This is a genomic window from Luteimicrobium subarcticum, assembly GCF_002798015.1.
Taxonomy (GTDB): domain Bacteria; phylum Actinomycetota; class Actinomycetes; order Actinomycetales; family Cellulomonadaceae; genus Luteimicrobium; species Luteimicrobium subarcticum.
In genome coordinates this window covers 115,344-172,690 of record NZ_PGTZ01000011.1, presented here as the reverse complement: position 1 = coordinate 172,690, position 57,347 = coordinate 115,344, and the positions used below count along the sequence as shown (strand labels likewise).

The 57,347-nt window shown below is 73.1% G+C and carries 52 protein-coding genes, 4 tRNA genes and 1 pseudogene (2 of these 57 cut by a window edge); 37 read left to right on the top strand and 20 right to left on the bottom strand.

The features are described from left to right. From CLV34_RS14270 to CLV34_RS14250, 5 genes are all read right to left on the bottom strand, one after another. A protein-coding gene (locus CLV34_RS14270) for a 3-hydroxyacyl-CoA dehydrogenase NAD-binding domain-containing protein (RefSeq protein WP_100350965.1) crosses the window boundary here: on the bottom strand, positions 1-368 show its 5' portion. The gene continues 1,777 nt to the left of window position 1, outside the view; the window shows 368 of its 2,145 coding nt (coding positions 1-368); its start codon is at positions 366-368; its stop codon lies beyond the left edge, outside the window. Positions 369-438: 70 nt separating this feature from the next. Further along, entirely contained in the window at positions 439-1,665 is a 1,227-nt protein-coding gene (locus CLV34_RS14265) for a thiolase family protein (RefSeq protein WP_100350964.1), read from the bottom strand. 233 nt (positions 1,666-1,898) lie between these two features. Next, complete coding sequence (locus CLV34_RS14260; RefSeq protein WP_100350963.1) at positions 1,899-2,933, bottom strand: lipid II:glycine glycyltransferase FemX; 1,035 nt, start codon at positions 2,931-2,933, stop codon at positions 1,899-1,901. A 30-nt stretch (positions 2,934-2,963) separates the two neighbouring features. Beyond that, a complete protein-coding gene (locus CLV34_RS14255) occupies positions 2,964-4,247 on the bottom strand; it encodes an HRDC domain-containing protein (RefSeq protein WP_100350962.1) in 1,284 nt (427 codons plus the stop codon). Then, entirely contained in the window at positions 4,244-4,843 is a 600-nt protein-coding gene (locus tag CLV34_RS14250) for a DUF3000 domain-containing protein (protein WP_100350961.1), read from the bottom strand. Before CLV34_RS14250 ends, CLV34_RS14255 begins: the two co-directional genes overlap by 4 nt. Before the next feature lie 129 nt (positions 4,844-4,972). Here CLV34_RS14250 and gndA point away from each other — a divergent pair, with 129 nt between their 5' ends. Continuing rightward, positions 4,973-6,409, top strand: coding sequence for an NADP-dependent phosphogluconate dehydrogenase (gene gndA / locus CLV34_RS14245; protein WP_100350960.1), 1,437 nt, complete (start codon positions 4,973-4,975; stop codon positions 6,407-6,409). Further along, entirely contained in the window at positions 6,406-7,644 is a 1,239-nt protein-coding gene (locus tag CLV34_RS14240) for a DegT/DnrJ/EryC1/StrS family aminotransferase (RefSeq protein ID WP_211289464.1), read from the top strand. The genes gndA and CLV34_RS14240 overlap by 4 nt, the downstream gene beginning before the upstream one ends. On the opposite strand, the gene CLV34_RS14235 is transcribed toward CLV34_RS14240, so the two are convergent. Continuing rightward, on the bottom strand, positions 7,616-8,857 hold the full coding sequence (locus tag CLV34_RS14235; protein ID WP_157803865.1) for a carboxylate--amine ligase: 1,242 nt from the start codon (positions 8,855-8,857) through the stop codon (positions 7,616-7,618). The two genes, CLV34_RS14240 and CLV34_RS14235, sit on opposite strands and share 29 nt — an antisense overlap. Before the next feature lie 103 nt (positions 8,858-8,960). Then, entirely contained in the window at positions 8,961-9,455 is a 495-nt protein-coding gene (locus CLV34_RS14230) for a hypothetical protein (protein ID WP_100350958.1), read from the bottom strand. A gap of 37 nt (positions 9,456-9,492) precedes the next feature. On the opposite strand from CLV34_RS14230, the gene CLV34_RS14225 reads away from it, so the two are divergent. The 3 genes from CLV34_RS14225 to CLV34_RS14215 all read left to right on the top strand — a co-directional run bounded on the left by CLV34_RS14225 (position 9,493) and on the right by CLV34_RS14215 (position 12,165). After that, entirely contained in the window at positions 9,493-10,206 is a 714-nt protein-coding gene (locus CLV34_RS14225) for an SDR family oxidoreductase (protein ID WP_100350957.1), read from the top strand. Between the two features lie 80 nt (positions 10,207-10,286). Then, the gene (gene zapE, locus CLV34_RS14220) at positions 10,287-11,318 is read left to right on the top strand and encodes a cell division protein ZapE (RefSeq protein WP_100350956.1); all 1,032 of its coding nucleotides are present in this window, start codon (positions 10,287-10,289) and stop codon (positions 11,316-11,318) included. A 106-nt stretch (positions 11,319-11,424) separates the two neighbouring features. Next, positions 11,425-12,165, top strand: coding sequence for a class I SAM-dependent methyltransferase (locus tag CLV34_RS14215; RefSeq protein ID WP_100350955.1), 741 nt, complete (start codon positions 11,425-11,427; stop codon positions 12,163-12,165). Positions 12,166-12,170: 5 nt separating this feature from the next. Here CLV34_RS14215 and treZ read toward each other — a convergent pair whose 3' ends face one another. Genes treZ through glgX form a run of 3 tightly spaced genes read right to left on the bottom strand, consistent with a single transcriptional unit; the run spans position 12,171 to position 18,717 of the window. Continuing rightward, positions 12,171-14,096, bottom strand: a complete 1,926-nt coding sequence (treZ, locus tag CLV34_RS14210) for a malto-oligosyltrehalose trehalohydrolase (protein WP_100350954.1) — start codon at positions 14,094-14,096, stop codon at positions 12,171-12,173. After that, positions 14,093-16,600, bottom strand: a complete 2,508-nt coding sequence (treY, locus tag CLV34_RS14205; protein WP_100350953.1) for a malto-oligosyltrehalose synthase — start codon at positions 16,598-16,600, stop codon at positions 14,093-14,095. Before treY ends, treZ begins: the two co-directional genes overlap by 4 nt. Continuing rightward, positions 16,597-18,717, bottom strand: a complete 2,121-nt coding sequence (gene glgX / locus CLV34_RS14200) for a glycogen debranching protein GlgX (RefSeq protein WP_100350952.1) — start codon at positions 18,715-18,717, stop codon at positions 16,597-16,599. Before glgX ends, treY begins: the two co-directional genes overlap by 4 nt. A 110-nt stretch (positions 18,718-18,827) precedes the next feature. On the opposite strand from glgX, the gene CLV34_RS14195 reads away from it, so the two are divergent. Both CLV34_RS14195 and CLV34_RS14190 read left to right on the top strand, forming a co-directional pair. Next, positions 18,828-19,016 (top strand): hypothetical protein, encoded by a 189-nt coding sequence (locus CLV34_RS14195; RefSeq protein ID WP_100350951.1) that lies wholly within the window; start codon positions 18,828-18,830, stop codon positions 19,014-19,016. A gap of 155 nt (positions 19,017-19,171) precedes the next feature. Continuing rightward, positions 19,172-20,023, top strand: coding sequence for a hypothetical protein (locus tag CLV34_RS14190; protein WP_100350950.1), 852 nt, complete (start codon positions 19,172-19,174; stop codon positions 20,021-20,023). Positions 20,024-20,120: 97 nt separating this feature from the next. Here CLV34_RS14190 and CLV34_RS14185 read toward each other — a convergent pair whose 3' ends face one another. The 4 genes from CLV34_RS14185 to CLV34_RS14170 all read right to left on the bottom strand — a co-directional run bounded on the left by CLV34_RS14185 (position 20,121) and on the right by CLV34_RS14170 (position 21,311). Next, complete coding sequence (locus CLV34_RS14185) at positions 20,121-20,429, bottom strand: hypothetical protein (protein WP_342747236.1); 309 nt, start codon at positions 20,427-20,429, stop codon at positions 20,121-20,123. 577 nt (positions 20,430-21,006) lie between these two features. Continuing rightward, positions 21,007-21,081, bottom strand: a tRNA-Val gene (locus CLV34_RS14180). 33 nt (positions 21,082-21,114) lie between these two features. After that, positions 21,115-21,185 (bottom strand) — tRNA-Cys (locus CLV34_RS14175). 53 nt (positions 21,186-21,238) lie between these two features. Beyond that, a tRNA-Gly gene (locus CLV34_RS14170) sits at positions 21,239-21,311 on the bottom strand. A 188-nt stretch (positions 21,312-21,499) separates the two neighbouring features. On the opposite strand from CLV34_RS14170, the gene CLV34_RS14165 reads away from it, so the two are divergent. The 16 genes from CLV34_RS14165 (at position 21,500) to CLV34_RS14090 (ending at position 34,947) form a co-directional block, all read left to right on the top strand. Beyond that, positions 21,500-22,630 carry a chorismate-binding protein gene (locus CLV34_RS14165; RefSeq protein WP_100350949.1) on the top strand — a complete coding sequence of 377 codons (1,131 nt, stop codon included), beginning with the start codon at positions 21,500-21,502 and terminating at the stop codon, positions 22,628-22,630. Continuing rightward, on the top strand, positions 22,627-23,481 hold the full coding sequence (locus CLV34_RS14160) for an aminotransferase class IV (protein ID WP_100350948.1): 855 nt from the start codon (positions 22,627-22,629) through the stop codon (positions 23,479-23,481). The genes CLV34_RS14165 and CLV34_RS14160 overlap by 4 nt, the downstream gene beginning before the upstream one ends. 85 nt (positions 23,482-23,566) lie before the next feature. Beyond that, positions 23,567-23,638, top strand: a tRNA-Val gene (locus tag CLV34_RS14155). 163 nt (positions 23,639-23,801) lie between these two features. Next, positions 23,802-24,197 carry a hypothetical protein gene (locus CLV34_RS14150; protein WP_100350947.1) on the top strand — a complete coding sequence of 132 codons (396 nt, stop codon included), beginning with the start codon at positions 23,802-23,804 and terminating at the stop codon, positions 24,195-24,197. An 88-nt stretch (positions 24,198-24,285) separates the two neighbouring features. After that, the gene (locus CLV34_RS14145) at positions 24,286-24,789 is read left to right on the top strand and encodes a peptidoglycan-binding domain-containing protein (protein WP_100350946.1); all 504 of its coding nucleotides are present in this window, start codon (positions 24,286-24,288) and stop codon (positions 24,787-24,789) included. Positions 24,790-24,796: 7 nt separating this feature from the next. Next, positions 24,797-24,979, top strand: a complete 183-nt coding sequence (locus CLV34_RS14140; RefSeq protein ID WP_100350945.1) for a hypothetical protein — start codon at positions 24,797-24,799, stop codon at positions 24,977-24,979. Positions 24,980-25,046: 67 nt separating this feature from the next. Further along, complete coding sequence (locus CLV34_RS14135) at positions 25,047-25,583, top strand: HNH endonuclease (RefSeq protein ID WP_100350944.1); 537 nt, start codon at positions 25,047-25,049, stop codon at positions 25,581-25,583. Between the two features lie 61 nt (positions 25,584-25,644). Further along, on the top strand, positions 25,645-27,144 hold the full coding sequence (locus CLV34_RS14130; RefSeq protein WP_100350943.1) for an MFS transporter: 1,500 nt from the start codon (positions 25,645-25,647) through the stop codon (positions 27,142-27,144). 88 nt (positions 27,145-27,232) lie between these two features. Beyond that, positions 27,233-29,254, top strand: coding sequence for a threonine--tRNA ligase (thrS, locus tag CLV34_RS14125; protein WP_100351032.1), 2,022 nt, complete (start codon positions 27,233-27,235; stop codon positions 29,252-29,254). A 22-nt stretch (positions 29,255-29,276) separates the two neighbouring features. Continuing rightward, positions 29,277-29,900, top strand: coding sequence for an HIT family protein (locus tag CLV34_RS14120; RefSeq protein WP_425436248.1), 624 nt, complete (start codon positions 29,277-29,279; stop codon positions 29,898-29,900). Further along, entirely contained in the window at positions 29,897-30,532 is a 636-nt protein-coding gene (gene pgsA, locus CLV34_RS14115; RefSeq protein ID WP_100350942.1) for a phosphatidylinositol phosphate synthase, read from the top strand. The genes CLV34_RS14120 and pgsA overlap by 4 nt, the downstream gene beginning before the upstream one ends. Then, on the top strand, positions 30,529-31,479 hold the full coding sequence (locus tag CLV34_RS14110; RefSeq protein WP_100350941.1) for a phosphatidylinositol mannoside acyltransferase: 951 nt from the start codon (positions 30,529-30,531) through the stop codon (positions 31,477-31,479). The genes pgsA and CLV34_RS14110 overlap by 4 nt, the downstream gene beginning before the upstream one ends. A 68-nt stretch (positions 31,480-31,547) precedes the next feature. Continuing rightward, on the top strand, positions 31,548-32,765 hold the full coding sequence (locus CLV34_RS14105; protein WP_170044707.1) for a glycosyltransferase family 4 protein: 1,218 nt from the start codon (positions 31,548-31,550) through the stop codon (positions 32,763-32,765). Continuing rightward, positions 32,762-33,358 carry a hypothetical protein gene (locus tag CLV34_RS14100; RefSeq protein WP_100350939.1) on the top strand — a complete coding sequence of 199 codons (597 nt, stop codon included), beginning with the start codon at positions 32,762-32,764 and terminating at the stop codon, positions 33,356-33,358. The genes CLV34_RS14105 and CLV34_RS14100 overlap by 4 nt, the downstream gene beginning before the upstream one ends. Positions 33,359-33,451: 93 nt before the next feature. After that, entirely contained in the window at positions 33,452-34,384 is a 933-nt protein-coding gene (gene pdxS, locus CLV34_RS14095; protein ID WP_100350938.1) for a pyridoxal 5'-phosphate synthase lyase subunit PdxS, read from the top strand. Further along, entirely contained in the window at positions 34,381-34,947 is a 567-nt protein-coding gene (locus tag CLV34_RS14090; protein WP_245859249.1) for an NUDIX hydrolase, read from the top strand. The genes pdxS and CLV34_RS14090 overlap by 4 nt, the downstream gene beginning before the upstream one ends. A 40-nt stretch (positions 34,948-34,987) precedes the next feature. Here CLV34_RS14090 and CLV34_RS14085 read toward each other — a convergent pair whose 3' ends face one another. Continuing rightward, positions 34,988-35,674, bottom strand: a complete 687-nt coding sequence (locus tag CLV34_RS14085; protein ID WP_157803864.1) for a hypothetical protein — start codon at positions 35,672-35,674, stop codon at positions 34,988-34,990. Between the two features lie 88 nt (positions 35,675-35,762). Here CLV34_RS14085 and pdxT point away from each other — a divergent pair, with 88 nt between their 5' ends. The 10 genes from pdxT to CLV34_RS14035 all read left to right on the top strand — a co-directional run bounded on the left by pdxT (position 35,763) and on the right by CLV34_RS14035 (position 46,436). Then, entirely contained in the window at positions 35,763-36,389 is a 627-nt protein-coding gene (gene pdxT, locus CLV34_RS14080) for a pyridoxal 5'-phosphate synthase glutaminase subunit PdxT (protein ID WP_245859248.1), read from the top strand. 7 nt (positions 36,390-36,396) lie between these two features. After that, on the top strand, positions 36,397-37,152 hold the full coding sequence (locus tag CLV34_RS14075; RefSeq protein WP_100350934.1) for a YebC/PmpR family DNA-binding transcriptional regulator: 756 nt from the start codon (positions 36,397-36,399) through the stop codon (positions 37,150-37,152). Positions 37,153-37,222: 70 nt separating this feature from the next. Continuing rightward, positions 37,223-37,801 carry a crossover junction endodeoxyribonuclease RuvC gene (gene ruvC / locus CLV34_RS14070; RefSeq protein WP_100350933.1) on the top strand — a complete coding sequence of 193 codons (579 nt, stop codon included), beginning with the start codon at positions 37,223-37,225 and terminating at the stop codon, positions 37,799-37,801. Positions 37,802-37,865: 64 nt separating this feature from the next. Continuing rightward, positions 37,866-38,483: a Holliday junction branch migration protein RuvA gene (ruvA, locus tag CLV34_RS14065; protein ID WP_100350932.1), complete on the top strand. Its 618-nt coding sequence runs from the start codon at positions 37,866-37,868 to the stop codon at positions 38,481-38,483. 19 nt (positions 38,484-38,502) lie between these two features. Further along, on the top strand, positions 38,503-39,534 hold the full coding sequence (gene ruvB / locus CLV34_RS14060; protein WP_245859265.1) for a Holliday junction branch migration DNA helicase RuvB: 1,032 nt from the start codon (positions 38,503-38,505) through the stop codon (positions 39,532-39,534). Between the two features lie 127 nt (positions 39,535-39,661). After that, entirely contained in the window at positions 39,662-40,153 is a 492-nt protein-coding gene (gene yajC / locus CLV34_RS14055; RefSeq protein ID WP_245859247.1) for a preprotein translocase subunit YajC, read from the top strand. A 109-nt stretch (positions 40,154-40,262) separates the two neighbouring features. After that, the gene (secD, locus tag CLV34_RS14050) at positions 40,263-42,365 is read left to right on the top strand and encodes a protein translocase subunit SecD (protein ID WP_211289463.1); all 2,103 of its coding nucleotides are present in this window, start codon (positions 40,263-40,265) and stop codon (positions 42,363-42,365) included. Beyond that, positions 42,365-43,441, top strand: coding sequence for a protein translocase subunit SecF (secF, locus tag CLV34_RS14045; RefSeq protein ID WP_100350930.1), 1,077 nt, complete (start codon positions 42,365-42,367; stop codon positions 43,439-43,441). The genes secD and secF overlap by 1 nt, the downstream gene beginning before the upstream one ends. 11 nt (positions 43,442-43,452) lie before the next feature. Next, on the top strand, positions 43,453-44,004 hold the full coding sequence (locus tag CLV34_RS14040) for an adenine phosphoribosyltransferase (RefSeq protein WP_100350929.1): 552 nt from the start codon (positions 43,453-43,455) through the stop codon (positions 44,002-44,004). 110 nt (positions 44,005-44,114) lie between these two features. Then, on the top strand, positions 44,115-46,436 hold the full coding sequence (locus CLV34_RS14035; RefSeq protein WP_100350928.1) for a RelA/SpoT family protein: 2,322 nt from the start codon (positions 44,115-44,117) through the stop codon (positions 46,434-46,436). Here CLV34_RS14035 and CLV34_RS14030 read toward each other — a convergent pair. Together CLV34_RS14030 and CLV34_RS14025 are read right to left on the bottom strand one after the other, a co-directional pair. Then, the gene (locus tag CLV34_RS14030; protein WP_100350927.1) at positions 46,393-47,031 is read right to left on the bottom strand and encodes a hypothetical protein; all 639 of its coding nucleotides are present in this window, start codon (positions 47,029-47,031) and stop codon (positions 46,393-46,395) included. The genes CLV34_RS14035 and CLV34_RS14030 overlap by 44 nt on opposite strands. Positions 47,032-47,157: 126 nt before the next feature. Beyond that, positions 47,158-48,738 carry a DUF349 domain-containing protein gene (locus CLV34_RS14025; RefSeq protein WP_245859246.1) on the bottom strand — a complete coding sequence of 527 codons (1,581 nt, stop codon included), beginning with the start codon at positions 48,736-48,738 and terminating at the stop codon, positions 47,158-47,160. Between the two features lie 216 nt (positions 48,739-48,954). Here CLV34_RS14025 and CLV34_RS14020 point away from each other — a divergent pair, with 216 nt between their 5' ends. The 3 genes from CLV34_RS14020 (at position 48,955) to CLV34_RS14010 (ending at position 52,278) form a co-directional block, all read left to right on the top strand. Next, positions 48,955-49,704: an MBL fold metallo-hydrolase gene (locus CLV34_RS14020; RefSeq protein ID WP_170044699.1), complete on the top strand. Its 750-nt coding sequence runs from the start codon at positions 48,955-48,957 to the stop codon at positions 49,702-49,704. Positions 49,705-49,775: 71 nt separating this feature from the next. After that, on the top strand, positions 49,776-51,179 hold the full coding sequence (gene hisS / locus CLV34_RS14015) for a histidine--tRNA ligase (protein WP_100350925.1): 1,404 nt from the start codon (positions 49,776-49,778) through the stop codon (positions 51,177-51,179). Positions 51,180-51,237: 58 nt separating this feature from the next. Next, positions 51,238-52,278 carry an Rv2578c family radical SAM protein gene (locus CLV34_RS14010; RefSeq protein ID WP_100350924.1) on the top strand — a complete coding sequence of 347 codons (1,041 nt, stop codon included), beginning with the start codon at positions 51,238-51,240 and terminating at the stop codon, positions 52,276-52,278. Between the two features lie 21 nt (positions 52,279-52,299). On the opposite strand, the pseudogene CLV34_RS14005 reads toward CLV34_RS14010, so the two are convergent. Then, a pseudogene (locus CLV34_RS14005) lies at positions 52,300-52,769 on the bottom strand (PPOX class F420-dependent oxidoreductase). Between the two features lie 133 nt (positions 52,770-52,902). Here CLV34_RS14005 and aspS point away from each other — a divergent pair. Further along, entirely contained in the window at positions 52,903-54,699 is a 1,797-nt protein-coding gene (gene aspS / locus CLV34_RS14000; protein ID WP_100350923.1) for an aspartate--tRNA ligase, read from the top strand. A 471-nt stretch (positions 54,700-55,170) separates the two neighbouring features. Here the strand turns inward: aspS and CLV34_RS13990 are convergent, their stop codons facing one another. After that, a complete protein-coding gene (locus tag CLV34_RS13990) occupies positions 55,171-56,100 on the bottom strand; it encodes a globin domain-containing protein (protein ID WP_170044697.1) in 930 nt (309 codons plus the stop codon). A 32-nt stretch (positions 56,101-56,132) separates the two neighbouring features. Next, on the bottom strand, positions 56,133-57,347 hold the 3' portion of the coding sequence (locus CLV34_RS13980) for an MMPL family transporter (RefSeq protein ID WP_100350921.1). The gene runs 1,047 nt beyond the window's last position; only the last 1,215 of its 2,262 coding nucleotides appear in the window; its start codon lies off the right edge, out of view — the gene reads right to left on this strand; the stop codon is at positions 56,133-56,135.

Below are 57,347 nucleotides of genomic sequence, written 5' to 3'. Positions count from 1 at the left end.
AGCAGCGTGTACGCGGCGTGCCCGCCGCGGCCCAGGGCGAGGGCGTCGTCGCGGCTCGTGACGGAGGCGACCTGGGTGAGGTCGGCGCCGGCGGCGAGGAAGTAGGGCTTGCCGGTCACGGCGACGGCGGCGATCTCTCCGGCGTCGGCCCGCTCCTTGAGCCGCGTGAGCGCGGCGGTGAGCTCGGCGATGCCGCCCGGGCCGAGCGTGGTGGGCTTGGTGTGGTCGAACCCGTTGTCGAGGGTCACGAGCGCGAGCGTGCCGAGCCCGCGGGGGAGCTCGACGTCGCGCACGAGCGCGTGGGTGACCCGCTCGGCACGGGGCTCGGGGCGCTGGGTCGCGCCGGGGGTGGTCTGGGTGTCGGTCATCGTCGTCCGTCTCCGTGCTGTGGCGGGAAAGGTCTGGGGAGCTGTGGGGCGGGGGTGCGGTGGGCGCCGGTCAGCGCGTGTGGCCCGAGTAGTCGGCGTGGTGCGGGTTCTCCCAGATGACGGTGCCGCCCATGCCGAGCCCGACGCACATGGTGGTGATGCCGTAGCGCACCTCGGGGTGCTGGGAGAACTGTCGGGCGAGCTGGGTCATGAGGCGCACGCCGGACGAGGCGAGGGGGTGCCCGATGGCGATGGCGCCGCCGTAGGGGTTCACGCGGGGGTCGTCGTCGGCGATCTTGAAGTGGTCGAGGAAGGCGAGCACCTGGACGGCGAACGCCTCGTTGATCTCGAACAGGCCGATGTCGTCGATCGTGAGGTCGGCCTTCGCGAGCGCCTTCTCGGTGGCGGGGACGGGCCCGAAGCCCATGATCTCGGGGTCGACGCCGGCGAACGCGAACGACACGAGGCGCATCTTGGCGTCCAGACCGAGCTCGTCGGCGACGTCGCCGGAGGCGAGCAGCGACATGGTGGCGCCGTCGGTCAGCGGGGAGGCGTTTCCGGCGGTGACGCGGCCGCCGGGGCGGAACGGCGTCTTGAGGTTCTTGATGCCCTCGACGGTCGTGCCGGGGCGGGCGAGCTCGTCGGCGGTCGCGAGGCCCCAGCCCTGCTCGGAGCGGACGGCGACGGGGACGAGGTCGGGGGTGACGTTCCCGTCGGCGACGGCCTGGGCGTACTTCGCCTGGGACGCGACGGCGTAGGCGTCGGCGCGCTCCTTGGTGAGGTGCGGGTAGCGGTCGTGGAGGTTCTCGGCGGTGACGCCCATGTTCAGGGCGTCGTCGGCGACGAGGCGCTCGGTGAGGAAGCGCGGGTTGGGGTCGGCGTCGAAGCCCATGGGGTGGTGGCCCATGTGCTCGACCCCGCCCGCGAGCGCCACGTCCTGCATGCCGGCGAGGATGCCGGACGCGGTGGTGGTGACGGCGGTGAGGGCGCCGGCGCACATGCGGTCGATGGCGTACCCGGGGACGGTCTTGGGGAGGCCGGCGAGGACGGCGACGGAGCGGCCGAGGGTGAGGCCCTGGTCTCCTTGCTGGGTGGTGGCGGCGATGGCGACCTCGTCGATGCGCTCGGGGGGGAGCTCGGGGTGGCGGCGCAGCAGCTCGCGGACGGTCTTGACGGCGAGGTCGTCGGCGCGGGTGTTCGCGTACAGGCCGTCGGGTCGGGCCTTGCCGAACGGGGTGCGGACTCCGTCGACGAAGACGACGTCGCGCGGGGCCGGACGGGTGGGCTCGGTGGTCATGGGCTTCTCCTGGTCGGGACTGCGGTGTCCGGAGCCGGCGGGCTCTCGAAAAACACGATACCGCCGGTTTCAGTTAAGTCTACGCACCCGAGCCCGGGTCGGGGTGACGCGCGTCACAGCTCAGGTGCCGGGGCCGGTGTGCGGAGCACGATGACGGAGGACGACGAAGGGCCCGGTCCGCGGGCTGCGTGCAGCGGCGGACCGGGCCCCTTCCTTGTGGCGGGCGGGCGGCGTCAGCGGTGGACGGCGCGCACCGCCTTCTTCGCGAGGGGCAGCGCCTTGTTCCAGACCCCGTACAGGGCGGAGAAGGGCACGTCGACGCTGCCGAGGAGCTCGTCCTCGTGGTCGGCGAACCCACGCTTGAACGTGGAGATACCGTCGTTGAGGAGCCCGTTGACGTCGTAGCGCACCACGCCCTGCTCGCGCATGGACCGGATCGCGAACCACTTGAGGCCGTAGTTGGCGCGCAGGGCCATGCCCTCGTCGTCCATCCCGCCGTAGAGCTCGAACGAGGTGCGCGTCGACGCGGCGAACCAGACGAACGCGACGGGACGGTCGTGCGGCCCGCCGTCGTGCGTGCGGGCGAACGCGGCGAACACGGGCGAGTGGACGTCGAGCTCGCGGCGCACCAGCCGGTAGTAGTCGTCGGGGTGCAGCCCGAACCCGGCGCGCTCGGCCGTCTGGCGGTAGATCGCGAGGCAGGCGTCGAGCTCGGCGTCTGAGTGCACGGCCCGGAACTCGAGGTCCTCGCGCTCGGACTTGCGGATGTACTGCCGGGTCTTCTTCGCCATGACCTTCATGAGCTCCTCGTCGCTGCGGCGCAGGTCGAGGATGAGCGTCTGGGCGTACAGGACGGGGTTGGTGGCCGGCTGGGCGCCCGGGAGGGCGAGCGGGGTGCCTGCCGGCCAGTCGGGCTCGAGGGTGATGCCGACGCCGCCGATGGTGGTGCGGCACCAGTCGACGACGGCCTGCGTCACCTCGGCGCGGAGCGCGTCGTCGCCGGTGCCGTCCGCGTCGCCGGCCACGACGGGACCGCGCGGCACGTAGCACAGCGACTTGAAACGGGACGGCAGGGGCCGCACGAGCACCTGCGCGAGGCCGACGGTCGTGTCACCGCGGGAGACCTCGATGCGGTGCGCCGTCCACGCGCCGTGGGCCTTGACCTCGCCCCATCCCCACAGCTGCAAGGGGTGGCCCCCGAGGCGGTTCACCTCGCCGTCCCACAGGTCTCGGTCGTCGATCACTGTCACGAGCAGGGGGGAGGCCATGGACCGCAACCCTAACGGATCGTCATGCCCTCATCGGGCGTCCGACAGGGCGCGTGCCACCGGGCCTGCCACGAGGTCGACCTGCCACGCGCGGGCACCGCGGCCACGCAGGAACGCGGCCACCGATGCCTCGTCGAGGGTCGCCGGCGGGGTCCAGCACAGGCGCCGCAGCGCGTCGGGCTGCAGCAGGTTCTCCACGGGGACGTGGTGCTCCTCCGCGAGCGCCGCCACGAGGGGCCGGGCGAGGTCGAGGCGTGCGGCGGCGGCGGGGTCGCGGTCGGCCCAGGCGCGCGGGGGCGGTGGGCCGTCGGTGCCGGGCCCGCGCAGCGGCGGGAGGTCGACGTCGGGGAGCTGCAGCGCCGTGGTGATCGCCTGCTGCCACGCGGCGGCGCGGCGGCGGGCGCCCTTGGAGGCGAACTCGGGGAGCCGGACGAGGTCGGCGACGGTGCGGGGCAACGCCTGCGCGGCGGCGACGACCGCACGGTCGGGCAGGACGCGCCCGGGGGACAGGTCACGGGTGCGGGCGTTGGCGTCCCGGGCCTCCCACAGGGCGCGGACGACGGCGAGGCGGCGGCGGTCGCGCAGGGTGTGCGACCCGGAGGTGCGGCGCCAGGGGTCGACGCGCGGCGGGGGCGGGGGCGCGAGGCGCACGGCCTCGAACTCCTGGGCCGCCCAGTCGGTCTTGCCGGTGGCGGCGAGCTCGGCGGCCATGTGGTCGCGCAGCGCGACGAGGAGCTCGACGTCGAGCGCGGCGTACCGCAGCCACGCGTCGGGCAGGGGACGGGTTGACCAGTCGACCGCGGAGTGCTCCTTGGCGAGGCCGTACCCGAGGACGCGGGCGACGACCGCGCCGAGACCGACTCGCTCGTACCCGAGCAGGCGGGCGGCGAGCTCGGTGTCGAACACGCGGGTGGCGTGCATGCCGAGGTCGGCGAGCCCGGGCAGGTCCTGGCTCGCGGCGTGCAGGACCCACTCGGCGTCGGCGATCGCGTCACCGAGGGCGGACAGGTCGCCGAACGGCACGGGGTCGATGAGGAACGTGCCGACGTCCTCGCGGCGGACCTGGACGAGGTAGGTGGCCTGGCCGTACCGGTAGCCGGACGCGCGTTCGGCGTCGACGGCCACGGGTCCGGTGCCGGCGGCGAGGCGCTCGACCGCGGCGCGGTAGGCCGCGGGCGTGTCGACCACGCGGGGGACGCCGTCGGCCGGTTCGAGCAGGGGGACGACCTCGGGAGCGGCGGGAGCGTCGGCCTGTCCGTCCGGGCCCGACGCCGCGGCCGGGTGGTCGGACGGTCCGGTGCCGGGGACCGTCACAGGCCGCCCCCGCGCCGGGCGCGCAACGGCGTCACGCCCTCGGGCAGGGGTGGGCGTCCGGCTGCCGCACCGACGAGGTGCGCCCACGCGTCCAGATGGGGGGCGAGGTCGCTCGTCAGGGGGGTCCAGGAGGCACGCACCTCGATCTCGTCGGCCTCGGGGCGGCCGACGAGGGAACCGAAGCTCTCGGAGATCACGCGTGTCACGGTACCGCCCGCCGCGCGCGAGCCGGCGCCGGAGTGCTCGAGGCCCTCGCGCAGCCACGTCCACGCGACCTCGGGGAGCAGGGGGTCGCGGGCGAGGTCGGGCTCGAGCGCGGCACGCACCATCGTGACGACCCGGAACCGGCCCTCCCACACGTCCTGGCCCGCCGGGTCGTACAGCACCACGAACCGGCCCGTCGCGGCCGGCTCGTCGTCGTCGGCCTGGGGCCCCGGCCCCGCGAGCTCGCCCGCGAGCGCCAGGGCGAACGGTGCGAGGCGGGCAGGAGCGGGGATCTCGCGCAGGCGGACGTCCTCGCTGATCCGTGCGGAGCGCAGCGACTCGAGGGCGTCGCTGAACTCCGTGGGTACGCGGACGTCACCGGCGGGGTTCACACGGGCACTCTAGGGCGGGGTGCTCGCGAATCGTCGGACATCCGCAGTTCGGGCGGGCCGCGTCGTCTGCGAGCCGCCTGGACTAGGCTGAGCGGCGTACCCGACAGTCCCTCCCCGAGGAGTACGAGCATGTCAGCACGCGCGCAGATCGGTGTCACCGGCCTCGCTGTCATGGGGCGCAACCTGGCCCGCAACTTCGCCCGTCACGGTTACACGGTGGCGGTCCACAACCGGTCGTACGCGAAGACCGAGTCGCTGGTCGCGGATCACGGCACGGACGGCGATTTCGTGCCGTCCGAGTCGACCGCCGACTTCGTGGCGTCGATCGCGCGTCCCCGCAAGATCGTGATCATGGTCAAGGCCGGTGGTCCGACGGACGCCGTGATCGACGAGCTGATCCCGCACCTGGAGGAGGGCGACGTCGTCATCGACGGCGGCAACGCGCACTTCCCCGACACGATCCGCCGGGAGCGCAAGCTCGCGGACCTGGGTCTGCACTTCGTCGGCATGGGCGTCTCCGGTGGTGAGGAGGGCGCGCTCAACGGCCCGTCGATCATGCCGGGCGGCCCGAAGGAGTCGTACGCGACCCTCGGCCCGATCCTCGAGGACATCTCCGCGAAGGTCGACGGGGTGCCGTGCTGCACCTGGGTGGGCCCGGACGGTGCCGGCCACTTCGTGAAGATGGTCCACAACGGCATCGAGTACGCCGACATGCAGCTCATCGCGGAGGCGTACGACCTGCTGCGCCACGGCCTGGACGCCGACGCTGCGGAGATCGGCAAGATCTTCGAGGAGTGGAACGCGGGCGACCTGGAGTCGTTCCTCATCGAGATCACGGCGGACGTGCTGCAGCACGTGGACGCCGAGACCGGCAAGGCGTTCGTGGACGTCGTCCTGGACCAGGCGGAGCAGAAGGGCACCGGCCGCTGGACGGTGCAGAACGCGCTCGACCTGGGTGTGCCGATCACGGGGATCGCGGAGGCGACGTTCGCCCGCGCGCTGTCCGGCTCGGTGCCGCAGCGCGAGGCCGGCCGTGCCGCGCTCGCGTCGGACGCGGGCACGTGGGACGTCACCGACCGGGACGCGTTCGTCGAGGACGTGCGCCTCGCGCTGTACGCGTCGAAGGTCGTGGCGTACTCGCAGGGCTTCGACCAGATCGCGGCGGCGTCCGCGGAGTCGGGCTGGGGCATCGACCGCGGTGCGATGGCGCGCATCTGGCGTGGCGGCTGCATCATCCGGGCCAAGTTCCTCAACCGGATCACCGAGGCGTACGAGCGTGACGCCGACCTGCCGCTGCTGATCGCCGACCCGTACTTCGCCGACATCGTCGGCAAGGGCCTGCAGGCGTGGCGCCGCGTCGTGTCGCAGGCCGCGCTCAACGGGGTGCCGACGCCGGCGTTCTCGTCGTCGCTGGCGTACTACGACGGGGTGCGGGCCGAGCGTCTGCCCGCTGCCCTCATCCAGGCGCAGCGCGACTTCTTCGGCGCGCACACCTACCGCCGGGTCGACAAGGACGGCACGTTCCACACGGAGTGGTCGGGCGACCGCACGGAGCACGACGCGTGACGACCCCCACAGACCGGCCCGTCGGCACCCAGGTGCCTGGCGGGCCGGTCCCGTCCGCGGCCGAGGACCGGGTGCGGGCGCTCCTCGCGGAGCGCACCGGCACGGACCCCGCGGACTGGTTCCTCGTGTTCAAGGCCCGGTACGGCATGGAGGTCGTGTTCCGCGCCCTCGCCGCCGTGCGCGGGGCGGGTGACGTCGCCACCCAGGTGCTCACGTGCTCGACGGCTGTCGACCCGATCCTCGTCGGCGGGCTGCGCCCCGTGTACGGCGAGGTGTCGCCCGCGTCGGTCGCGCTCGACCCCGAGCGGCTCGTCGTGACGCCGACCACGCGGGCTGTCGTCGCGCAGCACACCTTCGGGATCGTCGACGACGCCCGCACGGCGCGGCTGCGCGCGGTGGCCGACCGGGTCGGCGCGCTCCTCGTCGAGGACGCCGCGCACTGCGTGACGCGCCTGGCGCGCGGCGCGGACGGGCGCCCGCTCGCGGACGTGTCGATCCACTCGTTCGGCGTCGAGAAGATGCTCCCCACCCGGTTCGGCGGCGCCGTCTGGGTGAACCCGGAGCTGGGCGGCCCGGACGGCGACGGTCTGCGCCGGCGCGTCACGGGCGACCTCGCCGCGCTGCCGGCCGTCGGTCGCCGCATCGACCTCGCCGCACGGATGTACCGCACCGAGGTGCGGGTGCTGAACCGCCTGCCGCACGCCGCGGCGGGTCCGGTGCGCAGCACCCTGACGCAGCTCGGTGCGTTCGAGCCCGCCATCGCACCCGTCGAGGCCCAGGGCGGTCTGCGGTACGAGCCGATGCGGCCGTCGGAGTGGATGGCGCAGCAGATCGCGGCGCAGCTGCCGAGCCTCGACGCCGTCGAGCACGGGCGCGCCGCCGCGGTGCGCGTGTACCTGCACGAGCTGGGCGGCGTCGTCGAGATCCCGTCGTCGGCCCACGGGCCGCTCGTCCGGTTCCCGTTCTTCGCCGCCGACCACGACACCGCCGAGCGGGTCCTCGCGGCCCTCGCGCGGGCGGGGCACTACGCGGGCCGGTGGTACCGGCCTGCGCTGTTCCCCGGTGTGGACGACCCCGCCGTGTACGGCTACACACCCGGCGTCGCGGCCCTCGCGACCACGGAGGGCCTCATCTCCCGGGTCGTGAACCTGCCGACCACGGTCGACCCGGAGCAGGCGCACCGGATCGCCGCGGTCGTGCGGTCCGTCATCGCGGACGGTTCTTCGCGTACCTGACGTAGTCGAGGACGTGGCGCAGGTCGATGCGCGCCACGTCGAGGCGCCGCCGCCACGACATGTCCGGCCCGTACTTCAGGGTGTGGACGGTGCCGGCCCGCCGGGCGCTGCGCAGCAGGGGGCGCAGCGGCTCGGGGGCGAACCACCGCACCACCGGGTACGGGACGTTGAGCCACAGGCGTTCGCGGGACGTCACGGTCAGCGGCTGCGAGCGCCGGTACACCACGTCGTCGATGACGGCGCGGGCGAGGTTCCCGCCGCCCGCCATCGTGTAGTAGCTCGTCGCGCCCGGTCGCAGGTTGATCTCGAGGAGCTTGCTCAGGCCCGTGCGGCGGTCGAGCATGACGTCGAAGTTCGCGGTGCCCGTGTACCCGACGCCGTCGAGGAACGTGCGGATCGAGGCGGCGAGCTCGTCGTCCCGGATCGACACGATGGCGTTGTTGTTGCCCACCATCTTCGGGTCGTACTCCGTGACGACGACCTGTCCGAGCGACTGGAACACCGTCTGCCCGTTGCGGTCGGAGTACGTGTTCGCGACCCGCATGACCGACTCGTCGCCTGCGAGGTACTCCTGCACGACGAGGTCGTCGGCGTACCCGGCCGCGAAGATCCGCGCGCACAGCTCGCGCAGCGCCGCCGCGTCCGGCACCAGGTACACCTTCTGCTTGCCCTCGAACCGCACCCTCGGGTACGTGTCGGTGTTGGACGGCTTGCAGATGACGGGGAACCCGAAGGGCAGGCGCGTGCCGAACGTCTCGTCGAGCGGCGTGGCCGGGCTGACGATCACGCTCTCCGGGTGCGGCACCCCGAGCTCGGCGCACGTGCGGTAGAAGTCCGTCTTGTTCATGAGCCGGTCGGCGGCCGCCTGGCCGACGAGCGGGATCGTGAACCGTTGCTCCAGGGCGGCGCGGTGCTCCAGCACGACGTTCGTGTAGAACTCGATGAGGGGCAGCAGCACCAGGGTGCGGCCGGGCCGCTCCCGGTCGAGCTCGTCCGCGATCTCGAGCAGGGTCGCGACGATGCGCTCCGGGTCCTGGAAGTCCCGGTAGGCGCGCACCCCGACGATCTGCGAGTCGGCGGTCTCGCGGACCGCGAACCTGCCCAGGGCGAGGGTGCGTACGCCGTACGCCTCGTGCAGCGACCGTGCCATGTTGTACGCGTTGAGGTTCGTACCGAGCACGATGGGGACGAAGTCGTCGTTCCCGTAGGACATGCGGTGGTGGCTCCCGTCCGGAGGGTGGCGTGCCGCGAGCTGCGGCCCGGCCATCCTAGGCGGGGTTGCGAACGCGCTGGTCAGCGTCCCTGCGCCGGGAGGGTCAGCCGAGCTCGCTCGTCCCGCTGTACAGGTGCAGGACGGGCAGCTCGAGCTCGTCACGGGCCCGGGACGCCCAGTCGCGGTGGAACGTGTCCTCGAGCGCGTGCGGGTACGTCACGACGACGACCTCACGCACGTCGCCGGCTCGGGCGCGGTCCGCGAGCGCCGGCAGGGGGTCGTCGTCGGTCACGAGGGTCGTGGCGGCCCGTCCGGCGGCGGCGATCTCGGCGGCGCTGGCGGCGGCGCGGTCCTGGGCGGTGCGCTCGGCGTCCTGCTCGCTGGGCGCCTCGCGGCGCAGGTCGCGCCACGCCTCGCGCAGCTCGCCCACGCTGAGGTGGTCGATGAGCTCGACGGCGAAGTTGCGCTCGGAGTCCGCGGGGACGAGGACCTCGTAGGCGAGCTGCTCGTCGGGGTGCAGGTCGAGGATGTGTGCGACGTCCGCGGGGTTGAGGGTGTCTTCCGCGAGGACGAGGACGGTGGTGGGCTGCTCGGTCACACGTAGACCCTAGCCGCAGCGCCCGTACGATCGCGGCATGAACGCGGAGGACGTCACCGCCGGCAGTGAGGCGCGCGTGCTGGTCGCGGCCGGCGGTGCGGGGGTGCTGGGCCGGTTCGTCGTGGTGGCGGCGGCGCGCGCGGGGTGGACGGTCCTCGTCCCGACGCGGCGCCCGGACGCGGCCCGTGATGTCGTGGCGACGTGCGCGGACGCGCCGGGCACGGTGCACGTCGTGCCGGCGCTGCCCGACGGCGGGCCGGGGGACGCGTACGACGCGGTGGCGCGCCGGGTGGGCGACCTGGTGCCGCACGTGTCGGCGGTGGTGGCGTCCCTCGGCGGGTGGCGCCTCGGACCGCGCCTGCTCGACCTGTCGGGTGACGCGTGGCACGCCGCCCTCACCGACCACCTCACGGCGCACCTGCGGGCCGCGCAGGTGTACGTGCCGTTGCTGGCCGGGGCGCGCGACCCCGTGTACGTGATGACGAACGGCGCCGCCGCGGACGTCCCGATGGTGGGGTCGGGGGCGGTCAGCGTCACGGGTGCGGGGCAGCGGATGCTGCTGGACGTCCTGCGGGCGGAGGGTGGGCCGAGCGGCCCGCGGTTCCACGAGGTGACCGTGACGGCGGCGGTCGCGGGCGACGACCGTAACGTCGACCCGGTGGCGCAGGTGCGCGGTGAGGACGTCGCGGCGGCCGTGCTGGGCGTCCTGGACGACCCGGGGTCGCCCGCGCGGGTGCGCGTCGGCCCCTGACCGAGACGTGCGTCACACTCCGGGCCCCCGGACCCGGCCCGACCCGGTCGCGGCGCACCCCGGGCGTACGCTGGACGGTCGTGACCACCCCTGCTGCCCTGTGCGACGTCAGCCCGCACGTGCCCCCGGCGCGACTGCTCGCGGACCTCGTGCCGCCGCGGCACTTCACGGACGCACGGTTCGCGACCTACCGGGCGAACCCTGAGTTCCCGAGCCAGGGGGCCGCGGTCGCCCGGTTGGAGGAGGTCGCGGCGACCCTCGCGCGGCCCCGCACGGGCGGCGGCCTGTTCCGGCGCAAGAAGCAGGCGCCGCCCGCGGTGTACCTCGACGGCGGTTTCGGCGTCGGCAAGACGCACCTGCTCGCGTCCCTCGCGCACGCCGTCGGGACGGACGCCGCGGTCTTCGGCACCTTCGTCGAGTACACGAACCTGGTGGGCGCTCTCGGCTTCCGCGCGACCGTCGACGCCCTCGCGACGAAGACCCTGGTGTGCATCGACGAGTTCGAGCTGGACGACCCCGGCGACACCGTCCTGATGTCGCGCCTGCTGCGCGAGCTCGCGGACGCGGGGGTCGCGCTCGCCGCGACGTCGAACACGCTGCCCGAGTCCCTCGGCGAGGGCCGCTTCGCCGCGGAGGACTTCCTGCGCGAGATCCAGGCGCTGTCGTCCCGGTTCGAGGTGCTGCGCGTCGACGGTCCGGACTACCGGGCGCGGGCCACGGTCACGGACGCCGGCGCGCTGCCCGACGACGTGGTGAGGGGTGCCGCGCAGGTCACGCCCGGCGCGACCCTCGACGCGTTCGACGACCTGCTGCGCCACCTCGCGACCGTGCACCCCAGCCGTTACGGCGCGCTGCTCGACGGGGTGGGCCTGGTGACCCTGACCGGGGTCCACCCGGTGGCGGAGCAGAGCGTCGCCCTGCGCCTCGTCGTGCTCGTCGACCGCCTGTACGACCGGGACGTGCCGGTCCTGCTGGGCGGGTCGGGGGAGTCCGGCCTGTTCACGCCCGAGATGCTGGGCGGCGGGTACCGCAAGAAGTACTTCCGTGCGCTGTCGCGGCTCGGCGCGCTCGCCGACGACGGGCGGCGCCTGGTGGAGACCGCCGCCGTCTGAGGTGCGGGGCGACGGCGGGCGTGGGGGCGGGGCGCGGCTAGGCTGCGGGGGCAAGGTCGATCGCGGGCCCGCTGACGGTCCCGTCCCGCAACGCACCGGAGGTCCGATGCAGGTCGCCACCCTTCCCCCGCTCACGCCGCGCGCCGCGCTGCGCTGGTCCGTGGTGCGTCGCCTGGTGCGCCGCGAGGCGCCGGGAACGATCCTGGAGATCGGGTGCGGCCAGGGCGCGGCGGGCACCCGGCTCGCCCGGATGGCCGACTACACGGGCGTCGAGCCGGACGCCGCGAGCCACGCGGTCGCGACCGCGCGGGTGGGCGACACCGGCACGGTGATCCACGGCTACCACTCCGACACCCCCCGCGACGACTACGACCTCGTCTGCGCGTTCGAGGTGCTCGAGCACATCGAGGACGACGTGTCCGCGCTGACCGACTGGGTCGGCCTCGCGCGCCCCGGCGGTGCCGTGCTCCTGTCGGTGCCCGCCGACCCCGACCTGTTCAACGAGTCGGACGTCTTCGCCGGCCACTACCGCCGGTACACCGCGCAGACGCTGCGCGAGACGTTCGCGGCGGCGGGGGTCGAGCACGTCGAGACGCTCGTCCACTACGGCTGGCCCCTCGGGTTCGCGCTGACGAAGGTGCGCGGCCGCGTGGCCGCGCGCCGCAGCGACGAGACGGACGACGCCGTGCCCGAGGAGCTCAGCATGGGCTCGGGCCGCTACCTGCAGCCCAAGGACGTCGCCACGGGCGCCGTCATCCGGGCCGCGGTCGCACCCTTCGCGCTCGCGCAGCGGATGCGGCCGGGCACCGGCGAGGGGATCCTCGCGCTCGCCCGCCGCCCCGCCTGAGCCCTTCAGCCCGCGAGCAGGACGGCGACCGACCGGGCCGGGACGGTCACGAAGTTCTCCTGAGCCGGACCATGCCCCTGACCATGCCCGTTGCCCGTGATCGCGGTGCCCGTCTCCCAGGCCGCGGCGACGCGCCAGCGACCGCCGGAGGGCAGCCGCACCGTGCGCACGTCCTCGGCGCGGCTGACGACCACCACGACCCCGGGACGCTCGACCACGACGACCGCGTCGTCGTCCGAGGCGGTCACCCGCACCGCGCCGAGGTCCCCGGACGACACCGCCGGCTCGGCCCGCAGCGCGACGAGGTCCCGGTACCAGGCGAGGAGCCGCGCGTGCGGGCCGCGGCCGGGCTCCGACCAGTCGAGCACGCTCGCGTCACGCATGCCGGGCGCCTGCGGGTCGGGGACGTCGACCTCGTCCCTCCCGTACAGGTCCGCCCAGCCGTGCCCGCCGAACTCGCGCCGACGCCCCTCGCTCACCGCGCGGGCCAGCTCGGGGTCGTCGTGGTCGGTGAAGTACTGCCACGGCGTCGACGCGCCCCACTCCTCGCCCATGAAGAGCATCGGCGTGAACGGCGAGCACAGGACGAGCGCGGCCGACGCCGCGAGCGCCCCCGCGTCGAGGCCGGCGGCCGGTCGGTCGCCGAGCGCGCGGTTGCCGACCTGGTCGTGGTCGGAGGCGAACACGACGAACCGGTGGCCGTCCGTCCCGGCGGGCACGGGCCGCCCCCAGGGCCGGTCCCGGAAGGTGGAGAAGGTGCCGTCGTGCACGAACGCCCCCGTGAGCGCCTTGCGCAGCGTCTGTGCCGACCCGAAGTCGACGTAGTAGCCGTGCCGCTCCCCGGTGAGGTAGGCGTGGACGGCGTGGTGCACGTCGTCGGCCCACTGCGCGTCCATGCCGCGACCGCCCGCAGCGGTGGGCTGCACGGTCGCCGGGTCGTTCTCGTCCGACTCGGCGACGAGGGTCAGGGGTCGGCCCAGCTCCAGGGACCGTTCGGCGACCGTGTCGGCGAGCTCGGCGAGCAGGTGCCGGGGCGAGTCGTCGACGAGGGCGTGCACGGCGTCGAGGCGCAGGCCGTCGAGGTGGAACGCGGTGAGCCAGCGCAGCGCGTTGTCGAGCAGGAACCGCCGCACCTCGGCGCTGCCGGGCTGGTCGAGGTTGACGGCGGCGCCCCAGGGGGTGTGGTGCGCCTCGGTGAAGTACGGGCCGTAGGCGCCCAGGTAGTTTCCCGACGGTCCGAGGTGGTTGTGCACCACGTCGAGGACGACCCCCAGCCCGGCGCCGTGCGCGGCGTCGACGAACCGGCGCAGGGCGTCCGGGCCGCCGTACGGCTCGTGCACGGCGAACAGGTGGACGCCGTCGTAGCCCCAGCCCCAGCGGCCGGGGAACGCCGCGACCGGCATGAGCTCGACGGTCTGCACGCCCAGGTCGACCAGGTGGTCGAGGTGGGCGGCGGCGGCGTCGAGGGTGCCCTCCGGGGTGAACGTGCCGACGTGGAGCTCGTACACGACCGTGCCGAGCACCTCGCGACCGGGGCCGGCGGTCCGCGGCGGGTCACCGGGAGCGGGGCCGGTCGACCGGTACCCGTCCGTCCACACGAAGGCTTCCGCGTCGACGCGGCTCGGCCCGTGCACGCCCCAGGGCTGGCGGGGGGAGCGGGGGTCGGGTAGGCCGGGGCCACCGTCCAGGGAGAAGCCGTAGTCGGTCCCGGGCGGGAGGCCGTCCGGCAGGTCGGCGGGCAGCGCGGCGGTGCCCGCCGACCACCAGCCGGGCCGGTCCACGGGGTGCAGCGCGACGCGGCGGGCGGGCTCCCACGTGCCGCCGCCGGCGGTGGGGAGCACGAGATCGACGGTCCGGGCGTCGGGCGCCCAGACGGCCGGCACCCAGGCCTCCGCCTGCGGGGCGGTGGGAACGGGCCCGGCCGTCGTCATCGGTCCGCCGGGACGAGCAGTGCGACGGGCAGGTCGGCGAGCAGGTCGGCGAGCCGGGTGCGGCCCCCCTCGACCGGGCGGTCCGTCAGCACGTCACGCCAGCGTCCGCCGGGCAGCTCGACCGTGTGGTCGCGCCACCCGCCGAACCGGTCCAGGGTCCCCGCGAGCCGGGTCGCGACGGTCACGGCGCGCGGGGCCTCGTCCTCGGTGCGGGCGAACGCGACCGCGCACGGCGTGGACGTCGCGAGCGCCCGGTAGCCGGCCGCCTCCCCGGTGAACGCGCCCGGCAGGTCCTGCCGGACCCGCAGGGCGCGGGACGTGACCAGCAGCTTCTGGTCGCTCAGAGTGCGGGCGGTCGCGCCGTCGTCGAGACGGGCGAGGCGACGTTCCAGGTCGGCGGCGTCGACGGGGCGCCGGTTGTCCGGGTCCACGAGCACGGGTCCGAACGACTCGCTGCCCTGGTAGACGTCGGCGACGCCCGGCATCGTGAGCTGGACGAGCTTGGTGCCGAGCACCGCGGCCTGCACGAGCGGTGCTCGCCGCCGCGCCTGGTCGCCGAGGGCCGCGACCACGGCGTCGTCCGCGAGCGCCCGGCGGGCCAGCCCGAGGACGGCGTCCTCGTAGGCGGCGTCGGGGGCGGTCCAGGTGGTGTGCAGCTTGGCTTCGCGCAGGGCCTTGGTGAGGTAGCCCTCGAGGCGTGCGGCGTCGATCGGGGCGCCGTCGGCGGGGTCGCCGCCGGCGTCGAAGGTCCCGGCGAGGGTCTGCCACAGCAGGTTCTCGGCGGGGCCGTCGACCAGCGCGCTGCGGTAGGGGGCGGTCAGGGCGCGCAGCGTGTCGACGTCGTCGGCCCAGGCGGCGGGCTGCTCGGTGAGGACGCCGATCTGGGCGCGGGTGTCCTCGCCGCGCTTGGTGTCGTGGGTGGTGCCGGCGGTGAGGGCGAGGGGGGTGAGGCGCCCCAGGTCGTGCGCGAACGCGTGCCACTCGTGCAGGTCGACGGAGAACCGGTCGGGTTCGGAGCCGACCTCGCACAGGGACGTGAGCTCGGTCCACCGGTAGAACGCGGTGTCCTCGACGCCCTTGGCCATGACGGCACCGCACACCTGCTGGAAGCGGACGACGAGCTCGTCGCGCCGGGCGCCGCGGGTGCGGCCGGCGGACCCGACCTCGCGCCCGAGCAGGAGGTCGACGAGGACGTCGAGGGTGTCGTGCCGGTCGGGGGTGAGGCGGGTGCGGGCGCGGCCCGAGGCGTCCTGGGTGGCGTCGACGGCCTCGCGGCGGGGCACGACGCCGGGGACGACGTAGGAGCGGTACCGGTCGAACGCGACGAGGAGCTCGCGCAGCGCCTGGTGCAGGCCGCGCCACGTGTGGTCGCGCAGGCGGGGGTCGTCGCGGCAGACAGCGGCGGCGAGGTCGGTGAGCCGGTGGACCTCGGCGTAGAGGCTGCCGCCGACCATCTCCCGCTTGGAGGTCTCGACGAGCGAGGGAAGGCCGCCGGGGACGCCCGCGCCGAGCCGTTCCTGCAGGGCGGCGAGGGGTGCGCGCCCGGCAGGGTCGAGGAACAGGGCGTGCAGCCGCCACAGGGTCTCGTACCCGGTGGTCCCGACGGTCGCCCAGTCCGGAGGGAGCGTCTCGTCCCCGGCGAGGATCTTCTCGACGACGACGAAGGCGCCGCCGGTGCGCTCGGCGAGCCGGTCGAGGTACCCGGTGGGGTCTGCGAGCCCGTCGGGGTGGTCGATCCGCAGGCCGTCGACGGTCCCGTCGGCGAGGAGCTGCAGGACGAGGGCGTGGGTGGCGTCGAACACGGACTCGTCCTCGACGCGGATCGCGACGAGCGACCCGACGTCGAAGAACCGTCGGTAGTTGAGCTCGTCGTCGCCGACGCGCCAGTAGGCGAGCCGGTAGTGCTGGCGTTCGAGGAGCTCGGTGAGGGGGAGGTCCTGGGTGCCGTCGCGCACGGGCAGGACGTGGTCGTGGTAGCGCAGGACGGGCAGGGTCACCCCGCCCACGGTCTCCTCGTCGAGGACGAGCTCGCCGGACGCGACGACGTCCGCGGACCGTGACCCGAGGATCGGGAGCAGCACGGCCCCCTCGCCCGCAGACCAGTCCACGTCGAACCAGTGCGCGTAGGGCGACCCGGGCCCCTCGCGCAGCACGGACCACAGGGCGGTGTTGTGCCAGGCGGGCACAGGCACGGCCATGTGGTTCGGCACGACGTCGAGGACGATCCCGAGCCCCGCGGCGTGGGCCGCCGCGGCGAGCCGGTCCAGCCCGGCCCGCCCGCCCAGGACGTCGCTGATGCGGGCGTGGTCGACGACGTCGTATCCGTGGGTCGACCCGGGGGCCGCCTGCAGCACGGGGGACAGGTACAGGTGGGTGACGCCGAGGGACGCGAGGTAGGGCACCTGGCGGGCGGCGTCGTCGAACGTCAGGTCGGGGCCCAGCTGCAGGCGGTAGGTGGACACGGGGACCGGCCGCCCGGGTGCGGGCCGGCGACGGTCGCTCATGCCGTCAGGCCCGGGGGACGGGTCAGGACGATGACGCTGCGGCTCGTCACCGTGAGGGCCTGCCCGGCGGAGACGGTGTCGCCGGGGGCGAGGGTGCCGTCGGTGTCGAGGGCGGCCGTCCAGCGCAGCCCGTACCGGTCCGGGGGGAGCACGAAGTCCAGCGGGTCGCTGTGCGCGTTGAACAGGATGAGGAACGAGTCGTCGACGATCGGCTCGCCGCGGCGGTTCACCTCGGGGATCGCGTCGCCGTTGAGGAACACCATGACGGACCGGGCGAACGCCTGGTGCCAGTCCGTGTCGTCCATGGGCGTGCCCGTGATGTCGAACCACTCGAGGTCGGGCACGGCGTCCACCGCGTCACCTGGCACGCGTCCCGTGAAGAACCCGCGCCGGTGCAGCACGGGGTGCTCGCGGCGCAGCGCGACCGCGGTCTGCGTGAACTCCAGCAGACCCCGACGCGCGTCGTCGAGGTTCCAGTCCATCCAGGCCACCGAGTTGTCCTGGCAGTACGCGTTGTTGTTGCCGCCCTGGGTGCGGCCGATCTCGTCGCCGTGCGCGAGCATGGGCACGCCCTGCGACAGCAGGAGCGTCGCGAGAACGTTGCGCGCCTGCCGGCCCCGCAGCGTCTCGACCTCCTCGTCGTCCGTGGGGCCCTCGACGCCGCAGTTCCACGAGCGGTTGTGGCTCTCGCCGTCGTTGTTGCCCTCGCCGTTCGCCTCGTTGTGCTTCTCGTTGTAGGACACGAGGTCGCGCAGCGTGAACCCGTCGTGCGCGACCACGAAGTTGATCGACGCGATCGGCTTGCGGCCCGTGTGCTCGTACAGGTCGGACGACCCGGTCAGGCGCGAGCCCAGCTCGGGGAGCGTGGACGGCTCGCCGCGCCAGAAGTCGCGCACCGTGTCGCGGTAGCGGCCGTTCCACTCCGTCCACAGGGGCGGGAAGCCGCCGACCTGGTAGCCCCCGTCGCCGAGGTCCCACGGCTCCGCGATGAGCTTGGCCTGGGAGATGATCGGGTCCTGGTGCACCAGGTCGAAGAACGCGGAGAGCCGGTCCACCTCGTGGAACTGCCGGGCGAGGGTCGCCGCGAGGTCGAACCGGAAGCCGTCGACGTGCATCTCCGTGACCCAGTAGCGCAGCGAGTCCATGATGAGCTGCAGCACCGCGGGGGAGCGCATCAGCAGCGAGTTGCCGGTTCCCGTCGTGTCGAAGTAGTGCGCCTCGTCGCCGTCGACCAGCCGGTAGTAGGCGGGGTTGTCGATGCCGCGGAACGACAGCGTCGGACCGAGGTGGTTGCCTTCCGCGGTGTGGTTGTAGACGACGTCGAGGATGACCTCGATGTCCGCCTCGTGCAGCGCGCGGACCATCGACTTGAACTCGAGGACCTGCTCGCCACGCGACCCGTACGCCGCGTACCCGTTGTGCGGGGCGAAGAAGCCGATCGTGTTGTAGCCCCAGTAGTTCGACAAGCCCTTTTCCTGCAAGGTCGAGTCGTTGACGAACTGGTGCACCGGCATGAGCTCGATCGCCGTCACACCGAGCTTGCGCAGGTGGTCGATCACCGCGGGGTGCGCCATGCCCGCGTACGTGCCGCGCAGGTGCTCCGGGACGTCCGGGTGACGCATCGTCATGCCCTTGACGTGCGCCTCGTAGATCACGCTGTCGTGGTAGTCGTGGTTCGGCGGCCGGTCGTGGCCCCAGTCGAAGTACGGGTTCGTGACCACGGACCGCATCGTGTGCCGCCCCGAGTTGGCGCGGTTCTGGTGGTCCGGCTTGTCGAAGCGGTACGAGTACAACGACGGGTCGCCGTCGACCTGGCCCTCGAGGGCCTTCGCGTACGGGTCCATGAGGAGCTTCGTGGGGTCGCAGCGCAGCCCGCGCGCCGGGTCGTACGGCCCGTGCACCCGGTACCCGTACCGCGTCCCGGGGACCACGCCCGGGAGGAACGTGTGCCACACGTGCGCGTCGACCTCGTGCAGCGGCACCCGCTGCTCGCGGCCGCGGTCGGTGAAGATCACGAGATCGACCTTCTCCGCCACCGACGAGAAAAGTGCGAAGTTGGTGCCCGTCCCGGTGAAGGTCGCACCGAGCGGGTATGAACGTCCTGGCCACTGCTCCATGGGCTCAGACTGCCACCCGGTGCGGTGCGTGCGACGGGTGAACCCGGACACCGGGCCGGGCGCGGCGCGGACACGTGCGACGGCGCGCCGGACCTGGTAGACCCGAAGCCATGAGCACCAACAGCACCGCACCGTCCGCCCGCACCGACGAGGAGCGCAGCATCGCGCGCGAGCACCGCCGGGACGTGCTCGCGGGCGGGGACGCCAAGAGGGCCCCGCACTCGCTGTCGGAGACGGAGCGGCACCCCATCGAGGGCGCCTCGTCGGGCACGTCCTGGGACGACCCCGACGAGCTCTGAACGCGGCGCGCAGCGTATGGGGAGAACTCCCCATACGGCACGGCGCTGGGCACCCCCTGTGATAGGCGACAATTGCTGCGCACGTCACCGCAAGGTCGACGACCCGGGCGGCGATCGCTGCGTGGGGGGCCCCACAGGAAAGGCATCATCCAACGATGCGCCTCGTCAACCGCGCCGTCTCCGGCGCCCTCACCGCGGCACTCGCCGTCGGCATCGTCACCGTCCCGGCCGTGGTCGCTGACGCGTCCACCCACACGGCCACGAAGTCCGCCTCGGGCGTGACCGTCGCCGTGTCCGTGCTCGACGTCCCGAACAAGGCCGGCAAGTACACGGTCTCCAACTGGGCCAAGGTCAGCGTCTCCATCCCGGCCGCGTTCAAGGACAGCAACGGCAAGTCCGTGCCCGTCTCCTACAGCGTCGAGCTGCGCACCGTGGGCGACGCGACGTGCGGCGGCTCCACCGGCACCACCGTCCTGTACAAGTACAGCCAGACGAAGTCGGCGACCTGGACGCTCCCGCTGACGCTCGACAACACGAAGCGATCGGGCATCTCCCACTACACGCAGTCCGGCCAGTGCTCCCTGCACGCCGAGGTCGAGGCCTACCGCTACACCGTCGCGAACGGCGGCGACCTGGACGCCACCGTGACCACCGCGGCCACCTTCGGCGTCCGCTCCGCGAGCTCGCTGAGCAAGCCGGTCGCGTCGCCGACCCGCGTCGTGCGCAACCACACGACGAAGATCACGGGCACCGGCACGTACACGCGCGTGGACCAGTCGCACTACTACACCCGCTCGTACCTGCCCGCCGGCAGCAAGCTCAGCTTCCAGTACCACGCGGCGGGCTCGTCGACGTGGCGCTACGGCGGCACGATCGTCGTCGGCAGCTCGGGCCGCTGGACCAAGGCCGTCAAGGTCACGGGCACGACCTTCTACCGCGTCGTGTACGCGGGCACGCGCACGGTCGCCGGTTACAGCTCGCTCGCCACGAGCGTGGGCGCGTACTGAACCGGCCGCTCACCGGCAACGACGACGAGGCGTCGCCCGCACGGGCGGCGTCTCGTCGCGCATCCGGCCCCAGGCGGCGCGTGGTGTCCGATCGGTGTCACGGCAGCCTGGTGCGCGAGACGGGCAGGAGCCGGGGCATGCCTGCGGGCGCCGCCATGCTGAGCGCGAGGTAGCGCGCCTCCGCGCGGTGCAGGCGGATGTGCTCGTCCAGGGACCAGTCGGGTCCGTTCGTCAGCACCATGCCGCAGGAGCAGTCGATGGTCGTGCGGCCGTCCGGCCGCACGTCGACCGTGCCCGTCGTCACGTGCGACGCCTGCGCCTCCTGCTTGGCCCGTCGCATCGCGGGGCTGACCGCGGCCAGCCGGTCGGTGGTGGGGCGAGGGGGACGGGGGTCGTCGTTCTGCACGACCGTCAGGCTATCCGCCCCGGACGGTACCCACGGCGCAGGCCGGCGGCTCTTCCTCGAGGAGCAGGGGCAGCTCTCCGGTGCATGTGGCGCGGCGTGTCCGACCGCGTACTGCCCGGACCGGCTAGACGGTCGCGGTCGCCTCGGGCGCCATCGGCTCCGCCGTGATGGAGGTCAGCTGCATCGTCTCTGCGTTGAGCTTGCTCTGCCAACGGCAGGGACGGTCCGCGCGAGGATCCGGATGCGTCGTCCTCGATCTGCGGCCAGCCAGTCGATGAGCAGCGTGCGACTGGACGAGCGCCGTACGGTGAATCGGTCGTCGGTCTGTCCAAGTCGCTCGACTGCGGCCGACAGCCTGACGAGGGACTCCTCGGACTCGTGAACGAAGGTGTTCCGGGACGAAGGCCGCATATCCGGCGAAGGTCGCAGGGACCGCAGTGGTCGCGTTCAACCGGTCGTTGCAGCACCGGCCTGCCGAGAGCTGAGCATAGGGGCCTACGGCGCTGGTGGCGGCTGCGTCACGCACGCTTCCTCGAGCAGACGACGAAGGCCCCAGGTCGATGACCTGGGGCCTTGCTGGTGGGCGATACTGGGATCGAACCAGTGACCTCTTCCGTGTCAGGGAAGCGCGCTACCGCTGCGCCAATCGCCCGTGGATGCGACACACACATCCGATACTGCTGCGAGGTGGAGACGGGATTCGAACCCGTGTATACGGCTTTGCAGGCCGCTGCCTCGCCTCTCGGCCACTCCACCCTGAGACTCGCACCCGTGGGCCACATGAGCCTCTGGGGATTCGTGTGCCTCCGAGCGGACGACGGGATTCGAACCCGCGACCCTCACCTTGGCAAGGTGATGCTCTACCAACTGAGCCACGTCCGCATGCTCTCCGTCTCCGTCGAGGTTTCCCTCGGCGTTTCCGGCGCGGTCTGAACTGTAATGGAGATTCGGGTCGAGAGTCCAACTGGCGTCCGTCGCGTCGGCGCGCCGACAGCCGTGGAGGCCCCGGAACGGCGGAACGGTGCCGTTTGTCGGCCGTTCGTCGTGTCCGGCACGGCTAGCGTGTTCGCATGAGCCGATCCTCGTCCGTTGCGAGCGCGGGACTCGGGGCGCTGCGCGCGCACGACGTCGTGGCCTCCGTGGACCTCCGCGAGCATCCCGGAGCTCTCGCGACGGGCGGCCCGTGGTTCGTCGTCGCGACGTTCGAGGGCGACGTGCGCGCGTGGCGGTTCGCGCGCGTCGAGCAGACCGACGCCGGTGCCCCGGCCGACGACGTGCGAGGCGAGCCGCTCCGTTGGATCGGCCCGGCGCGCGACACGTGGACGACGTCGCTCGACGAGCGCGCGTATCGCGACGCGGTGGACGACGTCCGCGCCCGCATCCGGGACGGCGAGGTGTACCAGGCGAACGTGTGCCGTGTGCTCGCCGCCGCCCTGCCGGCTACGGGCGGCGCGGACGGGGTCGTCGAGCCGGACGCCGCCGCCCTGCGGGCCGTCCTCGAGGCCGGCAACCCGGCCCCGTACGGCGGGCACCTGCACGTCCCGCGCGGGGGCTCCGCGGCGCCCGCGTGGGTGGTCAGCGCGTCGCCCGAGCTCTACCTGTCCGTCGCGGACGGCGTGGTGACGTCCGGGCCGATCAAGGGCACGGCAGCGGTACCGGGCGGCATGACGGACAAGGACCGCGCCGAGAACGTCATGATCACCGACCTGGTGCGCAACGACCTGCAGCGCGTGTGCGAGCCCGGCACGGTCGAGGTGACGGACCTGCTCGCGGAGGAGCGGCACCCCGGGCTGGTGCACCTGGTCTCGCGCGTCGCCGGGCGCCTCACCCCGGCCGTGGGCGCGCCGCTGGACGTCCTCGCGCTGCTCGACGCGACGTTCCCGCCGGCGTCCGTCACCGGTGCCCCGAAGTCGTCCGCGCTGCGGATCATCCGTAGGCTCGAGCCCGTTCCCCGCGGACCGTACTGCGGTGCGTTCGGCTGGGTCGACGTCGAGCGCGGGCGCGCCGAGCTGGCCGTCGCCATCAGGACGTTCTGGTGGTCGGACGGTGTGCTGCGCTTCGGCGCGGGGGCCGGCATCACGTGGGGGTCCGACCCTGCCGCCGAGTGGGACGAGACGGTGCTCAAGGCGCGCCGGCTCGTCGGGCTCGCGTCGGCGACGTGCCCACGACAGGAGCAGGACCGACGAGAGGACGGACGATGACGACGACGGTGTGGGTCGACGGGCGGTTCGTGGGGGAGGACGAGCCGGCGCTCGTCGCGCTCGACCACGGCCTGACGGTGGGGGACGGCGTGTTCGAGACGCTGGGAGTGGTCGACGGCGTCGGCTTCGCGCTCACGCGCCACCTCGCGCGGCTCGCGCGGTCCGCCGCGGGGCTCGGCCTCGCCACGCCGGACGAGACGCTGATCCGGCGTGCGGTCGCCGAGGTGCTCGCGCACGCAGGCGACACCGCGCAGCGGCTGCGGATCACCGTGACGGGTGGCGTCGGGCCGCTCGGCTCCGGCCGGACGGAGGGGCGCCAGACCGTCGTGGTCGCGGCGTCGCCGGGCGGGCACGGGCCGACGTCGAAGGTGGTGCGCGCACCGTGGGTGCGCAACGAACGGTCCGCCGTGGCGGGCCTCAAGACGACGTCGTACGCCGAGAACGTCGTCGCCCTCGCCTACGCGAAGGAGCGCGGCGCCGACGAGGCGATCCTCGCGAACACCGTCGGCGAGCTGTGCGAGGGCACGGGCGCGAACGTGTTCGTCGAGCGCGGGGGTGAGCTCGTCACGCCGCCGCTGTCGAGCGGCTGCCTCGCCGGGATCACGCGCGCCCTGACGCTCGAGTGGGGCGCGGAGGTCGGGCTGCCGGTCCGGGAGGCCGCGCCCGGAGAGCTGACGTTCGACGTGCTCGACGAGGTCGAACGGGGCGAGGCGCACCTGCTCGTCACGGGCAGCGTCCGCAACCTCACCCCGGTGGTCGAGCTCGACGGCGCCCCGGTCGAGCCTGGGCGACTGAGCCAGCGCCTCGCGCAGCTCTTCGCGGCCCGCCAGCGGGACCTCGTCGACCCCTGACCGGGAGCCGGTTTCACACCTGGCGCCCGGACCCGCTATCCTCGGAGGCGCACGCAGGGCCGGTTCTCCGGTTCCCGGCGTCAGCGGGCGATTGGCGCAGTGGTAGCGCGCTTCGTTCACACCGAAGAGGTCACTGGTTCGAACCCAGTATCGCCCACCCTTCACGAAGGCCCCCGAACAGCGGCACCGCCGCTCGGGGGCCTTCGTCGTGCACGGCGGTCGCCCCACGGTGCGCGCGCTGCCCACCGCACCGGAAGACTGGCACCCATGCCGACGTGGGGGCGCTCAGACGCTCTTCGCCTGGGTGTGCCAGCTGCGCCGTGCCCCCCTACGACGGGCTCGACAACGTCGGGCTGCGGAGCCCGCAGCGCGCGGACCCGTCGCTCGTGCATCTCCGGACCGGGCAGCGGTTCATGACCCTCTTCACGCTCGTGTCGTTCGTCTCGGGCGAGTCGGTCACGTCGACGATGCGGCCGGGGTGGCCGACGCGGGCCATGGGGGCGGTGACCGTGACATACCGGGTCGTGCCCGTCGCACCGGACCGGACCCGGCTCGAGGCGCTGATGTGGTTGCCGCCGCTCGGCCGGGTGCTCGCGTGCGCGCGGCGTGACGCGCTGGCGTGGGGGGACGTCGTCATGATGCGCAAGCAGCGGCGCACCCTGGTCCGTCGCGCGGGACGCGACGACGGCGCGCGCCAGGCGTCAGCGAGGCGGTGAGCGCTGCCCCTGTATCGCGGACGGCCGCCGGGCCTCTCTCCCCGGTGACGGTCGGCGGCTCTGCCGGCCGCGATCCCGGAGGTGCACGATGTCCGTCCCGTCCACGATCCAGCAGGGTGCCACCGGCGACGACGTGCGCTGGCTCCAGTACTGCCTGGTGCGCCTCACCCTCGAGTACCGCGACGTCGACGGGGTGTTCGGTGCTCGCACGAAGGACGCCGTCGAGGAGTTCCAGGCCGCCGAGGGGCTGACCGTCGACGGGATCGTCGGGCACTCCACGTGGACCCGTCTGCGGGGCGGCGACCGGCGCCCGCCGGTGCTGTCCGGGGGCGCCGAGGGCACGGTGGTGAAGGCGCTGCAGACGACCCTGAACCAGGGACGCGGCGAGCTCACACCCCCGGGGACGGCGGTGCTCGCGACCGACGGGGTGTTCGGTCCGGCGACGGCGCACACGGTGCAGGCGGCGCAGCAGGTCGCGGGCGTCCCGCACGACGGGGTCGTCGGGCTGCAGACCTGGGCGCTGCCGCTGCACGCGCTCGGCGCGGTGCTCGCGGGGGCGTGCGCGGTCCGCGAACCGGGCGTGACGGCGTGAGGTTGCGATGAGCCGCGCGACGTCCTGGGGAGCGCCCGGGCAGCAGGTGATCACCGAACCGATGACGGTGTTCCGCTCCGACCCGCGGGTGGCGGCGGACCTCGTGGACGGCTCCGGCGTCCCCGAGCGCCGCGTCGGAGAGCTGTGGCACCGGCGTCGTCGAAGCTGGTTCCGGGGCCGCGAACGCTGATTCCTCGGCGATTTGCCCTGGCGCCGCGCCGCCCGAACCCCCAGGATCGTCCCAGGAGGTCGGACCCATGACCGCGACGCCGACGACGACGATGACGACGGGCCAGCAGCTGCTGCGCTCGTCCACGCTGCTGCTCAACGCGTCGTACGAGGTGCTGTGCGCGGTCGAGACGATCCGGGCGATGACGATGCTGGTGGCGGAGCAGGTCGTGGTGCTGCGGGCGGAGCCGGACCGGTTCGTCCGCTCCGCGCACATCACGTTCCCGTGGCCGACGATCGTCGCGATGCGGCGGTACGTGCACGTGCCGCACGACGTGCGGTCTGCGGGCTCGGAGATCGCGAGCCGGCAGCAGATCCTCGAGCGGGACCGTCGGACGTGCGCCTACTGCGGGCAGCGTGGCGCGACGGTCGACCACATCCTGCCGCAGTCGCGTGGCGGGGCGAACACGTGGACGAACCTGGTGACGGCGTGCGCGCCGTGCAACAACCTCAAGGCGGACCGCACGCCGGAGGAGGCGGGCATGCCGCTGCTGTTCGAGCCGCGGCGTCCGGCGACGCAGGACGACCTGCAGAAGATGGTCTGGGACCTGCTCGCCCCGGCATGAGCCGTCCCGTCCGGGGGCGCTTCGACGTGCATCGGGGCGCCGCCGGACGTAGACCCGTGTCATGCGTTCGACGACGAGCGAGACCGACAGCGGCCCCGACGGGCTGAAGGAGATCACGACGGACGTGCCGGCCCGGCTCGACCGGTTGCCGTGGGCACGCTGGCACTGGACGGTGATCGTCGGGCTGGGGGTCGTGTGGATCCTCGACGGGCTCGAGGTCACGATCGTCGGCAACCTGTCGGACGCGCTGAAGTCGTCCGACACCGGTCTGGGGCTGTCGAGCTCGCAGATCGGCATGGCGGGCGCGGTCTACGTGACGGGGTCGTGCGTCGGCGCGCTGCTGTTCGGACAGCTGACGGACCGGTTCGGGCGCAAGAAGCTGTTCATCATCACGCTGCTGACGTACCTGCTCGGGACAGTCCTGACGGCGTTCTCGATGAACCCGGCGTACTACTTCGCGGTGCGGTTCGTCACCGGGATGGGGATCGGCGGCGAGTACGCGGCGGTGAACTCCGCGGTCGACGAGCTGGTGCCCGCGCGGTACCGGGGGCGCGTCGACATCACGATCAACGGGTCGTACTGGCTGGGGGCTGCGGGCGGCGCGCTGGTGACGATCCCGTTGCTGAACCCCGACCTGGTGCCTGCCGGCCTGGGATGGCGTGTGTGCTTCGCGCTGGGCGCGGTGCTGGGCCTCGCGATCCTGTTCGTGCGGCGCAACGTGCCGGAGAGCCCACGCTGGCTGTTCATCCACGGCCGCGAGAAGGAGAGCGAGCGGATCGTCTCGGAGATCGAGGAGACGGTCGAGCGGGAGAGCGGCGAGAAGCTCCCGGCGCCCGAGGGGACGATCACGGTCCGGCAGCGCCACACGATCGGGCTCGGCCGGATCGCCCGGACCGTCTTCAAGGACTACCCGCGCCGGACGATCCTGTGCCTGGGACTGTTCGTCGGTCAGGCGTTCCTCTACAACGCGTTCTTCTTCACGTTCGGCGACACGTTGCAGACGTTCCTCGGGGTCGACCAGACGGGCGCGTACATCGCGCTGTTCGCGGTGAGCAACTTCGCAGGAGCACTTCTGCTCGGGCCGCTGTTCGACAAGGTCGGGCGCGTCCGGATGATCTCGGCCACGTACATCGTGTCGGGGGTGCTGCTCGCGGTCGCGGGGGTGCGCCTCGACTCGCTGACCGCGGTCTCGCTCACGGCGTTCGGCATGGCGATCTTCTTCGTCGCGTCCGCGGGTGCGAGCTCGGCGTACCTCACGGCGTCCGAGGTCTTCCCGATGGAGACCCGGGCGCTGTGCATCGCGTTCTTCTACGCGATCGGAACCGCCGTGGGCGGCATCACGGGCCCGCTGCTGTTCGGTCGGCTCATCGACTCCGCGAGCGCCGCGAAGGACATCGGCGGGATCGCGGTCGGCTACTACATCGGTGCGGCGCTCATGGTGGGGGGCGGTGTGCTCGCGATGTTCCTGGGCGTGAACGCGGAGCGGAAGTCGCTCGAGGACATCGCGACGCCGCTGACGGCCGAGGACGCGGACGCCTCGTCCCGAAACGCTGACGACTGAGCACCGCCGGGTCGGTACGATCGGGGGGTCCCACCGCCTGGTGGGTCCCCCGATCGCCTGAGGAGACCCTGACGTGACCTCCCTGCCCGTGTCGCAGCTGACCATCACCCTGGACGGGGAGCAGCGCGAGCTGACGACGGGCACCACGGGTGCCGACCTGCTGGGCGAGCGCCGGGACGTCGTCGCGGTCCGCGTGGACGGCGAGCTGAAGGACCTCGCGACCGAGCTGCGCGACGGCCAGGTCGTCGAGTCGGTCACGGTGAGCTCGCCCGAGGGGCTGTCGATCCTGCGGCACTCGACCGCGCACGTGCTGGCGCAGGCGGTGCAGCAGGTCAACCCTGACGCGAAGCTCGGTATCGGACCGCCTGTCACCGACGGCTTCTACTACGACTTCGACGTCGCGACCCCGTTCACGCCGGAGGACCTCAAGGCCCTCGAGAAGGCGATGCAGCGGATCATGAAGGAGGGCCAGACCTTCCGCCGCCGCGTGGTCTCCGACGACGAGGCGCGCACCGAGCTCGCGGCCGAGCCGTTCAAGCTCGAGCTCATCGGTCTCAAGGGCAGCGCGGGCGCCGACGCGGCGGCCGCGGCCGACGGCGGGGCCGCGGGCGCGGAGGTCGGCGAGGGCGAGCTGACCATCTACGACAACGTGCGCCGGGACGGCACGGTGGCGTGGAAGGACCTGTGCCGCGGCCCGCACGTGCCGAGCACCCGGTACATCGTGCCGAACGCGTTCAAGCTCGTGCGCACGGCAGCGGCGTACTGGCGGGGCAGCGAGAAGAATCCGCAGCTGCAGCGCGTCTACGGCACCGCGTGGCCCACGAAGGACGAGCTCGTGGCCTACACCGAGCGGGTCGCCGAGGCGGAGCGCCGCGACCACCGTCGCCTGGGCGCCGAGCTCGACCTGTTCTCGTTCCCGGAGGAGATCGGCTCCGGCCTCGGGGTGTTCCACCCCAAGGGCGGCATCATCAAGAACGAGATGGAGTCGCACTCGCGCCGCCGGCACATCGAGGCGGGCTACGACTTCGTGAGCACGCCCCACATCACCAAGGGCCGGCTGTACGAGGTCTCGGGCCACCTCGACTGGTACGCCGACGGCATGTACCCGGCGATGCACCTCGACGAGGAGCTCGACGACGAGGGCAACGTCAAGCGTGCGGGCCAGGACTACTACCTCAAGCCCATGAACTGCCCGATGCACATCCTCGTGTACAAGGCGCGGGGCCGGTCCTACCGCGAGCTTCCGCTGCGCGCGTTCGAGTTCGGCACCGTGTACCGGTACGAGAAGTCGGGCGTGGTGCACGGCTTCACCCGGGCCCGCGGGTTCACCCAGGACGACGCCCACATCTTCTGCACGCGCGAGCAGATGCGCGACGAGATCCACGACGCGCTGAGCTTCATGCTCGACCTGCTGCGCGACTACGGGCTCTCGGACTTCTACCTCGAGCTGTCGACCCGCAACCCCGAGAAGTCGGTGGGCGACGACGACGCGTGGGACGAGGCGACGGAGACCCTGCGGGAGGTCGCCGAGGCGTCCGGCCTCGACCTCGTGCCCGACCCGGGCGGCGCCGCGTTCTACGGTCCGAAGATCTCCGTCCAGGCGAAGGACGCGATCGGGCGCACCTGGCAGCTGTCGACCGTCCAGCTCGACTTCAACCTGCCCGAGCGGTTCGACCTGGAGTACCAGGCCGCGGACGGGTCGCGGCAGCGTCCGGTCATGATCCACCGTGCGCTGTTCGGTTCCTTCGAGCGGTTCTTCGCGGTGCTCCTGGAGCACTATGCGGGCGCGTTCCCGGTGTGGCTCTCGCCCGTCCAGGTGCTCGCCGTCCCGGTCGCGGAGCCGTTCAACGCGTACCTCGCCGAGGTCGTCGCGCAGCTGCGGGCGCAGGGCGTGCGCGCGACGCTCGACGACTCGACGGACCGGTTCGCCAAGAAGATCCGCACCGCGAGCACGCAGAAGATCCCGTTCGTGCTCATCGCGGGTGGCGAGGACGCCGAGGCCGGCGCCGTGTCGTTCCGGTACCGGGACGGTCACCAGGAGAACGGGATCCCCGTCGCCGAGGCCGTCGAGCGCATCGTCACCGCGGTGCGCGAGCGGGCCCAGGTCTGACCGGGCGCGCGGGGGAGTCGACGTGAGCACGCAACCCGACGGCCCGGGCGTCGTGCCGACCCCGGACGGTCCGCTGGTGGAGACGCCGGCGGACCACCCGGGTGAGGCCGACGGGCTGGGTCGCCTGTGGACGCCGCACCGGATGGTCTACATCGGCGGGCAGGACAAGCCCGGCGACGCGTCGGCGTCCCAGTGCCCGTTCTGCCGGGTGCAGGGCGGGAGCGACGAGGACGGGCTGATCGTGGCGCGCGGACGCACGGTCTTCGCGATCCTCAACCTGTACCCGTACAACGCCGGCCACCTCATGCTGTGCCCGTACCGGCACGTGTCGGACTACACCGAGCTGACGGTCGACGAGGCGGCCGAGCTGGCCGCGATGACGCGCACCGCGATCGAGGCGCTGCGCGCCGTCTACGCGCCGCAGGGGTTCAACCTCGGCACGAACCTCGGCGAGGCCGGGGGAGCGGGCATCGCCGCACACCTCCACCAGCACGTCGTGCCGCGCTGGTCGGGTGACGCGAACTTCCTGCCGATCGTCGCGCGCACCAAGGCGGTGCCCGAGCTGCTCGCCGACACGCGCGCGCGTCTGGCCGCCGCCTGGGGCGCGCCGTCGCAGCCGTCCGACGGCGGGGAGGACGCGTCGTGATCAGCAAGCTCCGCGGAGGGTTCGGGCGGCTCGTGCGCCCGGTCGCGCAGTTCCTCCTCGACCACGGGGTGAGCCCCGACGCCATCACCTTCACCGGCGCGTTCGGCGCGATCGTCGCCGCGCTCTGGCTGTTCCCGACCGGCCACCTGGTGGCCGCGGCGATCGTCATCGGCGTGTTCACGCTGTCCGACGCGCTCGACGGGACGATGGCGCGCCTCGCGGACCGCGTCAGCGTGTGGGGCGCGTTCCTCGACTCGACGCTCGACCGCGTCGTCGACGGTGCGATCTTCGTCGGGCTGGCCCTGTGGTTCGTGCAGCACGGCGACCCGTCGCTCGAGCCGTGGGGGCTCATCTCGGCCCTCGCGTGCCTCGCGATCGGCGGCGTCGTGCCCTACGCCCGTGCCAAGGGCGAGTCGCTCGGCTTCGACGCCAACGTCGGGATCGCGGAGCGCGGCGAGCGGCTCGTCATCTCGCTCACGGTCGCCGGTCTCGTCGGGCTGGGCGTGCCGGAGATCGTCCTCGTCGTCGTCCTGTACCTGCTGGCGCTGGCGAGCGCGGTGACGGTCGTGCAGCGCATGGCGGCCGTGCACCGCCAGGCGAAGGCGGCGTCCGGGGAGGTCGACGCCGCGTGAGGCTCGACACCGGGCGCCTCTACGCCGCGGCGTGGCGCTGGGCCCCGAAGGTCCCGGGACCGGTGCTGCGCGCCGGCTTCACCGTGGTGTCGGACGTGTGCTGGCTGCTGCGCCGCGGGGGAGTGGACCAGCTCGAGAGGAACCTGGCGCGGGCGCTGCCGGACGCCTCGCACCGCGAGCTGCGACGCACGTCGCGCGCCGGCATGCGGTCGTACATGCGCTACTTCCGGGAGGCGTTCGCCCTCGCCGGCTCGACGCCGGGGCAGATCGCGGCACGGGTGCGCCTGACCAACGTCGAGGTCGTGCAGCCGTTCCTCGACGAAGGTCGCTCGCTCTCGCTGGCCCTGGGCCACATGGGCAACTGGGACCTCGCGGGCGCGTGGTCGAGCGCGACCTGGATGCCCGTCGTGACGGTCGCCGAGCGCCTGCGACCAGAGGAGGTGTTCCAGGAGTTCCTCTCCTTCCGCACTGCGCTGGGCATGCGCATCCTCGCCCTCGGCGACGACGGCGTGTTCCGCGACCTGGTCCGCGCGGCTCGCGCCGGGGGGAGCGTCCTCCCGCTGCTCGCGGACCGCGATCTCACCGCGCACGGCATCGAGGTCGACCTGTTCGGCGAGCGCACGCGCGTCGCGGCCGGCCCCGCCGCGCTCGCCCAGATGGCGGGGGTCCCGCTCTTCGCGGTCGCCGTCCACTACGAGCGGCTCCGCGGGTCGCGCCGTCGCGCGGCCGGGTCGCCGTGGGGTCTCTCGGTCACGTTCTCGGAGCAGATCGCTCCCGACGAGTCGTTGCCGCGTGCCGACCGGGTCGCCGACATGACGCAGCGCTGGGTGGACTTCCTCGGCGCGTCCATCCGCGAACGGCCCGAGGACTGGCACATGCTGCAGAAGGTGTTCGTCGCCGACCTCGACCCCGTGCGGTACGCCGCCACCACCGCGGAGGGTGCATGACCCCGGAGCCCGAGCGCGCCGCGGCGCCGCAGGCCGACGCACTCTCGGCCGAGGCGCCGTCCGCGGGCCTGCGCGTCGGCATCGTGTGCCCGTACTCGTACGACGTGCCCGGCGGCGTCCAGTTCCACGTCCGGGACCTCGCGGAGGCGCTCATCGCGCGCGGGCACGACGTGTCCGTGCTCGTCCCCGCCGACGACGACACGCCCGTCCCGCCCTACATGACGTCCGCGGGGCGCGCCGTGGCGGTCCCGTACAACGGCTCGGTGGCGCGCATGACGTTCGGGCCCCGGACCGCGGCACGCGTGCGGCGCTGGCTCGAGGCGGGCGAGTTCGACGTGCTGCACCTGCACGAGCCCGTCACCCCGTCGCTCAGCATGCTGGCGCTGTGGCTCGCCCAGGGGCCGGTCGTCGCGACCTTCCACACCGCGCTCGTGCGGTCGCGCGCCCTGCAGGTCGCCTACCCGCTCGTGCGGCAGAGCCTCGAGAAGATCTCCGCCCGCATCGCGGTGTCCGAGGACGCCCGACGCACGCTGACCGAGCACCTCGGCGGGGACGCGGTCGTCATCCCGAACGGCGTCTACGTGGACGCGTTCTCGGACGCCCCGACGGACCCGCGCTGGACGGGGACACCCGAGGCGCCCACGGTGGCGTTCCTCGGACGTCTCGACGAGCCGCGCAAGGGCCTGCAGGTGCTGGTCCAGGCCGTCCCGCGGGTGCTCGAACGGTTCCCGGGCGCGCGGTTCCTCGTCGCCGGGCGCGGCGACCAGGGCAGGGCGGACGCGATCGAGGCGCTCGGCGACGCCGCGTCGTCGGTCGAGTTCCTCGGCTCGATCACCGACGACGAGAAGGCCGCGCTGCTGTCGTCGGTCGACGTGTACGTGGCACCGCAGATCGGCGGCGAGAGCTTCGGGATCGTGCTCGTCGAGGCGATGAGCGCCGGCTCGTGCGTCGTCGCGAGCGACCTTGGCGCGTTCCGCCGCGTGCTCGACGAGGGCCGCGCGGGTGCGCTGTTCTCGGTCGGTGACCCGGGCGCTCTCGCGGACGCGCTGTCCGACGTCCTGGCGGACGCGCCGCGCCGCGCCGCGCTCGTGGAGCACGCCCGACGGTGGGTGACACGCTACGACTGGTCCACCGTGACCGCGCAGGTCCTCGCCGTCTACGACATGGTCCTGGAGACGCGTGCCGCGCACGGCCGCGTCGCGCAGGACCCGGACGCCGGCGCCGGGCCGGGCGCGGGGCTGTGGCCCCGGCTCGTCGAGTCCCGCCGTGAGGGGGAGACCCGATGACCTGGTACGCGACGGCCGCGCTCGTCGGCCTGGTGGTGGTGCTCGCCGTGTGGTTCGCCTGGGCGGGCGCGACGCGCATCGACCGGCTGCACCGCAAGGTCATCGCGTCCCGGCTCGCGCTCGACACCCAGCTCGTGCGCCGGGCGTCCGCCGCCCGGGCGCTGGCCGCCTCCGGGATCGTCGACCCGGCGAGCGCGGTGCTCGTGGCCGACGCCGCGCAGCGCGTCCTCGACGCCGTCGACCTGCGCGACGAGCGACGGCTGCGCGCCGAGTCGGACCTGTCCGCCATCCTGCGCGCGACCCTCGACGACCCCGACGAGGTCGCGCGGTGGGCGCGCGACCCGCGCGGCGGCGAGGTCCTCGGTGAGCTCGCCGCCACCTGGTACCGGGCGCAGCTCGCGCGCCGGTTCCACAACGACGCCGTGGCCCAGACCCAGCGGATGCGCCGCAAGTGGTACGCGCGCCTGCTGCGGCTCGCGGGCCGGGCGCCCATGCCGCAGACGACCGAGCTGGACGACACCTCGCCCGAGGCGCTGCACGGTCTCGCGACGTCGGCGCCCACGCCGGCGGACGGCGCCGTCGGCGTAGGATGACGTCGTTCCCTCGTCGGCCCGGGTCGTGACCCGCGCCCGCGCGCAGGGGCCCCGAACGACCACTCCCGAGCACCCCAGAGCGAGGACAGCACCGTGACCGACCCCACCCTCCGCGACACCGAGCCGACTGCCGCCGCCACGAGCCCCTCCGTGGGCACCGCGCGGGTGAAGCGCGGCATGGCCGAGATGCTCAAGGGTGGCGTGATCATGGACGTCGTCACGCCCGACCAGGCGAAGATCGCCGAGGACGCCGGCGCCGTCGCCGTCATGGCGCTCGAGCGCGTCCCGGCCGACATCCGGGCGCAGGGCGGCGTGTCGCGCATGAGCGACCCCGACATGATCGACGGCATCATCGAGGCCGTCTCGATCCCCGTCATGGCGAAGGCCCGCATCGGGCACTTCGTCGAGGCGCAGGTGCTGCAGTCCCTCGGCGTCGACTACGTCGACGAGTCCGAGGTCCTGACCCCGGCCGACTACGCCAACCACATCGACAAGTGGCAGTTCACCGTGCCGTTCGTGTGCGGTGCGACGAACCTGGGCGAGGCGCTGCGCCGCATCACCGAGGGCGCGGCGATGATCCGCTCCAAGGGCGAGGCCGGCACCGGTGACGTCTCGAACGCGACGACGCACATGCGCCAGATCCGGCAGGAGATCCGCCGCCTCACGTCGCTCCCCGAGGACGAGCTGTTCGTGGCCGCCAAGGAGCTCCAGGCGCCGTACGAGCTCGTCAAGGAGGTCGCGACCACGGGCAAGCTCCCCGTCGTGCTCTTCACCGCGGGTGGCATCGCGACCCCGGCCGACGCCGCGATGATGATGCAGCTCGGTGCTGAGGGCGTGTTCGTCGGCTCCGGCATCTTCAAGTCCGGCAACCCGGCCGAGCGCGCCGCCGCCGTCGTCAAGGCGACCACGTTCTTCGACGACCCCGACGTCATCGCGAACGTGTCGCGCGGCCTCGGCGAGGCGATGGTCGGCATCAACGTCGACGAGATCCCGCAGCCGCACCGCCTCGCCGAGCGCGGCTGGTGACCCCGGCGCTCGGGCCGGACTGGGTCGTCGGCTCCGACGGGCTGCGGTTCCGCCGCGCGGCGCGGGTCATCCTGCTCGACGCCGCGGGGCGGGTGCTGCTCGTCCGGGGTCACGACGCGGACCAGCCCGAGCGCTCCTGGTGGTTCACGGTGGGCGGCGGCATCGACGCGGGGGAGACCTCGCGCGAGGCCGCGCTGCGCGAGGTGCGTGAGGAGACCGGGATCGTGCTGACGGACGACGCGCTCGTCGGCCCGGTCATGACCCGCAGCGGGATCTTCGCGTTCCTCACCGAGACCTGCCGGCAGGACGAGGAGTTCTACGTCGCGCGCGTGTCGACCCACAGCGCCGGTGACGGTACCGGGGGTGCCGGCGCGGGCTTCTCCGTGGACGGCTGGACCGACGTCGAGCGCGAGCTCCTCGACGAGCTGCGCTGGATGAGCGTCGACGAGCTGCGCGCACAGACCCTCGAGGTCTTCCCGGTCGCGCTCCCCGACGTGGTCGAGACGCTGCTCGCCGGCTGGGACGGGACGGTCCGGCACCTCGGCGAGGAGCACGACGACTAGCTCGCCCGGCTGATGCCCGGGGTCCGGCGGCGCCGGCGGCTCAGCGGCTGCGCGCCACGACCTTCCAGATGATGCCGCCGACGAGCAGGCCGGCGCCGACGAGCCCGAGCCCGATGGCTGCGAAGGTCAGGAGGACGGTCGCGGCGACGCCTCCGAAGAAGGCGCCGAACGAGTCGGCGTCCGCCACGACGAAGGTCCGCCCCAGGGGTTCGGTGACCGTGACCGTGCACGTCCCGTCGGAGGGTGCGACGAACTCGGCGGCGGCGTAGGCCGACGTCCCGCTCGTCGTGACGCTGCCCGAGACGGACGGACCTGTCACGGCGACCGGGGCGCCGTCGCACACCACGGTGACGTCGTCGGGCGTCGACGCCTGGGTCCCCGGGTTCCTTGCCGACCACACCGCGTACCGCTCGCCGGCGTCGACGCCGAGCGTCGCGTCCCCGGGAGCGGTGCCCGACGCCAGCGACGCGGAACCGGGGTGCCCGTCCGAGGTCACGATGTCGGTGGGGAGCACCCGCACGAACAGGACCGCGGCGACGACCCCTGCGACCATCGCGCCCACGAGCACGCAGGCGCCGATCACGATGAGCGCCGTCGCGCCGGGCGTCCGCCGCCGGGGACCCTGCACCGGCACCTGGCCCGGGACCTGACCCGGCACCTGCGCGCCGGGCGGAGGAGCCCACCCGTACGGCGGGACGGGTCCGGGCATCCCCTGCGGCGTCGTCATGGTCGGCGAGGCTACCAGCGGGGTCGGCACCGGGGGGAGACGACGGGCGCGACCGGCCGGGAAGCGCGGCCACGTATCATCGGCCCTCGTGACGATCACGATCGGTGTCCTGGCCCTGCAAGGCGACGTGCGCGAGCACCGCGCCGCCCTCGAGGAGGCCGGTGCGTCGACCGTGGCGGTGCGTCGCCCGTCCGAGCTCGAGGCCGTCGACGGGCTCGTCCTGCCGGGCGGTGAGTCGACGACCATCGACAAGCTGCTGCGGATCTTCTCGCTGCGCGACCTGCTGCGTGAGCGCATCGCGGCCGGCCTGCCGGTGTACGGGTCGTGCGCGGGGATGATCCTGCTGGCTGACCGGGTGCTCGGCGGGACGTCCGACCAGCAGACCCTCGGTGGCCTGGACGTCACGGTCCGCCGTAACGCGTTCGGGCGTCAGGTCGACTCGTTCGAGGCCGACCTGTCGTTCGACGGGCTCGCCGAGCCGGTCCACGCGGTGTTCATCCGCGCGCCCTGGATCGAGGAGGCGGGGGAGGGCGTCGAGGTCCTCGCGCGCATCCCGTCCGGCTATCCCGCGCCGGTCGCCGGTAAGATCGTTGCAGTTCGCCAGGGATCGCTCGTCGCGACGTCGTTCCACCCCGAGATCACGGGTGACCATCGCGTGCACGAGCTCTTCGTCCGGGTCGTCCGGGAGGCCGGCCCCACCAGCGTCAAGGAGTAGCAGCTTCATGTCAGGTCACTCCAAGTGGGCTACCACCAAGCACAAGAAGGCCGTGATCGACGCGAAGCGCGGCAAGCTCTTCGCCAAGCTCATCAAGAACATCGAGGTCGCGGCCCGCACGGGCGGCGGTGACGTCGCCGGCAACCCGACGCTCTTCGACGCCATCCAGAAGGCGAAGAAGACGTCCGTCCCGAACGACAACATCGACCGCGCGGTCAAGCGCGGCTCCGGCCAGGAGGCCGGCGGCGCGGACTACCAGACGATCATGTACGAGGGCTACGGCGTGGGTGGCATCGCCGTCCTGGTCGAGTGCCTCACCGACAACAAGAACCGTGCCGCCGCCGAGGTCCGGATGGCGTTCAACCGCAACGGCGGCCAGCTCGCCGATCCCGGATCGGTCTCGTACCTGTTCTCCCGCAAGGGCATCATCGTCGTGCCGAAGGAGGGCACCACCGAGGACGACGTCATGATGGCGGTCCTCGACGCCGGCGGCGAGGAGGTGACCGACCTCGGAGAGGCGTTCGAGATCCTCACCGAGGCGACCGACCTCGTGCCCGTGCGCACCGCCCTCCAGGAGGCCGGCATCGAGTACGACTCGGCCGACGTCGTGTTCCACCCGTCGATGCAGATCGAGGTCGACGTCGACGGCGCGCGCAAGATCCTGCGCCTCATCGACGCGCTCGAGGACAGCGACGACGTGCAGAACGTGTACGCGAACTTCGACGCGTCCGACGAGGTCATGGCGGAGCTCGACGAGGAGTGACGCACCCGGGTCGTCCCGTCCGTCCGTGAGCCTTCACGGGCGGCGGTGCTCGTCGTGAGAGGGTGACCGGGTGCGCGTGCTCGGAGTGGATCCCGGTCTGACCCGGTGCGGGGTCGGGGTGGTCGACTCGCTGCCCGGGCGGCGCAGCGCGCTCGTCGCCGTCGGCGTGCTGACGACGTCCCCGACGACCACCGTCGACCTGCGTCTCCTCGAGATCGCGCACGGTCTCGACGCGTGGCTGGACCGCCACGTGCCCGACGTCGTCGCCGTGGAGCGCGTGTTCGCGCAGCACAACGTGGCGACGGTCATGGGCACCGCGCAGGCCGCCGGGCTCGCCATGGTCGCGGCGGCGCGCCGCGGCATCCCGGTCGCGCTGCACACCCCGTCGGAGGTCAAGGCCGCCGTGACCGGGACCGGGCGTGCGAACAAGGAACAGGTGCAGCGCATGGTCGCGAACATCCTGGGCCTCGACGCGCTCCCGAAGCCCGCGGACGCCGCCGACGCCCTCGCGCTGGCGATCTGCCACCTGTGGCGCCCGGCGGGCGCGCTCCAGGGCGGTGACCGGCACGAGGGGACGCCCGCCCAGCGCGCCTGGGCCGCTGCCGAGCTCGCGGCGCGGCGCAAGCCGTCGGGGGTCCAGGGCCGCTAGGGTTGGCGTTCGTACACCTGTTCGCACCCGCCGTCAGCCGTCCTGACCTTGGAGGAACCCGCACGTGATCGCCCAGCTCACCGGAACCGTCGCGGCGATCCGTCTGGACGCGGTCGTCCTGGACGTCCAGGGCGTCGGGTACCTCGTGCACGCGACCCCGGCGACCCTCGGGGCGGTCCGCCACGGCCAGAGCACGACGCTCTCCGTCACGACCGTGGTCCGCGAGGACGCCATCACGCTGTACGGGTTCGCGGACGACGACGAGCGCACGGTGTTCGAAACGGTCCAGACGGTGTCGGGCGTCGGGCCACGGCTCGCCCTGGCGATGCTCGCGGTGCACTCGCCGGACGCGCTGCGCGCCGCGGTGGCGGCCGGCGACCTCAAGGCGCTCGAACGGGTGCCCGGCATCGGTCGCAAGGGGGCCCAGCGGATCGTCCTGGAGCTGTCGGGCAAGCTGGGGGTCCCCGCCGGGGGGGCGGCGCCGGGAGCGGTGCCGTCGGCACCCGGCGACCGCCGCGGCGAGGTCGCGGAGGCACTCGTGGGCCTGGGCTGGACCGCCAAGGTCGCCGAGGACGCCGTGGCCCAGGTGCTCGCGGCGGACGGCCGCGACGCCGTGACCGCGGCCGACGTCGCCGACACCCTGCGCGCGGCCCTGCGCACCCTGGGCGGACGGCGTGGCTGACCGCCCGGCGGACGACGAGGTGCGCGACCTCGGCGAGCGGGTCCTCGCGCCCCTGGCCGACGAGATCGAGCGGTCCGTCGAGGCGGCGCTCCGTCCGCGCAAGCTCGACGAGTTCGTCGGGCAGCAGACGGTCCGGGCGCAGCTGTCCCTGGTGCTCGAGGCAGCGACGGCCCGAGGCGTCGCGCCGGACCACATCCTGCTGTCGGGCCCGCCCGGGCTGGGCAAGACCACCCTCGCGATGATCGTGGCCGCAGAGCTCGGGGCGTCGCTGCGCGTGACGTCCGGCCCGGCGATCCAGCACGCGGGCGACCTCGCCGCCGTGCTCTCCTCGCTCGAGGAGGGCGAGGTGCTGTTCCTCGACGAGATCCACCGCCTCGCGCGCCCCGCGGAGGAGCTGCTCTACGTCGCGATGGAGGACTTCCGGGTCGACGTCGTCGTCGGCAAGGGCGCGGGGGCCAGTGCGATCCCGCTGACCCTCCCGCCGTTCACGGTCGTCGGCGCGACGACGCGGTCCGGCTTGCTGCCGGCGCCGCTGCGCGACCGGTTCGGCTTCACCGGGCACCTCGACTACTACGACGCGTTCGAGCTCGAGAAGGTGCTGCACCGTTCAGCCCGCCTGCTCGACGTCCCGCTCGCGGCCGACGCGGCGACCGAGATCGCGCGCCGCTCCCGGGGGACGCCGCGCATCGCGAACCGTCTGCTGCGGCGGGTGCGCGACTGGGCCCAGGTCCGTGGGACGGGCGACATGGACCTCGCGGCGGCGCGCGCAGCCCTCGAGGTCTACGAGGTCGACCCCATCGGCCTCGACCGGCTGGACCGTTCCGTCCTGGACGCCCTGTGCACGCGGTTCCGCGGGGGGCCGGTCGGGCTGACCACGCTCGCGCTCACCGTCGGCGAGGAGCCCGAGACGGTCGAGACGGTCGCGGAGCCGTACCTCGTCCGCGAGGGCCTGATCGCCCGCACGCCCCGCGGCCGGGTCGCGACGCCGGCGGCCTGGCGGCACCTCGGCCTCGAGCCGCCGACGGACCAGGGCACTCTTTTCAGGGCCTAGACTGATCCGGTCCTGCCTGCACCGGCGCCCGCAGGTGTGCCGGGAACCTTCCCGTGCCCCGCGCCGGTGGGTAGGCCGAGAGAGTTCGTCGCGCCCCGCGGCGCAGACCCGAGGAGACGACCCCGTCATGCACGCGATCACCGTCGTGGCCGAGAGCCAGCAGAAGTCCGGGAGCGGGAACTTCATGCTTCTGGCGATCCTTGCCATCCTGTTCGTCGGCGTGTTCTTCATGTCGAGCCGCACGCGCAAGGCGCAGAAGAAGCAGCAGGAGTTCCGCTCCACGCTCACGCCGGGCCAGGAGGTCATGACGGCCTCCGGCATGCTCGGCACGGTCGTCGCCGTCTCGGACGACGAGATCACGATCGAGTCGACGCCCGGAACGCAGTCCCGCTGGGTCCGCGCGGCCATCTCGCGCGTCATCGAGCCGACGGTCGAGCAGCACGAGCCCGCGGCCGAGGGCGTGTCCGCCAGCACCGCCGCAGGTGCCGAGACCGCTCCCGCAGGGTTCACCGAGCAGCGCGCTCTCGACAAGGACGTCCTGGAGATCCCGGACGACCTGTCGGGTCTGCCGGAGGCCGACCGCAAGGACGGCGACGACGGGAAGCCGTCGACGAAGTAGCCGGATCGTCGCGCCCGGGGGAGCACTCACCCGGGCGCGATAGCATCTGCCCGCCCCACGCCATCTCCGTCGCCGTCCCCGCGCGGCGCGCACGAGAAGAGACACGACGTTGGCCACCACCAGCCACCACAAGTCCCGACCCGGAGTCACCCTCGCGTGGCTCGTCGCCCTGATCGCCGTCGTCTTCGGCGCGATCGGCGTCGGCGTCCTCACCTCCGCCTCGGGCGCGCAGTGGACGCCGAAGCTCGCGCTCGACCTCGAGGGCGGGACGCAGATCATCCTCAAGCCCGTCACGACGGACAACTCCGAGGTCACGTCCGGCGACATCGACCAGGCGATCGACGTCATCCGCCAGCGCATCGACTCGTCGGGCGTGTCCGAGGCGCAGATCACGCGCCAGGGCAGCAAGAACATCGTCGTGTCGATCCCGGGCCACCCGAGCCAGGAGACGATCGACCTCGTCTCGCAGTCGGCGCAGATGCGGTTCCGCCCGGTCCTCGTGATCGGCGACCCGCGCACCAAGGCCGACCAGGACGCCGCGGCAGCTGCGGCGACGACGGCCCCGACCGCGACGGCCACCCCCGAGGCGACCACCACGCCCAAGCCGACGGCGACCGCGAAGAACTCGGCGTTCCGGTCGGGTGCGTCGCACGCGTCGACGCAGTCGGCGGTGTACGTCAAGGGCACCCGGACGATCCAGGCGGCGGCGAACACCACCCCCACGCCGACGGCGACCGCCGGGGCTGCGGACGGCGCCACCCCGAGCCCGACGGCGACGTCCGACGCGACGGCGACCACGGACGACGGCGCGAGCTCGCTCGACCAGATCACCGCGGACGTCGAGAAGCAGTACGACGAGCTCGACTGCACCGACCCGGCGAACCGTAAGGGCGGCGGCGGGGACGACCCGGACAAGCCGCTCGTGGCGTGCGCCAAGGACGGCAGCGCCAAGTACATCCTCGGTCCCGTCGAGATCGAGGGGACCGAGATCGCGAGCGCGTCGTCCGGCCTCGGCCAGACGTCACAGGGCGTCTCCACCGGCCAGTGGGTCGTGAACATGAAGTTCACGTCCGAGGGTGCCAAGGAGTTCACGGCGACCACGAAGCGGATCGCGGGCCTCGAGGCGCCGCGCAACCAGTTCGCGATGGTGCTCGACGGTCTGGTCATCGAGGCGCCCAGCGTCGACTCCCAGTACGCGACCACGGGCATCACGGGCGGGAGCGCCGAGATCTCCGGCAGCTTCACGCGCCAGAGCGCCGCGACCCTCGCGAACCAGCTCAACTTCGGTGCGCTGCCGCTGACGTTCGAGGTGCAGAGCCAGGAGCAGATCTCCGCGACGCTCGGCTCCGAGCAGCTCGCCAAGGGCCTGCTCGCCGGGCTCATCGGCCTCGTGCTCGTCGTCGTGTACTCGATGTTCCAGTACCGACTCCTCGGCCTGCTGTCCGTCGCCTCGCTCGGCGTCGCCGGCGTCCTCGTGTACGGACTGATCACCCTCCTGTCGTGGACGTGGGGCTACCGGCTGTCGCTGCCCGGCGTCGCCGGCCTGATCGTCGCGATCGGCTTCACAGCGGACTCGTTCATCGTGTACTTCGAACGCATCCGTGACGAGCTGCGCGACGGCCGGCCGTTGGCCGGCGCCGTCGAGAAGGGCTGGCAGCGTGCCCGGCGGACCATCCTCGCGTCCGACACGGTCAACATCCTGCTCGCGCTCATCCTGTACTTCCTCGCCGTCGGCGGGGTGCAGGGCTTCGCGGTCGCGCTCGGCCTGACCACGTTCGTGGACCTCATCGTGGTGTTCCTCTTCACGCACCCCGTGATGCAGCTCATCGCGAAGGTGCCGTTCTTCCGGGACGGTCACGCCGCGTCCGGTCTGTCGACGTCGCAGCTGCGTGCCTCGGGGTACAAGGGGCGCGGGCGCTTCGTCGCCAAGGCGGAGTCGGGCGTGCCGGCCGAGGGGGTCGCGGCGCTCGACGCGCTGTCCGACCCGCAGGAGCAGCCGGCCGACGACGCCGAGCAGGGCGAGCCGGTCACGGTCGGCGCGCCGTCCGACGCGACCGCGTCGGCCCGGACCGCGGAGCCGACCCGGCCCGTGTCGCCCCCGGCGACCGCAGCCGACGGGCGCCGCATGACCATCGCCGAGCGTCGCGCCGCCGAGCGTCGCGCCGCGCAGGAGTCCGCCGACGGTAACGGCGAGAACGAGGAGAACCTCTGATGGCCGTCAACTTCGCCGCATGGGGCAACGACCTCTACACGGGCCGCCGCTCGTACAAGGTCGTCCAGCGTCGCAGCCGCTACTTCTGGGTGTCGGGCGTGCTCTCCGTCCTGGCCGTGCTCGTCCTGGTGCTCCAGGGCTTCAACCTGGGCATCGACTTCAAGGGCGGCACCGAGATCATCGTCTCGAACACCACGACGCAGTCGCAGGACGTGGCTGTCGACGCGGTGCACCAGGTCGTCCCGGACGACGAGGTGCTCGTGTCGTCGGTGGGCTCTGACAGCGTGCGCGTGCAGACGACCGAGCTGACGTCCGACCAGCTCAAGCAGGTCACGGCAGCGCTCCAGAAGGGCTACGGGGTTTCCGCGAGCGACATCAGCGGCACGTCGGTCGGCCCGACCTGGGGTCAGGACGTGTCGCAGAAGGCGGTCCAGGGTCTTGTCGTCTTCCTGGTGCTCGTCGCGGCGTTCATGGCGATCTACTTCCGCAACTGGCGGATGGCGCTCGCCGCCCTCGTCGCGCTGCTGCACGACCTGCTCATCACGGTCGGCCTGTACGCAGCGATCGGCTGGGAGGTCACGCCGTCCACGGTCATCGGCTTCCTGACGATCCTCGGCTACTCGCTCTACGACAAGGTCGTGGTCTTCGACAAGGTCCGCGAGAACACGGTGGGCGTGACCGACCAGCTCCGCTCGACGTACGCCGAGCGCGCGAACCTCGCCGTCAACCAGACGCTCGTCCGGTCGATCAACACGTCGGTCGTCGCGCTGCTGCCCGTCGCCGCGATCCTCTTCGTGGGGGCGTTCCTGCTCGGTGCCGGCACGTTGCGTGACATCTCGCTCGCGCTGTTCGTCGGCATCGCCGTGGGCACGTACTCGTCGATCTTCCTCGCGACGCCGCTCGAGGTCGCCCTGCGTGAGCGCGAGCCCGCGATCAAGGCGCACACGGCCAAGGTCGCGGCCCGCCGCGAGGAGGCTGCCGAGTCGGGTGAGCCCGTCGTGGAGGACGCGGGCAGCCTGCAGCTCGTGCCGGGCTCCCACCAGGGCAACCGGTCGCAGCCGCGCCGCAAGCGTTGACGGTCCGTCGCGTGTCCCCGCAACCGCTCTCCCCGGAGGCCGCCGAGCGTCTCGAAGCGCTCGTGCGGCCCGTCCCGGACTACCCCGAGCCGGGTGTGGTCTTCCGGGACATCACGCCGCTGCTTGCCGACGGTGACGCGTTGGCGTCCGTCGTCGACGAGCTCGCGGCATGGACCACGGCCGACCACGGCACGGTCGACCTCGTCGCGGGCATGGAGGCACGAGGATTCATCCTGGGGGCAGCGCTCGCGCTGCGCCTGGGCGTCGGGTTCGTGCCCCTGCGCAAGGCGGGCAAGCTGCCGCCGCCGGTCGAGTCGGTGAGCTACGCGCTCGAGTACGGCGAGGCGACGCTCGAGGTCCGGACGGGCACGGTTCCGACGGGCGCCCGGGTGCTGGTGGTCGACGACGTGCTCGCGACCGGCGGGACGGCCGCCGCGGCGGCGGCGCTCGTCGAGCGCTGCGGTGCCGAGGTCGTCGCCATGGGCTTCCTGCTCGAGATCACCGGACTCGGCGGCCGGGACGTGCTCGGCCGGCACACGGTGGAGGCCCTCTTCCAGGTGTGACGCCGGCCGACGCTCGTCCCGCGGGGCGGGTCCGGCGCCGCTCCCCGGTCCGGTTCGGTGCTCCGTGCGACGTAGCATGGAGGGACATCCGGCCCCGGGGAGAGTGGTTGATGAGCCAGGAGACGCGCAGCACGCAGGCCGCGGCGGACGCTGAGAGCACCAGCGCCCGCGTCAGGTCACGCCTCGTCCGCTTCGGGGCCCGAGGGGCCGCCCTGTCGGATCCCGCGCTCGAACCGCTGCTGCACGCCGTCCGGGCCAACCACCCGAAGGCCGACCTCTCCGTGATCGACCGCGCCTACGTGACCGCGGAGCGCGCCCACCGTGGTCAGGTCCGCAAGAGCGGCGACCCGTACATCACGCACCCCGTCGCCGTCGCCACGATCCTCGCGGAGCTCGGCATGACGCCGAACACGCTCGCGGCCGCGCTCCTGCACGACACCGTCGAGGACACCGACTACTCGCTGACCCAGCTCCGCCGCGACTACGGCGAAGAGATCGCGATGATGGTCGACGGCGTCACCAAGCTCGACAAGGTGAAGTACGGCGAGGCCGCGCAGGCCGAGACGGTGCGCAAGATGATCGTCGCGATGTCGCACGACATCCGTGTGCTCGTCATCAAGCTGGCCGACCGTCTGCACAACGCGCGCACCTGGAAGTTCGTGCCGGCCGCGTCCGCGCAGCGCAAGGCCAAGGAGACCCTCGAGATCTACGCGCCGCTCGCGCACCGGCTCGGCATGAACACCATCAAGTGGGAGCTCGAGGACCTGTCGTTCTCGACGCTCTACCCGAAGGTCTACGAGGAGATCGTGCACCTCGTCGCGGACCGCGCCCCGGCGCGGGAGGAGTACCTGTCGGTCATCCGGGAGCAGATCGCCGCCGACCTGCGCGGCGCGAAGATCAAGGCGACCGTGACGGGCCGGCCGAAGCACTACTACTCGATCTACCAGAAGATGATCGTCCGTGGGCACGACTTCGCGGACATCTACGACCTGGTGGGCACGCGCGTCCTCGTCGAGTCGGTGCGCGACTGCTACGGGGCGCTCGGCGCCCTGCACGCGCGGTGGAACCCGGTCCCCGGCCGGTTCAAGGACTACATCGCGATGCCGAAGTTCAACATGTACCAGTCGCTCCACACGACGGTCATCGGCCCGGGCGGCAAGCCCGTCGAGATCCAGATCCGCACCCACGAGATGCACCGCCGCGCCGAGTACGGCGTCGCCGCGCACTGGAAGTACAAGGAGCTCGGCAAGGTCGGCGCCAAGGACGGCGAGAAGGGTGACGCCGCCAACGAGATGCAGTGGCTGCGGCAGCTCGTCGACTGGCAGAAGGAGACCGCGGACCCCGCCGAGTTCCTCGACTCGCTGCGCTTCGAGATCGCGGGCTCCGAGGTCTACGTGTTCACGCCGAAGGGCGAGGTGATCGCGCTGCCGAGCGGGTCGACGCCCGTCGACTTCGCGTACGCCGTGCACACCGAGGTGGGGCACCGGACCATGGGAGCCCGCGTCAATGGGCGCCTCGTGCCGCTCGACTCGCAGCTCGACAACGGCGACGTCGTCGAGGTACTCACCTCGAAGGCCGAGGGGGCGGGCCCGAGCCACGACTGGATCGCGTTCGTCAAGAGTCCCCGGGCCCGCAACAAGATCCGCCAGTGGTTCTCCAAGGAGCGCCGCGAGGAGGCCGTCGAGCACGGCAAGGACGCCATCGCCAAGGCGATGCGCAAGCAGAACCTGCCCATCCAGCGCCTGCTCTCGCACGAGTCCCTCGTCGTGCTCGCGAGCGACATGCGCTACCCGGACGTGTCCGCGCTCTACGCGGCGGTGGGCGAGGGGCAGGTGTCGGCGGCGACCGTCGTGCAGCGTCTCGTCCACGCGCTCGGCGGCGACGAGTCGACCACCGAGGACGTCGCCGAGGTCGTGCGGCCCGGTGCCGCGGCGCGGCGCGTCCGCACGGGCGACCCGGGCGTCGTCGTCAAGGGTGTCGAGGACGTGTGGGTCAAGCTCGCCAAGTGCTGCACCCCGGTGCCCGGCGACGAGATCATCGGCTTCGTCACGCGGGGCCAGGGCGTGTCGGTGCACCGGACCGACTGCGCGAACGTCACCGGGCTGCGCGACCAGCCGGAGCGCATCGTCGACGTGAGCTGGACGTCCGGCAGCAACACGCTGTTCCTCGTGCAGATCCAGGTCGAGGCCCTTGACCGGTCGAGGCTGCTCTCGGACGTCACCCGCGTCCTGTCGGACAACCACGTCAACATCCTGTCGGCCACCGTCTCCACCTCGAACGACCGCGTCGCGCTCTCACGGTTCGTGTTCGAGATGGCCGAGCCGGCGCACCTCGCGACCGTGCTGTCCGCCGTCCGCAAGATCGACGGGGTCTTCGACGTCTACCGGATCACGGGCGCCCGGGCAGCGGAGGAGCCGCAGCTCCCGGTGTGACCGGCCGCGCCGGCGCGGCCCGGAGGCGCCGCTCGACGGCGTCGAGCGTGCGGTGCGCCGCCTCGCGACCGGTGACGCGGAGCCGACGCTCGAGCTGGAGCCGTGCCCGCCGGACGTCGAATCCCAGGGCCGTGAGCGCGACGATCGTCTCGACGGCGTGGGCGGCGGGCTCGTGGCGCGCCACGTCGAGGCCGGTGCGCTGGACGCTCGTGAGCTGGTGTCCGCCGACGGTCGCGAGGTCGTCCGCCAGCAGCATCGCCTGACGCACCCGCACCCCCTGCGGGGCACGGGGGCGGTGCGTCCCGCTGCGGTGGACCACGTGGAGGGTGCGCGGCGACACGCCTCCGACGTGCACCCACGCCGCGGTGGGGCCGGCGACGATCGTGGACCCGGGGACGAACGGGCTGACCGCCCGCATCCGGATCTCGGTGGAGTCGGGTGTCGTGGCGGGGCGCGCGGCCCGACCGTGCACCGGGACGAGGCCGCCGTCGCGGACGAGACAGTCCCAGGCCACCGTCCCGCCGACGTCCTCCGGCAGGTAGAGGACGGGGCGTGCGGGGGCGGTCTCGGGGGCGTCCTGAACCGGTGCTGTCACAGGGAACATCGTGGCGCAACGAGGTTCCGGGGGAAAGGTGCGCGCCGCCCCTGTGGACACAGAGGCGGCGCGCAGACCGGGAGAGCAGCGGGTCGGCCGTGCGGCAGACCGCTCAGGTCGTCCCGGTCAGCGGGACTCCTCCGCAGCCTTCGACACCTGCTCGAGCCAGGCACGCCGGGCGTCGAGCGCCGCACGGGCCTCGGACGCCTTGCGGTCGTCCCCGGACTGCTCCGCCGCCGCGAGGTCGGCCTCGAGGCCCGCGATCGCGCTCTCGAGCTGGCTGAGCGCACCCTCGGCGCGGGCCCGCGTCTCGGGGTTCGACCGCGTCCACTCGGCGTCCTCGGCCGAGCGCACGGCCGTCTCGACCGCGCGGAGACGAGCCTCGACCCGCTGGATGTCGGCGCGAGGAACCTTGCCGGCCTCCTCCCACCGGTCGTGGATGTCGCGCAGGGCGGACTTGGCGGCCGCCAGGTCCTTCACGGGCACGAGCTTCTCCGCCTCGGCGAGGAGCTGTTCCTTGACGGCGAGGTTGGCCTCGTACTCCGTGTCGAGTGCGGCGTTCTCCGCGTCACGCGCCTGGAAGAAGGTGTCCTGGGCGGCACGGAAGCGTGCCCACAGGGCGTCGTCGTCCTTGCGGCTGGCACGCCCGGCGGCCTTCCAGCGGGCCATGAGATCGCGGTAGTCCGCCGCGGTGGCCCCCCACTCGGTGCTCGACGAGAGCTTCTCGGCCTCTTCGACGATCGCCGCCTTCACGCTGCGCGCCTCGGAGTTGCGCTGCTCGAGATCGGCGAAGTAGTGCCGGCGGGCCCGGTCGAACGCCGTGCGTGCGTGGCTGAACCGCTTCCAGAGGGCGTCCTCGGTGGGCCGGTCGAGCCGGGGACCGTCGTGCTGCGCGGTCTTCCAGGAGTCCAGGAGGCCGCGGAGCTCCTCGCCGGCCGCCTTCCACTGCACGCGCGCCGGGTCGCTCTCCGCGAGCGCCTCGGCCCGCTCGACGATGGCGGTGCGTGCCTCGACGGCGGCGGTCCGGGCGACCGTCCGCTCCTGGTCGAGCCGCTCGCGGTGCTGGGCGGCGTCGGCGGCGACCTTCTCGACGCCGGCGCGCAGGGCGTCGAGGTCGCCGACGGCGGCGGGCTCGGCGGTCTCCTCGCGGAGCTTGGCGAGGGTGCTGTCGATCTCACGGACGGACAGGTCGCTCTGGTTGAGGCGTGCCTCGAAGAGCGAGACCTTGGCCTGCAGGTCGAGGTAGCGGCGGATGTACAGGCTGAGCGCCTGCTCGTCGTCGACGCCGGGGAACTGGCCGACCGCGCGCTCGCCCGCGTTCTCGCGGACGTAGACCGTGCCGTCCTCGTCGACGCGCCCGAACGTGGTGGCGGTGGCGATCGCGGCGGTGTCGTCGACCACCGGCAGGGGAGCGACATCGTGGTGCGGCACCGGTGCGGGAGCGGCGTCGGCGTCGTTCCCGGTGGTCGCGGGAGCAGCGGGTCGGGGGCCGGGGCGCGGTCCCGGGCGGGGGCCGGGGCGCGGCGCGGGTCGGGGGGCGGGCGCCGGGGCGGCGCTCTCCTCGGGCTCGACGGCCGGCTCAGGCTCGGGCTCGGGGGTGTCGGTCTCGACCTCGGGCGCCGCGGGTGCCGTCGCTGCCTCGTCGGGGGTGACGGTCTCGACCGTCTCCTCGGGGGCCTGCTCCGGGCTGGGATGCGTCTCGCTCACGGCGTCTCCACTCCTGCTTGGTGACCCGCCGCAGCACGTGCCGGTGGGCCATCGACGGTCCGGCGGGTGCCGGACGAAGGACTCGGCCGATCCTCGCAAGGCACGGCCGTCAGCCAGTCTAGGCAGGCAGGACCGTTCGGCACCGAGCGAAATCGCGCTGCGCGGCGCATTCGCGTAACGATCCGATCACGGCGTGGCCCGTGAGAAGGTGCGGGCATGGACGACGGGGACGCGGTGGCGCAGAACGACGACGGGGTGCAGGGTGGCGCTCCCGTGCGGGTGCACGGTGTGGTCTCACCGGTCTTCGGCGCGACGTGCTACGTGGTCGCGGCGCGCGGTGCGAGGGGGGCGGCGACGGTCGTCGTGGACCCGGGCGTGGGTGTCGCGGAGCGTGTGCTCGAGCTCGTCGACGCCGACGGTCTGGACGTGCGCGCGGTCCTGGTCACGCACGGGCACCCGGACCACACGTGGGACGCGGGGACGCTGTGCGCGGCACTGGACGTCCCGCTCGTGGTGCACGCGGACGACGAGGCCGCGGCGGTCGCACCGCCGGCGGCGCTGACGGGGGCCGGTCCTGGCTCGGCCGCGGCGGCGGTCGGGGGAGCGTTCGCCGCCGCGTTCGCCGCGTCGGGCGCCGGCCCCGCGGTCCCGGTGTCCCGCACGGTCGTGCTGGACGGTCCGGTGACGCTGCGCTACGACGACCTGGTCGTCGAGGTGCTGCCCGCGCCGGGGCACACGCCCGGGTCGGTGCTGCTGCGCGTCGGTGACGTCGTCCTCACCGGCGACGTGCTGTTCGCCGGGACCGTGGGGCGGACCGACCTGCCGGGCGGCGACGGGGACCGCATGACGGCCACGCTGCGGGACGTCGTCCGCGGCCTCGACCCGCGGTGGACGGTGCTGCCGGGGCACGGACCGGAGACGACGGTGGCGCGTGAGCTCGCCGCCAACCCGTTCCTGCGTCCGTAGGGGCGCCACCGGACGACCGGGCTGCGAAATGCGCGCGCAGGGGTCGTCCGAGGTCTGGGAGGATCGTCCCCATGGCACGACCCACCCCTCTGTCAGGTTTTCCCGAATGGCTCCCCGCGGGACGCGTCGTCGAGCAGCACGTGCTCGACACGTTGCGGCGCACCTTCGAGCTGCACGGCTTCGCGGGCATCGAGACCCGCGCGGTCGAGCCCCTCGACCAGCTGCTGCGCAAGGGGGAGACCTCCAAGGAGGTCTACGTCCTGCGCCGGCTGCAGGAGGAGGCCGGTAGCGACTCCGACACCGCTGCGGCGGAGGGGTCGACCCGGGGTGAGAAGCAGCTCGGGCTCCACTTCGACCTGACCGTGCCGTTCGCGCGGTACGTGCTGGAGAACGCGGGGCACCTGGCCTTCCCGTTCAAGCGCTACCAGATCCAGAAGGTGTGGCGGGGCGAGCGGCCGCAGGACGGCCGGTTCCGCGAGTTCGTGCAGGCCGACATCGACGTCGTGGGCGCGGGCGAGCTGCCGTACCACTTCGAGGTCGAGCTGCCGCTCGTCATGGCGGAGGCGTTGGGTGCGCTGCGCGAGATCGGGGTACCGCCCGTCCGCATCCTGGTGAACAACCGCAAGGTCGCCGAGGGCTTCTACCGCGGGCTCGGGCTGGACGATGTCGAGGCGGTGCTGCGGAGCATCGACAAGCTCGACAAGATCGGGCGGGACGCGGTCGCCGGGCTCCTCGTCGCCGAGGCCGGCGCCACGGCCGAGCAGGCCGCGGCCTGCCTCGACCTCGCGGCGATCAGCGGGGACGACGCGTCGGTGGTCGACCGTGTCGGCACGCTCGCCGACGCGCACGGTGCCCGCACCGAGCTGCTGGAGACCGGGCTCGCCGAGCTGGGCGCGCTGATCGACGCCGCCGCACGCCGCGCGCCCGGCGTGGTCGTCGCCGACCTCAAGATCGCGCGCGGCCTCGACTACTACACGGGGTCCGTCTACGAGACCGTGCTCGTCGGCCACGAGCAGCTCGGGTCGATCTGCTCGGGCGGGCGGTACGACACGCTCGCGTCCGACGGCGCGAACACGTACCCGGGCGTCGGTCTGTCCATCGGGGTCTCGCGGCTCGTGTCGCGGCTGCTGTCTGCCGACCTGGTCCGTGCGACGCGTTCCGTGCCGTCGGCGGTCCTGGTCGCCGTCATGGACGAGACGCACCGCGAGGCGTCCGACGCGGTCGCCGCGGCGCTGCGCGCCCGCGGCATCCCCGTGGACGTCGCGCCGAGCGCCGCGAAGTTCGGCAAGCAGATCCGCTACGCCGACCGGCGCGGCATCCCGTTCGTGTGGTTCCCCGCGGGTGTCACCGCGGACGGCACCGAGACCACCCACCAGGTCAAGGACATCCGCTCGGGCGAGCAGGTCGAGGCCGACCCCGCGACGTGGTCGCCGGCGGACCGCGACCGGTGGCCCTCGGTGGTCGCGGCGGGCTGACGCGCGCGGGCCGGGTGTCGCGCTTGACCGCCGTTCGAACACGTGTTCGAATCAGGTCATGCGATGGGACGGTCAGACCCTCGGCGCCGACGACGGCGCACTGCCCGGGCTGCGGCGCGCCGGGTTCGTCCGCACCGTGCGCACCCCGGAGTTCGCGGGCACGACGTTCCACGAGGTGACGTGCCGGTCGGCGTTGTCGCACGTCCCGGCGGCGTCGCACGTCCCGTTCCGCTGGACGGTCAACCCGATCCGGGGGTGCGGTCACCGCTGCACGTTCTGCTTCGCCCGCGGCACCCACCGGTACCTCGACCTGAACACGGGGGAGGACTTCGACCGGCAGCTCGTGGTGAAGGTCAACCTCGTGGAGGTCCTGCGCGCCGAGCTCGCGCGCCCGTCCTGGCAGCGTGAGCACGTCGCACTCGGCACCAACACCGACCCGTACCAGCGCGCCGAGGGGCGCTACCGGCTCATGCCGGGCGTGATCGACGCGCTCGCGTCGTCTGGCACGCCCTTCTCGATCCTCACGAAGGGCACGCTGCTGCGCCGCGACCTGCCCGCCCTGCAGGACGCGGCGGAGCAGGTGGACGTCGGGGTGGGCGTGTCCATGACGACGCTCGACGAGGAGCTGCACCTGGCCGTCGAGCCGGGCACGCCGTCGCCGCGCGCCCGGCTCGACCTCGTCCGCGCGGTCGTCGACGCGGGGCTGCGCTGCCACGTCATGCTCGCGCCCGTCCTGCCGTGGCTCACGGACTCGACGGCGCACCTGGACGCGATGCTCCGGGAGGTGGCCGCCGCCGGTGCGTCCCGGGTGACCGTCCTGCCGCTGCACCTCCGGTCCGGCGCGCGGGAGTGGTACCTCGAGTGGCTCGCCGGGTACCGGCCCGACCTCGTCGACGGGTACCGGCGGGTCTACGGCGACCGGGCGTACGCGTCGCGCGACTACCAGCGCTGGCTGGCCGACCGTGCTGCGCCACTCGTTCGCAAGCACGGGCTGGACCAGGGCGAGGAACCGGGCCGGCGATGGGGCGTTCGCGAGCGTCCCGCAGGCGGGGAGGCCGTGCACGACCAGCCCGGTGAGCGTCAGCCAGCGCTCTTCTGACGGCCGGAGGAGTGCGCCCGGTCAGTCGTTCGCGAGACGCGCGGGGAAGCCGCCCGTCGCGATCGGTCCCCAGCGGTCGATCGTGATCCGCACGACGGACTTGCCCTGCTCGACCATCGCGGCCCGGTACTCGTCCCAGTCCGGGTGCTCCTTGCCCGCGGCAGCGCGGTAGTACTCGACGAGCGGCTCGACGGAGTCGGGCACGTCCAGCACCTCGGCCGTCCCGTCGACCTGCACCCAGGCGTCGCCGAAGTCGTCGCCGAGCGCGAGGAACGACGCCCGCGGGTCGCGGCGCAGGTTGTGCACCTTCGCGCGTTCCGGATATGTCGAGACGACGACGCGGCGGCCGCGTCGACCCCGAACGTCACCGGGGACAGCTGAGGGGAGCCGTCGGCACGCGCGGTGACGAGGACGCCGTCGTGGCGCGAGCGAAGGAAGTCGACGAGCGCGTCGCGGTCGACGCGGGTGTTCGTGGCGATGGTTCGAGGCATGCGCCCAGCATCGCACCAGTGGGGGGCGCCCCGCCGTGGCGACCGACTAGACTCGGACGGCGCCCACGACACCTGTCCCTCCTCGCAGAGGACGGCCGTCGGCGCGACCCTCACCACCCCGAAAGGACCCTCCGTGCTCCGCACCCACACGGCCGGCTCGTTGCGCGCCGCCGACATCGGTCAGACCGTCACGCTCACGGGCTGGGTGGACCGGCGCCGTGATCACGGGGGAGTGGCCTTCATCGACCTGCGTGACGCGTCGGGTATCGCCCAGGTGGTCATCCGCGACGAGTCGGTGGCGCACCCGCTGCGCGCGGAGTTCGTCCTGCAGGTCACCGGTGAGGTCTCGCAGCGCCCCGAGGGCAACGCGAACCCGAACCTTCCGACTGGCGAGATCGAGGTCGTCGCGCGCGACGTCGTCGTTCTCAACGAGTCCGCGCCGCTGCCGTTCCAGGTCTCGACGGCGCTCGAGGGCACCGAGGTCATCGGCGAGGAGGCGCGTCTCAAGCACCGCTACCTCGACCTGCGTCGTCCGAAGCCCGCGCAGGCCCTGCGCCTGCGCGCCAAGGCCAGCCAGGCCGCCCGTCGCGTGCTCGACGCGCAGGACTTCGTCGAGATCGAGACGCCGACGCTGACCCGTTCGACGCCGGAGGGCGCCCGCGACTTCCTGGTCCCCGCGCGCCTCGCGCCTGGCAGCTGGTACGCGCTGCCGCAGTCGCCGCAGCTCTTCAAGCAGCTCCTCATGGTCTCGGGCATGGAGCGCTACTACCAGATCGCGCGCTGCTACCGCGACGAGGACTTCCGCGCGGACCGTCAGCCCGAGTTCACGCAGCTCGACGTCGAGATGAGCTTCGTCGACCAGGAGGACGTGATCGCGCTCGGCGAGCAGATCCTCGTGGCGCTGTGGGACCTCATCGGCTACAAGATCGAGACGCCGATCCCGCGTATGACGTTCGCCGACGCGATGCGCCTGTACGGCTCGGACAAGCCCGACCTGCGCTTCGGCAACCCGTTGGTCGAGCTCACGGAGTACTTCGCCGAGACGCCGTTCCGCGTGTTCCAGGCGCCGTACGTCGGCGCGGTCGTCATGCCGGGCGGGGCGTCGCAGCCGCGCCGCCAGTTCGACGCGTGGCAGGAGTGGGCGAAGCAGCGCGGCGCCAAGGGCCTCGCGTACGTGACGTTCGCGGACGACGGCACCCTCGGCGGCCCGGTCGCCAAGAACCTGTCCGACGCTGAGCGGGACGGCCTGCGCGAGGCCACCGGCGCGAACCCGGGCGACGCCGTGTTCTTCGCCGCCGGCAAGGTCACCGAGTCGCGCGGACTGCTGGGCGCCGCACGCCTCGAGATCGCCAAGCGCACCGGCATGATCGACGAGGACGCCTGGGCGTTCGTGTGGGTCGTCGACGCCCCCCTGTTCAAGCCGACCGGCGAGGACGACGACGTGGCCGTCGGCGAGGGTGCGTGGACCGCGGTCCACCACGCCTTCACGAGCCCGACCCCGGAGTGGATCGACAGGTTCGAGGAGGACCCGGCGAACGCGCTGGCCTACGCCTACGACATCGTCTGCAACGGGAACGAGATCGGTGGCGGCTCGATCCGTATCCACCGCCGTGACGTCCAGGAGCGCGTCTTCGACGTCATGGGCATCCGGGGAGACGAGGCGCAGGAGAAGTTCGGCTTCCTGCTCGACGCCTTCGCGTTCGGTGCTCCGCCGCACGGCGGCATCGCGTTCGGCTGGGACCGCATCGTCGCGCTGCTCACGCAGTCCGACTCGATCCGCGACGTCATCGCGTTCCCGAAGTCGGGCGGCGGCTTCGACCCGCTGACCGCGGCTCCTGCGCCCATCACGGCACAGCAGCGCAAGGAGGCGGGCGTCGACGCGAAGCCTGCCGCACCGGCGACGAGCGCCCCGGCGCAGCCGGAGGCGTGACCAGCCCGAGACAGGGCCGACGGCCGGCACGGGTGTGCACCCGTTCCTCGAGCACCGCGGTGACGGCCTCGACCTGCTCCGGCGGGTCGAGGCCGTCGGCGCGGTCGTCGACCTGCTGGACGGTCCCCGCGGACCCCTCGCCGTCGGCGTGGGGCAGCCGGACGCCCTCGGTGCCCTGGTCGTGCGCGTGCGCACCGAGGTCCCCCTCGTCCGCGCGGTCCTGACCCGTGGGACGGGCGACGCAGCTCCCGCCGCGGTCGACGGGCTCGGCCCTGCCGCCAACGCGACCAGCTCGCACCGGCCGGGCGACCCGCGTACCTCCCGGTACGGCGTCCGCGCCGAGGGTGTGCGCAGACGCGGTCGAGCGCGGCGCGGTCGTCACCCTCGGGACGTGGTCCGGCAACACCCGGGTGCACTCGCTCTACCGTCGGCTGGCCTTCGAGGTCGGGCACAGCGTGGAGAACTGGGACCTCACGCCTCCTCCGGGCTGATCGGTCCGTCCCAGCTCCACCGCGGCAGGCGGAGGTCGTCGGGGACGTCCGCAGGGCGCTCCCACCCGTGGTTGACGAGGTCGTTGGACCACGCGAACCATCGCGCCAGCGTGTCGTGGAGCCGACGGTCGGTGACACCCACGTCGTCGAGCGCCTCCGCGAAGCACCGACGGACGACCTGGTCGACCGCTTCGTGCGGGCCGTTGCCGCAGTGGCCGCGCACGACGTCGGCGTCCGACCCGTACTGCTCGCGATAGGCGGCGGGTCCGCCGAGCATCTCGCCCCAGAAGGCCGCTAGCCGGACCACGTGCTCCGAGTCGGGCGCCTCTTCCGCGAACGCGGGCGCGGCGACCGGGTCGGCCACGCACCGGTCGTGCCAGGCCTGCGCGAGCGCCAGCATCGTGGCCGTGCCGCCCGCTGCGTCGAACACCGTGCCGTGGCCGCGGTCGTCGACAGGTCCCTCCCAGCCCCAGCGGGCCAGACGCAGGTCCTCGGGGACGTCTCGCGAATGCTCCCAGCCGTGGTTCACGAGCTCGTTCGACCACGCGAACCACCGGGTGAGGCTGTCCCGGAGGGCGGGGTCGTCCGGGAGCTCGGCGTCGTCCATCGCGGCGACGAAGCATCGGAGCGCGGCGGCGTCGAGCGTGTCGTGGGGCCCGTTGCCCGAGTGGGTCCGGACGATGTCGGCCTCCGTGCCGAGCGACGCGGTGTAGTCCGGCGGGCCGCCCAGCATCTCGCCCCAGTAGGCGGCGAGCCGCTGCGCGTGGTGCGGGTGCAGCGTCTGACGCGTGAACGGGTGCGACGCCTCCGGGTCGGCGACGCACCGGGCGTGCCAGGCGCGTGCGAGCGCGAGCACCGCCGGCGCACCGCCGACGGCGTCGAACACGCTGCCGCGGTGCTCGGCGTCCACGGGACAGACGCTACGCCCGTTCGGCGATCCGGTCAGCCGCGCAGCCCGCGCACCGCGGTGTGGTCGGTGATGCGCCGCAGGAACCGGGGCGCCCACCAGTTCGCCCGTCCGAGGACGGTCATCGTCGCGGGGACGAGGAGCATCCGGACGATCGTCGCGTCGATGATCACGGCGATCGCGAGCGCGAACCCGATCTCCTTCGTCACCAGCAGCTTGCCGGCGGCGAACCCGGCGAACACGACCACGATGATGAGGGCCGCGCTCGTGATGATGCGGCCCGACCGCTGCAGGCCGAGCTGAACGGCTTCGCGGGTCGGCACGCCGGAGTCGTGGATCTCCTTGATGCGCGAGATGAGGAAGACCTCGTAGTCCATCGCGAGCCCGAACGCGAACGCGACGACGAGCGCGACCACGTAGATCTCGATGCCGCCGGCGCTCGTGAACCCGAGCAGGCCGGACAGGTGACCCTCCTGGAACACCCACACCAGCACACCGAGCGACGCGAACAGGGAGATCGCGTTGGTCAGGAGTGCCTTGACCGGCAGCACGACGGACCCGGTCATGAGGAACAGCAGCACGAGCGTGGCGACCGCGACGATGCCGACGGCCCACCACACGCGGTCCCCGAGCGCCGTCGCGAAGTCGATCTGCCCCGCTGCCTGCCCGATGACGTAGTAGGTCGCGGTCGTGCCGTCGTCCCGGAGCGCGCGTGCGGCGTGGACGACGTCGACGACCTCCTGGGCCCCGGGGTCGGTGGCCTCGGTCCGCACCCCCAGGAGCGTGACGTCGCCGGCGGTCTGCGGGGCGTCGACCGACGTGACGCCGTCGATCTCGGCGAGCTGCGTGGCGAGCGCCTTCGCGTCGTCCGCGGAGCCGACCACGACGACCTGGACCTCGGGGCTGCGGGCGCCCGGGTACTGCTCGGAGAGCGCTGAGACGAACTGCCGCGGCTCGGACGACGTGGGCAGCAGCTCGATGCCGGAGTTGCGCAGCTGGAGCCCGAGCGCGGGTGCCGCGAGGAGTCCGAGCACCGCGAGGCAGCCGACCATCACGAGCAGCGGGTGCCGCTGGACGCGCCCGGCGAGACGCGAGAAGACCCCGTGGTCGGACGTCACGTCGGACGTGCGGCGCAGGACGGAACGGATCCCGGGGATGCGACCGAGCACGCCGGGGCGCGCGAGCCGCGTCCCGCTCATGGCGAGCAGGGACGGGACGAGGGTGAGCGCGCTGGCGACCGCGAGGAGGAT

Bases quoted from the DNA above. Each gene is read 5' to 3' on its own strand.
- CLV34_RS14265 (WP_100350964.1), bottom strand. From the start codon at position 1,665: ATGACCACCGAGCCCACCCGTCCGGCCCCGCGCGACGTCGTCTTCGTC.
- CLV34_RS14260 (WP_100350963.1), bottom strand. From the start codon at position 2,933: ATGGCCTCCCCCCTGCTCGTGACAGTGATCGACGACCGAGACCTGTGG.
- gndA (WP_100350960.1), top strand. From the start codon at position 4,973: ATGTCAGCACGCGCGCAGATCGGTGTCACCGGCCTCGCTGTCATGGGG.
- CLV34_RS14235 (WP_157803865.1), bottom strand. From the start codon at position 8,857: ATGTCCTACGGGAACGACGACTTCGTCCCCATCGTGCTCGGTACGAAC.
- CLV34_RS14225 (WP_100350957.1), top strand. From the start codon at position 9,493: ATGAACGCGGAGGACGTCACCGCCGGCAGTGAGGCGCGCGTGCTGGTC.
- CLV34_RS14215 (WP_100350955.1), top strand. From the start codon at position 11,425: ATGCAGGTCGCCACCCTTCCCCCGCTCACGCCGCGCGCCGCGCTGCGC.
- treZ (WP_100350954.1), bottom strand. From the start codon at position 14,096: ATGACGACGGCCGGGCCCGTTCCCACCGCCCCGCAGGCGGAGGCCTGG.
- treY (WP_100350953.1), bottom strand. From the start codon at position 16,600: ATGAGCGACCGTCGCCGGCCCGCACCCGGGCGGCCGGTCCCCGTGTCC.
- glgX (WP_100350952.1), bottom strand. From the start codon at position 18,717: ATGGAGCAGTGGCCAGGACGTTCATACCCGCTCGGTGCGACCTTCACC.
- CLV34_RS14195 (WP_100350951.1), top strand. From the start codon at position 18,828: ATGAGCACCAACAGCACCGCACCGTCCGCCCGCACCGACGAGGAGCGC.
- CLV34_RS14190 (WP_100350950.1), top strand. From the start codon at position 19,172: ATGCGCCTCGTCAACCGCGCCGTCTCCGGCGCCCTCACCGCGGCACTC.
- CLV34_RS14165 (WP_100350949.1), top strand. From the start codon at position 21,500: ATGAGCCGATCCTCGTCCGTTGCGAGCGCGGGACTCGGGGCGCTGCGC.
- CLV34_RS14160 (WP_100350948.1), top strand. From the start codon at position 22,627: ATGACGACGACGGTGTGGGTCGACGGGCGGTTCGTGGGGGAGGACGAG.
- CLV34_RS14145 (WP_100350946.1), top strand. From the start codon at position 24,286: ATGTCCGTCCCGTCCACGATCCAGCAGGGTGCCACCGGCGACGACGTG.
- CLV34_RS14140 (WP_100350945.1), top strand. From the start codon at position 24,797: ATGAGCCGCGCGACGTCCTGGGGAGCGCCCGGGCAGCAGGTGATCACC.
- CLV34_RS14135 (WP_100350944.1), top strand. From the start codon at position 25,047: ATGACCGCGACGCCGACGACGACGATGACGACGGGCCAGCAGCTGCTG.
- CLV34_RS14130 (WP_100350943.1), top strand. From the start codon at position 25,645: ATGCGTTCGACGACGAGCGAGACCGACAGCGGCCCCGACGGGCTGAAG.
- CLV34_RS14100 (WP_100350939.1), top strand. From the start codon at position 32,762: ATGACCTGGTACGCGACGGCCGCGCTCGTCGGCCTGGTGGTGGTGCTC.
- CLV34_RS14085 (WP_157803864.1), bottom strand. From the start codon at position 35,674: ATGACGACGCCGCAGGGGATGCCCGGACCCGTCCCGCCGTACGGGTGG.
- CLV34_RS14075 (WP_100350934.1), top strand. From the start codon at position 36,397: ATGTCAGGTCACTCCAAGTGGGCTACCACCAAGCACAAGAAGGCCGTG.
- yajC (WP_245859247.1), top strand. From the start codon at position 39,662: ATGCACGCGATCACCGTCGTGGCCGAGAGCCAGCAGAAGTCCGGGAGC.
- secF (WP_100350930.1), top strand. From the start codon at position 42,365: ATGGCCGTCAACTTCGCCGCATGGGGCAACGACCTCTACACGGGCCGC.
- CLV34_RS14035 (WP_100350928.1), top strand. From the start codon at position 44,115: ATGAGCCAGGAGACGCGCAGCACGCAGGCCGCGGCGGACGCTGAGAGC.
- CLV34_RS14020 (WP_170044699.1), top strand. From the start codon at position 48,955: ATGGACGACGGGGACGCGGTGGCGCAGAACGACGACGGGGTGCAGGGT.
- hisS (WP_100350925.1), top strand. From the start codon at position 49,776: ATGGCACGACCCACCCCTCTGTCAGGTTTTCCCGAATGGCTCCCCGCG.
- CLV34_RS14010 (WP_100350924.1), top strand. From the start codon at position 51,238: ATGCGATGGGACGGTCAGACCCTCGGCGCCGACGACGGCGCACTGCCC.